This is a genomic window from Marinomonas rhodophyticola (assembly GCF_026113935.1).
GTDB classification, from domain to species: domain Bacteria; phylum Pseudomonadota; class Gammaproteobacteria; order Pseudomonadales; family Marinomonadaceae; genus Marinomonas; species Marinomonas rhodophyticola.
The window spans coordinates 228214-285312 of sequence record NZ_JAPEUL010000012.1; the positions used below are offsets into that span (position 1 = coordinate 228214).

A 57099-nucleotide genomic window follows, 5' to 3' on the forward strand; every position below is an offset into this window, starting at 1 on the left:
ATTGATTGCGTAATGCATTGTGTAATTTTTGCTCATTAATGAGCTTTTTCATTGAGCCTTTTTTTGAGCCTTATGTCAATCACTTATATCGAAATAACAGTTCTTTTTTTGGGCTTAACAAATACGTTTATGACGAGAAAAAACAGTCTGTTTAGTGCGGTATTAGCGGCGTTTTTTGCTGTACAATTCGTCGCGATTTTCTGGTTCCTCTTTTTTCATCGTTAATAAACCTAGTAAGTGAGCGCATGGCAACGAAAGCAACAATTTATAAAGCATCGGTTCAAGTATCCGATATGGATCGAAACCATTACCAAAGTTATGAATTGACCTTGGCATTACACCCTTCTGAAACGGAAGAACGCATGATGGTGCGTTTGGCGGCGTTTGCTTTATTGGCTGATGAGAAAGAAGGCAGCGAGCAGTTGAGTTTCAGTAAAGGTATTAGCACCGAAGACGAGCCAGATCTTTGGCAGAAGAATTACTCTGATGAAATTTTGCTTTGGGTCGAGCTAGGACAGCCAGACGAGAAACGTTTGCGCAAGGCGTGCGGCCGAGCGCAACAAGTGATTGTTGTAAACTACAATGATAAATCGGACATCTGGTGGGAACAAAACAAAGGCAAAAACAGCCGCTTTGAGAACATGCGTGTGTTGCGTTTCCCTGAGGTGCAAGTGGAAGCCTTAGCGAAGATTTGCACTCGATCTATGCAATTGAATGTGACGATTCAAGATGGTGATATGTGGATTTCGGGTGAGCTAGGCGAGTGCCAGATGACACCAATGTGGCGAGGCGAGCAATAAGCTCACCTCGTTTCTTGTCGTTGAGTGTGAGTGTTGAATGATCAAGCTTTATGCAAGGTGCGTTGAAATAACGCCACGGCTTTGTTGTAGCATTCTAAGGCGAGGGCAGGGTCGTAACGATCGCCTTCGTCACGCATAAAAGCGTGTTGGCCGTTGAATTCATGCCAAGTGAATAGGCGGTCCGTATCGATCAATTGTTGGTAAATTTTCTGACGTCCTACCGTGGAAACGTGCGGGTCTTGTTTGCCCCACACCATGACTAATTCCCCTTGAATCTCCTTGGTGCGCGTGAAAGAGTCATTGCCTTCGTTGCAAGGGATGGTGTTTGAATGAATGTCTGTCGCGTACAAACAAAAAGACGCCTGAATGCGAGGGTGAAGCGCCGCACGATACGCTAAATGGCCACCCAAGCAAACGCCCATAGAGCCGAATTGTCCTGTGCAGTAAGCTTGTTGTTCGAAGTGCGTTAGCATGGCCACCGTATCGCTATCATGAGCTTCTAGGGTTTTGGTAAATTTGTCTGCGTTGCCTTTGTCCTTACCTTCATCGTCATAGCTTAACACTGTGCCGATGGGGTTAAGTTCGTGAAACACTTCTGGAACAATCACCACAAAGCCATGGCCCGCCATCATGGCAGCGGAACGCGCAATGGGCGCGGTTTGTTGGAAAATCTCGGAATAGAAGAAAATACATGGAAAGCGGCCGTCTGCTTTAGGGTGATAAACGGTACAGCGCATCGTGCCTGTTGGCGTGTTAATATCTTCGTCGTGGCGTTGAATGATCATGGTTTTCCTCAAAGAATGTGTTACTGGCTTACATGATATTCGACCCAACTCTGATGAGCCAGCCGCAAACGCAAAATTAAACAGATGAGTGGGAAAAGTACGGTGCGAATTTTATTGATAAGTGCTTATGAAGCCAGCAGCCATAAAGCATGGGCGCACACCTTAATGAAAGGGCTGAGTCAGCACGATTGGGAGTATTTGTCTTTGCCCGCTCGACATTTCGCATGGCGAATTCGCGGTAATGCCATGAGCTTTGCGTTTGATCCAAAATTTAAGTCCATTTTAGAAAAGTCCTACGATTTGGTCGTTGCCACATCGATGACGGATTGCGTTGGCTTAAAGGCGTTTTGCCCTGATTTGCAGAATATTCCTTGGATACTGTATTTCCATGAAAACCAATTTGCTTACCCAGCCAGCGATAAGCAACAAGGCTTAATAGAAATGCAGATGGTGACCTTATACAGTGCTTTGGCGGCGGATTGCTGTGTGTTCAACAGCCAGTTTAATAAAGCGTCTTTTTTTGCCGGTGCTCGGGCCTTGTTGAAGAAGCTGCCGGATTATGTCTCTCCAGATTGGCTCAATAACACCGAAGATAAAGCACAGGTTTTGCCTGTGCCTTTGGATATTGCGCATTGTGCAGAATTGAAAGGGGCCACGGGGCGTTCTGGTCGTGTCCGCTTGGTATGGTCTGCACGTTGGGAGTTTGACAAAGGGCCAGACCGGTTACTGGCGATTTTAGAAGAATTAGAGCGTCGCCAAATAGACTATGACATAGCCATTCTCGGCGAGCAATTTCGTTCTATTCCAAAAGAATTTGATCTTATCCATGCCAAGTTCGCCCACCGAATAAGGCAATTTGGCTACGCGCCGAGTCGAGCGGATTACCTAGATTTTCTGGCGTCGTCTGACCTTGTGTTGTCTACCGCATTGCACGAGTTTCAAGGGCTTGCGGTATTGGAAGCGGTTGCGCTTGGTTGTGTGCCGGTATTGCCGAATAGGCAGGTTTATCCTGAATTGTTTGGCGATCAGCGCAATGATATGCCATATCTTTATCAAAGTGATCTAAAAGACATTCACCATGAAGCGAAACAAGCCGTGGACTTGATTCAGTCTGTTGTCGCGAATGATGTTAAAGCCCCCGATGTGAGTCAGTATCAAGTCGAATATTTATTGGCGAAATATGAGGAGCTGATCAGACAATCCATATCTTGAGTCTTTATGTATAGACAACTTAAAAATTTAGTCTTCAGATAAAAAAATCCTTCCTCTTTTTTGTGATGATCTGCTTCAGGTAGTTGTGATTCAATTAAGCGCATAATTCTTTATTTTGCGCTTATTATGTGCGATTCTCTCAGCCTTGATGGTCAAAATAACAATAATCGAATATTAGTCCTAAGAGAAAATAAGCATTTTTAGCGTATTTTTATATGTATATACATGTTGGTATGTTTGTTGCTTTTTATCTTGTGATTAATAACCTTCTCATAGGAAGTCTTCACATGAATGCTACTGATCCAAAGTCTGGAGCCGTGTCTCCACTGTCTCTTCTTAAACTCATTGCCTATAGCTGCATTGGTATTTTTGTTTTTTTCATTCCGATCAGCGTCGGTGGAAAAGAAACCATACCGCTTGATCATATTGTGTCTTGGTTACGTGGTGACTACGCTCAAATGACGGAAATCTACGCTATTTTAGTGGTGTTGGCTGGCGGTGCCTATCCGTTTATTTCTGGGAATTGGAAAGCCAGTAAAACTCAAACAGTTTTGTCGATTTTTAAAGTTTTGGGTGTGGTAACGGCTGCGATGGCATTCTTCTCAGTTGGGCCTGCTTTTTTATTCGAAAAAGACATGTTGCCTTTCTTGTTTAGTAAATTGGTGGTGCCGGTTGGTTTGATCGTGCCGATTGGTGCGGTGTTTCTGGCGTTTCTGATTAGTTACGGTTTGCTTGAGTTTGCTGGCGTGCTGTTGCAGCCAATTATGAAACCCTTGTTTAAAACGCCGAGGGAAATCGGCAATTGATGCGGTGGCGTCTTTTGTGGGCAGTTATTCTATTGGTTTGTTGATTACCAACCGCGTTTATAAATCAGGTCAATATTCTGCGAAAGAAGCGGCCATTATTGCGACGGGTTTTTCTACAGTATCCGCTACTTTTATGGTGATCGTCGCGAAAACCTTGGGCTTGATGGAAGTTTGGAACGTCTTTTTCTGGGCAACCTTATTGATTACCTTTGTGGTCACTGCCATCACAGTGAGATTATTCCCGCTGAGCAAAATGGACGATACGGCAGAAAGTCGTGAAGTGGAAAAGTTCCAGCATTCTCGTTTCAAACAAGCTGCATTAGAAGGTCTGGAAGTAGCGAACAATGCCGCTCCCATTGCTCGTAACATTCTACAAAACATCAAAGAAGGCATGTTAATGGCAATGAGTATTTTGCCTTCTATTATGTCTGTTGGGTTGTGTGGTTTGTTATTGGCGAAATACACACCGGTATTTGAATGGATTGGTTATTTGTTTTACCCATTCGCATGGATCGCACAATTGCCCGATCCAATGATGGTGGCCACAGCATCTGCAACAGGCTTGGCTGAAATGTTCTTGCCAGCGTTGATCGCTGCGAAAAGCGTATTCGTGGTGAAGTTTGTGGTTGGTGTGGTGTCTATTTCATCGATTCTTTTCTTCTCTGCGTCGATTCCTTGTATTTTGTCGACCGAGATTCCGCTAAGCATTAAGCAAATGCTGATTGTTTGGTATCAGCGAGTCGCGTTGACTATTTTGATCGCCTCGCCAGTGGCGTTTTGGGCGGAGCAATTTATTAAGTAAGTGACTTAATTGAGAAAGCGAAATAAAACACGCTAAATTGATGCCATTTCATCCATTTGGTGTGTTTTACTCTTTCTTGCAAAATGTCGAATTTCTTCAATTAATACCGATCCCTAGTCGTTAGGATCAAGCTTCAAATGTATTTTTTGAGGAGGTCTTAATATGTCAAATCGAATCAATTATTTTGCTGCAGCACCACAAGCGTTCGAGCTTTTACTAAAGCAAGAGGAAATCTTAGGCAAGCAATTTGCTGAAATACCCAGCTTAGGTAAGACTATATTGGAGCTAGTGAAGCTTCGTGTATCACAAATAAACCAATGTGCTTTTTGCTTGGATATGCATAGTTCACAAGCATTCGAAATGGGTGAAACGTTTGAGCGTATGATCGCTTTGAGTGCGTGGCAAGATTCTCCACTATTTTCTGATCAAGAGCGTCAAGCTCTGGCTTGGGCAGAGCATCTTATAGCAGGTTATTCTGTTGATGATGTTCATTACGAAGAAATGCTAGCCAATTTTGGTGAATCTGGATTAACCTATTTAACCATTGCGATAAATGCTATTGCTAGTTGGAATCGAATGGTAAAAGTCTTTAAACCAGAGGTTGGCAGTTTTCGTTAAATAAGCGGTTTCTGCTCATAGTAAGTTAGAGGATTAACATGTCATCGCCCTTGTTGTTCGAGATCCATTTTCCTCAAGGGCGGCTTTCTTTATGGGTACAGGCTATTTGGTCGGCACAAGTCCTAATCGGTCAACAAGGCGTGACTCGCCGTTTGGTTGCGGATGCAGGTAGCGGAATCTTGTTTAACCTTGGAGTGCCTGTGCTGATTGACAAGCAGGAATGTCAAGATCAGGTGATGTTCCAGCCAACGAATCAACGGGACTTCATCTAATTCATTTACCGTCTGGAACGGATTTAGTAGGTGTGCGTTTTCAGCCCGAATGGGGCGCTTATTTCAGACAAAATTGACAAAACAACATGACAAGACGGACTCACTGCAAACGTCTGAATTTATTCAATCTTTGTTGATACAATTACAAGACTGTACGAGCATTCAAGAGCGTATCGATTTATTGGAAAAGGCGTTTAGCCAAATTGTTTTTGGTATGGCAGACATTCAGGATCCTGTTATGAAAGCGATAGAATTGTTACAGCAATCTTCGAGGGTCGATTTGTTAGAGGTACTTCCACTTAGCCAGCGTCAAATAGAGCGCCAGTTTCAGTGTCGTTTGAGTATGTCGCCAAAGTACTTTCAGCGATTGAGAAGAGTTCGGGCCGTTTTGTTGGCCTTGCAGCAAACTGAACACCATTCTAGACTCGCGGAGCTTGCACTTGAGTATGGTTTTTCTGATCAAGCGCATATGACGCGAGAATGTCAGTTAATCGCGGGTATTACGCCAAAGCGTTATATCAATCGTAAGCGGTCGCCGTAAGCTGTGTGTTTTTGATGGTGCCTATTGCCAACTTTATTTATCATTCGTAAATGATTCAGAAACTTCAACATAAATCCATCTATATGCCTGTGCTCTTGATGCTCTGGCTTGGTTTGTTTCTTGATAGCCAGTCGTTGGCTGAGCAAGTTCAATACACTCAATGGGCCACCAATGGCTTGGTGCTGTTTTGCTTTGCGTGGGTGTATTCTCGCGTTACGTCCAAAATCAAAAAATTGATGTTGTACGGTGTCGTACTGGCACTTCTTGGCGAAGTGATTTTTTCTATTCTGTTGGGCATGTATGAATATCGGCTGGAAAACGTTCCGCTTTATGTTCCCCTTGGTCATAGCCTTATTTATGCTGCTGTATTTTCTCTGCAAAAAGAAAAAACTATCCAGCGCCACAAGACACGCATTGTGTCGTTTCTGTATTGGGGGATGGTGGTTTATTCCAGCCTATGGTTGGTGTTTGATAAAGACGTATTTGGCTTTCTTTGTATGTTGGGTATTCTCTTCTTTTTGAAAAAGATCCCTGGCAATGAATTGTTTTTTCTTCTCATGTTTTACATGGTGGTGTATTTAGAATTACTGGGCACCTATTATCAGTGCTGGGTTTGGCCTGATATTTGGTTCGACCAGATTTCTTTTATTCCTAGCAGTAATCCACCGAGTGGGATCAGCGTGTTTTACTTCGGTTTCGATATTGGTTGTCTGTGGATTTATAAAAAACTGAATGGCAAAACTTGGCGCCGCATGAAAACACTGCGACGTCTATCTTTCCTCAAGCAAGTCTGAGCGGTCAGCTGGAGTGGCTGTTTGGTGCATTGCGCTGTGAGGGATCTCGCTTCAAATCTTTTACCAATGTGCGTGGGTCAAGAACTTCACGCTGTTGTTTCGTCGCGGCTGCCCACCACCAGAGCTGATTAAAAGTACGTCCTAAATAATCTTGCCAGTGTTCTTTGTCTTGTAGATAGTCGCCATTTTGCTGAAAAACCGTTTGAGCTTTGGGAATATGTATCATGGCCGATACGGGCAAGCAGCCAAGCTCTGCCAAAAAAGTGCGCATGTTTACAGCCGCGCGTGCGCCACCCCATTGCCCAGCAGAATAGGTAACAATGGCGCTGGGTTTATAAGAAAACAGCGATGCGCCAAAGTGGTTGAGAAGATTCGCGAGTGCTGGACTCATAGAGTGGTTGTATTCTGGACTAATCATCACATAAGCATCGGCTTGGGCGATTTTTGTGGCGAGAGCATCCAATTGCTCTGGCACCTTGTTTTGATGGTAGGAAAAATGGGGCTTAAAAATTGTATCCAGTGGATAGTTTAGCGGGTCGATCAATTCAACTGACAGATCAGAAAAATGTTCTTCAAGATAGTTAACGCAGGCAAGAGCGACTCGTTCGCCCAGTCTGGCAGGAGAAGGGGGAGTGCTATCTCGAACGCTTCCTAAAAATACCAGTAATCTCATGGTGTTCTCTTTATTGATAACGTGAGTGAATGTTTTACTCTTTTCGATTAAGAGCCGCATGGTGCAATGAGAGTGCTTAGTCTGATCTAATGACCTGTTTATCATCAGCGTCTACAATACATTCGCTGTCTTTCTTATTACAGTATTACAGTTCAACCAAGTGTTAAAATATATGAATAATCGTATATTTGATTGTTCATATGTTCAACGTATTCTTAGAAGTCACCGTATAAAAAAATGCCAGCCTACTTTTTAAAGATAAGCTGGCATGATCCTGATGCATAAAGTTTCTAGGATTGAAGGCCTATAAGTCGGCTTCAATCTCCGCCACAAGCGCATCGTCCTTAGGTGTCACATCTGGCGAGAAGCGATGAACTTTGCCTTCTTTGGTGATCAAGAATTTTTCAAAGTTCCACACCACTTCAGGCGCTTTAGTTGCTTCTATTTTATGACCGGCCAACATGGTGACCATAGCATCACGATTTGGCGTAACAGGTGCCGCAGCAATCAAGCTTTTGTACAAAGGATGCTTGTCTTCACCAGTAACAACAATCTTGCTGAACATGGGGAAGGTGACGTCGTACGTTAGACTGCAAAACTGCTGTATTTCTTCATTGCTGCCTGGCTCTTGTCCTGCAAAATCGTTCGCCAGGAACCCAAGAATTTCCAACCCTTGCTCATGGTATTTTTTGTATAAGGCTTCAAGGCCTTCGTACTGTGGCGTTAATCCGCATTTAGACGCGACGTTGACAATTAAAACTGTTTTGCCTTGATAAGTGGATAAATCGACGCTTTTGCCTTGAATGTCATTAACCGTTAGGTTTAGCGGGTGACTCATAAAAACTCCTTATTAATTTGTGTGCAATGCTAACAGCTTAGCGGTTTGTTGCTAAATATAATGCGGAAAAAATGCATAACCTAAGAGCGAGTGTGTTTAGGGCTTTAACGGACCACCTTGATCTGACAGTAATTCACGCAGTTTGCAGAACACCTCTGGCGATTGACGCACGCCATCGTGCTCATAACTGTTAGTAAGCCAAATTTGAGTATTAGCGACTTGCTTGGCGGTTTTTAATGACAGTTCACGCGGCACATACATGTCATTGTGATACACCGCTGCCACCACAGGTACTTTGTTTTTTGACAGCTTCTCTAGATCGTACAAGGGCGTATAATCCCTATAGTTGGCTAGGGCATTTGCCGCGCCCGAAAAAGGTCGTAACGATGCAATTTGCTCAAACATCCATGGGTAAATCATTTCGCCAGTTAACATCAGAGGCGAATGGGAGACGTCAAATTCACTAAATTGCTCACGGAGCTGTTGTGCGGCCCAACTTGTGCTTTCGTTAGGTCGGCCATAAATGCTTTCATGGATGACCGCAAAAAGAGGGGCTTCGTGATAACTGGTTATATTCATGACTTGCTCTAAAAATACATCGCTAAGTCGCGTTTTATCACTGCCAGCAAAGGCTTCATCGATTAACCAATGTACCTGATCAATGCCCGGTCCCATCCCCAGCAGGATGCCGATGCTTTGAAATCGTTCAAGGGTGAGTTGGTCGCCATCAGGTAAAAGCACTTTCTCGTTGGTTAGACATTGTGCAACCTTTGCCAGAACCTTGGCGTCTTCTGGGTAGCGAGCATAATAGTCTTGGTTTTTATCGATCACGTGTTGGTAAGTTAACTGGTAAATCTCTTGTGCAGATTCTTCTAGCCCAGCTAATCCGCCCGTTACATAACACGCTGCTAGGCCTTCAGGTGCTTGGGATAGATAAGCCAGAGTGATAAAACCACCGTAGCTTTGACCCAATGTCTCAAATAAACGGCCGCCATAAATCGTTTTACGTAAGTGCTCGCAGTCGGCCACTATGCTGTCGGCGCGGAATTTAAGCAGATAATCACGGCCTTCTTCGGCAGACAATTTACTAATTAGATTGGCATCGATCCGACTGCTGCGGCCAGTACCACGTTGATCGATTAAAATAATGCGGTGCGTTTTTAAGGCTTCTACCATCCATGACGGGGAACCTGGCATAGGGCGAGGGGATTTGCCGCCAGGGCCACCTTGTAAAAATAGTAATAAAGGTAACTCATCATCGGCGCGGTTTACATCCACCACCTCGCGAGCAAACAGCGTGATGCTTGGACTGTTGTTAGGGGCCTTCCAATCCAAAGGAACTTCTAGTTCGTGATTGGTTATGAGCATCCCTTTCATATTGTATTGTTGGCTGATTGCGTTCATTAATATCCTATTATCGTGAGACTTTAAGTTTGTGTCTTTGTTGAAAGCGCTCTATGGCGAGCGCTATTAATTGGGTCACCAGCGTTTGTTGTGATATGCCGGAATGTTCCCACAGTTTGGGGTACATGCTGATGTTGGTAAATCCAGGCAGTGTATTGATCTCATTAATGAAAATGGTGTCATCGGGCGTTAAAAACATGTCTACCCGTGCCAGTCCTGAACAGCCAAGTAGCTGATAGACCTGAATGGCTGTGGCTTGAATTCTGGCCGTTTGGTTTGCGCTAATGCCGGCAGGGATTTTCAATTCGGTTGCGTCTGCGTCAATGTATTTGCTTTCATAGCTGTAAAACTTGTCACGGGTAATGATTTCGCCAACACATGAGGCCATTACTTTGTCATTGCCAAGGATAGACACTTCCAATTCACGTCCTTCTACCGCTCTTTCTACAAGTACTTTTTGATCGTATTGGAAAGCATTGGTTATGGCTTGAATGAGTGTTTCTTTGTTGTTTGCTCGGCTTACCCCAATTGACGATCCCATGTTTGATGGTTTGACAAAAACTGGGTAGCCATATTGGGCTTCGATAGCATCGACATTCCATTCGTTTTGCCAATGGTAGAGTGTTGTAAACTCGGCGTTATGGATTCCTGCGTCACGTAAAAGACGTTTCATTATGTCTTTATCCATGCCGATAGCACTGGCTGTTACATCAGCACCAACGCAGGGTAAATTCGCCATTTTGGCTAATCCTTGAATGGCGCCATCTTCACCGTAGGGACCATGCAGGACAGGAAATAGAACATCGATTTTCCCAAGTACTTCTTTATTGTCCATGCGAACAAGCTGTCTTTCTGGTCCATTAGGAATCAGGCCAACTTGAGGGGAGGACACGTTGAGGGAAATGTCTTTTGGATTATCTGCATGGAATAACTGAATAGACTCTTCGTTCAGAAACCAACGTCCATCCCGGTCTATGCCAATTAGCACAGGAGTGAATTGCTCTGGATCAAGGGAGCGAATAACATTCTGAGCCGATTGCAATGATACTTCATGTTCGGCTGAGCGTCCGCCAAATACAATGGCAACTGTGATTTTGCCTGATGTCATACTAATCCCTAATGCGTTATTAAAGCGTTTAATGTTACGTCTGTATAATGAGTAAGCGCAATAGTCTGAGGAGAAGAGATTGCTGGGGTTAATTTTCTGAAAATAACTCCTTTAGCATTGGCCCAGGATTGTTTAAAAAGGCTCTGGTGACTCCGTAATGTTCGGTGTCTTCGTATTTGACTGGGTAAATGCCGGTTTTATCGATTTGGTAAATCTTTGCGCCAGGGTAGGCCATAAGGATTGGTGAATGTGTAGCTATAATGAATTGAGATTGGTTGTTTATCAGTTGATGCATTCGACTCAATACGGCCAGTTGTCTTGTCGGCGAGAGGGCAGCCTCAGGCTCGTCAAGAAGATAAAGGCCATTGCCACCGAAACGTTTCAACATAAGTGCGAGAAAGGATTCACCATGAGATTGCTGATGCAGCGATTTTCCGCCATAGCTGTCTTTAATAAATGGCGCTGGTGCAGGATCCTCATCGAGTTCGTCAATATTAGTGGCAACGTTATAGAAGCTTTCTGCCCTCAGAAAAAAACCATCTCGGTAGCGTTTAAAAGATTTTGAAAGGCGTAGATAACTATGTAGATCTGAATGAGTTGTGCGTGTACCGAAGTTGAAGTTTTTTGTGCCACCTTCTGCGTTGAATCCCAGACTCACTGCAATGGCCTCGAGCAAGGTGGATTTGCCACTGCCATTTTCCCCAACAAAAATAGTGACTGCTTTATCGAACTCAATAAAATCCAGTTCCTTTACCGCAGGGATAGAGAAAGGGTAAACCTCAAAAGAGTCGATTAAATCTCTTTTAAGTTCGATGGTTTTTAAATATGGCAGCGGTTCCATGCTCATTACTCTTGCTACTTTTTAGTGTGTTTGAACACATAAAAAAGAGCCTCAAGTGTGAAGAGAGACTCTTTTTATTACTTCTAAGCATAATAGCAATTTAATACTAAGCAATCCAAATCTGTTGCACGTTGACAAATTCGCGTATGCCTTGCGGGCCAAGCTCACGACCATAACCGGATTTACCAATCCCGCCCGATGGCAATCTTGGGTCGCTTTTTACGATGCCATTGACGGCAATTTGTCCTGACTCCAGTGTTTCAATGGCTCGATCTATGGTCGCTTGATTACTAGTCCAAATGCTGGCGCCTAAGCCATACTCCGTGTCGTTCGCCAGTTCCAGCGCTTGATCAATAGTCTCAATCGGCGTCACGCTGAGCACTGGCCCAAAGGTTTCCTCTTCAAACACCGTCATGCCGGGTTTGACGTCGACCAATAACGTTGGTGGATAAAAGAACCCCGAACGAGATGGCAAATCGCCTCCTGTTAAACAGCGTGCACCGGCGTCGATGCTTTGCGATACTTGGCGATGCAGCTGATCACGCAAATCTTCTCTCGCCAATGGACCTAGATTGTTATTTTCGTCTCTTGGATCACCGCATTTAAGTTTGCTAAAGCGTTCTCGCAGCGCTTCACAGACTTTGTTGTAAATGGATTTTTCAACAAACAAACGCTTCACAGCGATACAGGATTGCCCCGCGTTAATCATCCTCGACAAGGTAATAATGTCGAGGGCTTTTTCTAAATCTGCATCGGCCATCAGAATACAAGGATCGGAACCGCCAAGCTCTAATACGGCGGGTTTTAATCCCGCTGCGGCTTGCGAGGCAATGAACTGGCCTGCCTTGCTAGAACCCGTAAACGACACGGCTTTCACTTTCGGGTGATCGATCATTTTACTGGCTACCGAGTTAGGTACTGCCAGATTGGCGACTGCGTTTTCAGGTACGCCAGCTTGATAAAAACATTCGACCAATTTGTTTGCCGTGGCAGGCACATTCGGGTCCGCTTTTAGCACGCAAGTATTGCCCGCCATTAAGGCTGGAGCCAGAAAGCGTAATGCCAACCAAACTGGCGCGTTCCAAGGCAAGATGCCTAATACGGTACCAAGAGGCGGGTATTGCACATAGCTGTGACTGGCATCGGATTCAAGCGATTCAGGCGCTAAAAAATCGGCACCGTGTTCGGCATAGTAGTCGGCACACCAAGCGCTTTTCTCCACTTCGGCAAGGCCTTCTTTTATTGGTTTGCCCATTTCTAACGCCATTAAATTGGCCAGTTCGTTTTGGTTGTCTCGTAACGAAGCCGCTACGGCTTTTAACACAGCCGTTCGCTTAGCAAAGCTTTTGACTTTCCACTCGGCGAAGCCGCTCGCCACTTTATCGATGGTGGCGTGTGCCTGTTCTAAGCTTAATGACGGGAACTTCGGTGGTAGGGCTTGGCCTGTGGTTGGATTGATGGTTTCTAACATAATCACCTCGTATCAGCTGGCTGCTTTTTCGGCTTGCTTGGCATGTGATTTGGCTTTTTTACTCTCTTCTTGTGCTGGCCGTGTATTGGACAGATCAATAGCGAGTTTTGTTGTTTCTTGTCCAGTGCTTAGGGGTTTAACGGTGAAATCTCGATCTAAGTTAAAGAAAGAACGACAACCGTCTTCGGTGATTTCGATGGTGTCTGAAATGCCGCAGGTTTTATTGCCTTCGATGCCCCACATCCATGGAATCATATGAAAAGTCATGCCCGGTTTGAGCACCGCAGAATTACCCTGTTTTAAGCTGATGATGTAGCCTTCGTCCCAGCTGGGCGGGAAAGCGATACCAATGGAATACCCCGAGCGTGTGATCAAGCTGGCACCCACTTGATTGTCCATGATGATATTGCGCACCATGTTGTCCACGTCCGACACCGTCATACCCGGTTGCACCACTCGATGGATTTCATTGAGCGCGCGTTTCATTATTTCTTGTGATTGATACATGGCGTCCGATAATTCGCCCAAAATAACCGTACGCATCATGGCGGTGTGATAGCGACGATAACAACCACCCACTTCTAAAAAGACGTGCTCGTTGGGTTGTACCGTGCGGCCTTCAAAAGTGGCGTGACCAATCATGGTTCTTGGTCCAGAGGTCACATAGGGCATGACGGCCGGTGTTTCGCCACCAGCGCGAAACATGGCGGCCGCGATTTCAGCGCCGATTTCATTTTCGGTAATGCCAGGGCGACAAATTTCAATGCCCGCTTTCATGCCCGCTTCGGTTGCCAACGCGGCGCGACGCATAATGGCGATTTCTTCTTGCGATTTGCAGATTCGGCCTTCTTCCACAATACCGAAGCAATCCATGAGTTTGGCGTTCTTTAAGGTGGTATGAATGCAATCCTGCTGGTACGCAGGGAAAAAGTAACTGTTGCGTTCATAGCCAATGCGTTTGTCGGCCAAACCAAATTCGCGTAGGGCGTCCACCAACATTTGAATGGCATCCCCCGTATCTGGGTAAGGGCGCGTTAATTCGACCCAAGTACGAGCAAAAATATTCGATTCTTCCAACGCCCGAGTGATCATAAAAGGCTCTTTTTCGAGGGGAATCACCAGCGCCTGAAAAAAGGAATAGCCTGTGGTTTGATAGTCGGTTAAATAGGTAATATTTTCCGGATCGGTGACCACGATGGCATCCAAACGGCGCTCGGCAATGCGAGCGCGCAGTTCACCCAAGCGGCGTTGATATTCTGCAAAAGTAAAGGTCATGTCATCGCGTTCAATCATGCGGCTTCCTCCATCACAAAACGTACGGCGTCTTTCAATATATCCAACCCTTCTATTAAATCCGCGTCAGGAATCGTCAAAGGGGGAATAATCTTTAATACACGTCCACCGCTGCCGCATGCGCCCAGCATCAAGCCTTTTTGGAAGCAACGCTGCACCACCTTCGCTGCCACATCGCCGCTACCCATGTCGAGACCAAGGATCAAACCTTTGCCACGCAGTTCTTTGGCGCTGTGTTCGCTCACCAAAGGTTCTAGCGCATGACGCACTGTGTTTACTTTTTCCACGACTTCCGACATTAGCTTGTCGTCTTCAAAGTAACTTAGGGCGACTTCCCCCGCGACAAATGACAAATTTTGTCCACGGAAAGTGCCTGTGTGCTCGCCTGGTGACCAATGCTTATCCAAATCTGGATGAACCAAGTTCATTGCCATCGGTGTGCCTGCGCCACCAATGCCTTTGGCCAGGGTAATGATGTCGGGGTTGATGCCCATGTCATCAAAGCTAAAATAAGACCCCGTGCGACCGCAGCCCACTTGAATGTCGTCAACGATCAATACAGAACCGAACTCTTTGGCAAGCTTTTCTAACTTCTGCATCCATTCTTTGCTGGCGACGTTGACGCCACCTTCTGCTTGAATAGTTTCTACCATAAAAGCTGCTGGTGGTTTGATACCACTGGATGGGTCACGGTATTGATGACCTAAGGCATCTAACGCTGTGAGAGCGGCTTCATGATCATGCTCTTGGTCAAACAACTCATGGCTGACATGCAATAAAGGCACGCCAGAGGCTTGACGGAAATACTCGTTGGCCGTTGCGGCTAATGCGCCCAATGTCATGCCGTGAAACCCCTGACTAAAGGCGACAATGTTATGGCGTCCCGTGGCATTACGAGCCAGTTTCATGGCGGCTTCGACCGCATTGGTGCCGGTTGGTCCCATAAACTGCATGCGATGGGGCATGTTTCTTGGCTTTAAAATCACGTCGGTAAATTTCTGCATAAACTGCGCTTTGGCTTGAGTTTGCATGTCCAAACTGTGCAATACGCCGTCCTTTTGCAAATAATCGATCATGGCTGCTTTCATGTGAGGGTTGTTATGCCCAAAGTTAAGCACCCCAGCACCCGCGAAGAAATCAATGTATTCCTTACCGTCTTCGTCAATTTGACGGGCGTTTTTTGCCGTAACAAAAACCGTTGGGTACGTGCGAGCGTAAGCTCGAATATTGGATTCTCGTTGTTCGAAAATAGTCATAACGCCTCCTATCAACCTCTGTTTACAGCGGTTGTTGGTTCGTGTTTTTTTGGGTTGTTACTCTTCTAGTGAGTGCATAGGTAGTGATTGATCGGCGAGGCCTGCGAGTTGGCAAAACCAACGGCAGACATCGGCAATCAATCGGTCATTGAAATCGTAATGTGGGCTGTGACAAGCCACGCTGTGCGCATCGCCATCGTTACTGCCAATTAAGGCAAAGGCACCGGGAACGGCTTGTAGGTAATAGCTAAAATCTTCTGATGCCATGATTGGCAGAGCTTGCCCATGATGTAATGCGGATTGACCGTACAGCGATTGCCACTCTTTACGAGCCTCGGGTGGCTTGGTCTTTATGATTGATGGTGGCTTGATAGCGCATTTCATGATCAATCGTACACTTTACGCCATAGGCGGCCGCGGTGTAGGTGGCCACCTCGGAAATGTGTTGGTTGAGCTGCTGACGGGTATCCTCGTCAGGAACACGAATACTACCGCTTAACGTCGCCGTTTCTGGGATCACTGTTGGCGCAGTGCCGCCATGTATTTGCGTGACGCTGATCACGGCTGTGGCTTGTGGGGCTATACGACGGCTGACGATTTGCTGTAAGGCTACATTCACCGCGCTGGCTGCCAGAATAGGGTCAGCACACAGTTCTGGTTGGCTAGCGTGACCACCGCGACCTTTGAATATGATATTGAAGGTGCCATTACCGCACATGACAATGTCGTCAGGGCACGCCATGGTGCCATAAGGTAGGGCAGGCCAGTTGTGCCAGCCATAAATCGCGCCGACGTTGTCTAATGCGCCGTCTTTGATCATTTCGCGAGCACCATGCAAGCCTTCTTCGGCTGGCTGAAAATCAGCACAACCGGTTGGGGTAGTTCTGTTTCAAAGTGTTTTAACCAACGTGCTGTTGCTAGCAAGGTGGCTGTGTGTCCATCGTGACCACAAGCGTGCATGCAGCCTTGATTGACGGATTGCCATTCTTTTCCGGTCTGCTCCTCAATGGGTAAGGCATCCATATCGCCGCGCAAAGCAATCGCTGTGCCTTGAGCGTCTTTGTTGAGCCAAGCAATGGTGCCGGTGTCGGCGCAAGCGCGCCATGGGATATCTAATGCATCAAGCTGATAGCGTATTAAGGATGCTGTATTTTTTTCCTGCCAACCGAGCCTCAGGATGAGCGTGCAACTGCTTGCGCAGTTTTTCAGCGAAGAGAATGTTTTCTTGCCATAAATTCTGCATAACGCCTCCCTGAAAAAAGATTAAATACGTAGCGAAATCTGAAAGCTTCATACAGTAGTAATTAAATAATGGTGAGGTTGCAAGTGCAAAAAATAATAATACCGTCAATAAAATGTAGAAATGAAACTAAAATAAAAGAAAAAGACTGCAAAAAAAACGCTCAAAACAAACACATAGAAAAATATGTAAAAAATGAAAAAAAATTTAAAAAAATCTTCTAAATCAATAATAAAAGGCTCTTTTGTCTGCTCTAAAAATGCGCGTCAACGCCCTAAAAATAGGCATTTGTCATGATTTTTGCGTAAAAATAAATATCATGTCAAATTATTTGTTGTGTAAGTATTAATTCGTTAAGAGTTTATATGTCTAAATATAGTGGGCGTTTTATTTAAGAGAGTTAAAGATAAACAAAGTGACTATGTTGGTTTTATTGAGTAACAGAGTGGAAGGCTATTTTGGCCAAAAAAATGCCAATCTATTTAATAATAGACTGGCATTGAATCCTATCTACAGCGTCTTTTATGACTTAACTGTCATAGTTCGCTAGTTTCTGAATGTTTAGAAAGGGTAGTGTTGGTTTGGATCTTCAATGGTGATCCAGCGTAAGTCGCTAAACTCTGCGATCCCTGCTTTACCGCCAAAACGACCGTATCCAGAGTCTCCTACACCACCAAACGGCATTTGAGGTTCGTCTGCGACGGTGGGTCCATTGATATGGCAAATACCGCTTTCTATTGCATTGGCGCAGGCCAATGCTCGGTTGATGTTCTGTGAGAAAACAGCGGAAGATAAGCCGTACTCAGTGTCGTTGGCGACGCGAATAGCTTCTTCATCATCTTTCACTCGAATAATGGACTTCACTGGGCCGAAACTTTCTTCCTTGTAAATACGCATATCTGAACTGACATTATCGAGCAAGGTGGCAGAGAACATCGAGCCGTTGCTGTCCCCACCACACACTAATTTCGCCCCTTTGCTGACGGCATCGTCGATTAAGTCATGCATTTTTTTCGAGACATCTGGATTGACCAGTGAGCCAAGTACGACCTGATCGCGCGGGTTGCCCCAAGGTAATTTAGACGCACGTTCGGCCATTTTAGAGACAAATTCATCGGCAATGGCATCGGCTACGATTAATCGTTCAGTTGACATACAGATTTGCCCCTGATTCATAAACGCGCCAAACAAGGCCGCATTCACTGCGCCGTCGATATCAGCATCGTCCAATATAATTAGCGGCGCTTTACCACCTAACTCTAGCAATGCGGGTTTTAGGTTTTCCCCGGCCAGACGCCCAATAATACGACCAACGGCACTAGAACCGGTGAAGTTAACGTGGCGAACTTCTGGCGCTTCGATCAAAGCTTTCACAATATCCGCTGCATCTTCGGGTGCATTAGACACAAAGTTGATAACCCCTTTGGGTAATCCTGCTTCAATAATAACAATCGACGATCAAACGGTGAGTGAGAGGGCAAAGCTCAGAGCTTTTGAAAATCACCGAGTTACCGCAAGCGATAGGGGTTGCCACAGAGCGGGCGCCCAGAATAATCGGCGCGTTCCATGGTGAAATTGCCAAACATACGCCTTTTGGTTTTTGCACTGCCATGGCAAAGGTGCCGGGTTTATTGGCAGGTATGACTTCGCCACCCATCTGGCTGGTTAATGCGGCTGCTTCACGAATATGACCCGCTGCCAACATGACATTGAACCCTGCCCAAGGTCCTGTCGCACCCGTTTCGGCGATCATGGCTTGGATGAAAGCGTCTTGTTTGCTTTCCATAATGTCTGCGGCTTTGTTGAGGATAGCTCTGCGCTCGCTTGGTCCCGTTTTTGCCCAGCTTTTGAAGGCACTGTTTGCTGATTGCACCGCAGCTTTTACGTCATCAAGCGTGGCACGGGCAGACACTGAGGCCACTTCACCAGTAACTGGGTCTAAACGTGAGAACGTGCTTTGGTTGCTGGCTGAAAGATCTTGTCCACCGATACTAAGTAAGACTGTCATGGTATTCTCCTCTGATTAAAGTGCTAATTCTTCAATGGTAACGGAGGCTTCTAAGCCACCATCTGTTGCAATATGATTGCCGTTTATACAGCAATACCTCATAAGAACCTTCTTCTCATTTTTGTGGTTGTTGATAGCAGTGCATGCGAGCTAGGGTGGGGCGACCGTGATCCACCGCACTTCGGTAAATTCATCTACGCAAGCTTCGCTACCAAAACGTCCGTAACCACTGGACTTAAGTCCGCCAAAAGGCATTGATGGGTCGTCTTTTATGGTTGCGGAGTTGATGTGGCACATGCCGGATTCGAGTTGACTTGCCATGTTTCTTGCCAACGTCAGGTCGCGAGTGAAAATGGCGGCAGCAAGCCCATATTCACAATTATTGGCTACAGTTATCGCTTCTTCGGGGGAATCGACTCGATAAATACCAGCAATGCCCAAAGCATTCTTCTGAGTAGATCCGCATCATCGGCGTGATATGGTCGAGTAAGGTGGCGTCGATAAATTGGCCTCGATCGAGCAGCCCCAGCGATTTGTGTTGCCCTTTATCGAGCGCGTCTTCAATCAGTGCCGACAATCGAGCGGCGATCGATGCGCTGGCGACTGGCCCTAGTTTGACGTGTTTGTGGCGAGGATTGCCCGACACTAGATCGGTAACCATGCTTTTTAAAACCTTGATAAAGTCATCCGCAATGGCTTGTTCCACAATGATTCGATCTGTGGCCATGCAGATTTGCCCCTGGTTCAAAAAGCCCCATAGACGGCGGCTTTTGCCGCTAACTCTAAATTGGCGTCTTTTAATACGATCAGCGGCGATTTACCACCTAACTCTAGCAGGCAGCGTTTCAGGTGTTGCGCGGAAATACTGGCGATGATTTTGCCGATACGAGTTGACCCCGTAAAGTTAATACGTCTGACTGCAGGATTGGCTATAAAACTGCTAATAACTTCTTCTGCATGCTCAGGTGCATTGGTCATCACAGAAAGAACGCCTTTTGGGACGCCTGCCTCGTCAAGCACTTCGGCAATGAGTGAGTGCGTTGCTGGAGACAATTCAGAAGCTTTAAGAATGACACTGTTCCCGAACGCTAGAGGAAAGACAATTGCACGCATAGCTAAAACAATCGGTGCATTCCAAGGAGCGATTGCAAGGCATACTCCCGCCGGTTGGCGTATGGTGTAGGAATCTGATGTTTCATCTGTGTGTAATGTCGATGGATATTTGAGCGCCAGATTCACCGCCGCCTCGATGGCATTCGCGGCCACTTGGATATTGAAATCCACCCAGTCATCAACAGCGCCGATTTCACTCAACATTAATTGAGCAAACCGATCTCGATATTTAGGAATAAGTGCTTTTGCACGGCGAAGAACGGCAGCGCGTTCGAGCACATCTGTGGCGGCCCACTTTGCAAAATTAGCCGCCGCAACAGCAACCATGTGTTCGGCATCTTCAGATCGACCACAGGCTGCACGAGAGGCCACCAAGTTTGTACTTGGGTCCAATCTTTCAAAATACCCCCAGCCATAGCTGGCGTGGGTTTACCGCCAATGAATAAGTTTACCTTAGGTGCTGTAGATACATTTGTATCGCTGTACATGATGCTCAAAATTTCACCTTATCGCTATTATATTTTTTATTTGTCGATGAGCCTGTTTTCAATATTAACAGGTATATTGCTTATAAATATGTTAATTTATGGGTTATTGTTGTTGATTTCTGGTTTATTTGGTCGATTTTTTGGGGGAAGTCTATGTTGGCAAATATCATAGGCACTATGGTGCGGTTTGAATTTATTCAACCGAGTTTACAATCTCGGGTCTTTAGCACAGGAAATGACAATTTTGCGGATTTCAATTTAATTGGGCTGGTACAACTTGGCGGTGCAATAGTGACCATGGAAGAAACGCACCATATTGCAGAGATGTCAATTTTTTGCATTCCGCATAAAAAACTGGCTAAAGTATCGGTGCCAGCAGGTACTCAAATTTGGCTATTAGGTTACCGTAATGGTCTCAGTTCACTGGTTACTGGCTCCGATTCGGACAGTGTGAAACTAGCAACATTGATGCGGCAATTCACCATTACACCTTGTTCAAAAATAGACATCCATGAAGAAATTTTGCCGCTGTTAAAGCTGTTAAATGCAGAAATATCTTCGCTTAACAAACGCTCCCGCTCCGTCATTTGTTCTATCATGCGGATTTTACTAATCAGTATTTATCGACTGAGCAATATCGAATCCATTCGTCTTACTCATTCGCCAGATGAATTGGCGCTGCAACAGTTCCGTCAGCTGGTTGAGATTGAGTATAAAAATAGGCGCACAGTCGCCTATTATTGTGATGAACTCATCATGACGTATGACCGATTACATGCAATTTGCCAGCGCAATCTGAAAAAGTCGCCTTTGCAGCTAATTAACAATCGAGTGTTAATTGAGGCCACCACAAAGCTGAAGCGCTCAACGGAATCAATACAGGCTATCGCCAATGACCTTGGCTATGGCGATGCCAGTCAATTTAGTCATTTTTTTAAAAAAGAGATGGGGATTTCGCCAAGTCAGTTTAAGCGTCAATATAATGAAAAAACGTTCCTGACCGCGATGAACACACACCAGACTTTTCAGATTGGCCATAGGTCGGATTGGCTGTGTTTCACCGCTTGGGTTAACTAATACGCATGATAGCAATTGTCATACGGTTTATAGCAAAGCAAACCGACTCTATTTAGACGTGGTGTGGTTGGGTAAAAATACTCCGATGAGTACGGCTGCAGCGAGAGCAATGACGAACGATACGAACATAGCTTCGCTGGTGCCACTCATGAACGCCGCACGCGCCTGCTCGGTGAACTCAGTACTTTGTGTGCCCAACTCTTGTGCGATCGACAATGCCGCGGCCAGTGACGATTCCGCAGTCGTTCGTAAGGCTTCGGGCAGTTCAGTAGGTGCTTTAGCAATATTGGTTGAGAAGCCAGAAGAAATCATTGAACCGAGTACAGCGATGCCAAGTGCACCGCCCAACTCCCTCGTGGTGTCATTGATAGCAGACCCCATGCCTGAGCGATTTTTAGGGACGGCTGCCATCATCATATTTGTTGCTGGTGTCATCACAAAAGTCATCCCAATGGTGACCGTGCCCATCCCTACCAAGAATTGCCAATACTGCACTTCAACTGGCCATTGGGACATAAATAGGAAGCCCGCAGCAATAAGAACGAGTCCTGGCGCGACTGTCCATTTTGTGCCAATATGATCAACTATCTTGGGGATTATTGGGCTGAGAATCATCATTGGCAGCATAACGGGGAAAAAGGCAATGGAGGACATGAAAGTGCCGTACCCCATGATTAATTGGAAAATCTGACTCATCCCATAGAATGCACCCATCATTGCGAAGAACGTTAGCGTCACAGCAAGTGCTGATAGTCCAAATTCAGGGTGTAAGAATAGGCGGACATCGAGCAATGGACTGGATGCGCGTAATTGTTGCCAGACAAACCCAATTAAAGACAGAGAGCCTAGTACTAACCCAGTTGCGACCCAAATGTTGCTAATACCCATTGATGGTGCCTCAATGATTGCGTAGACAATGCCGCTAAGAGCCACAGTGATCAATGCACCGCCAACCCAATCCACAGGGCTTTTGAACTCATCTTGAGTTTCAGGGACAAGTACATGGTTGAACATAAGAGCAAAGGCTGCGAGGATCGCGCCAAAGATAAAAGTCGAGTGCCAGCTGAAGAATTCAAGAAGCATCCCCGTAATTATTGATCCGAACATCATGCCGACCCCCGAAACAGCCGACCATATAGCAATTGCTCGTGCGCGCTCCACGGACGGAAAGACAAGGTTGACGATGGATAGTGTCGTTGGCGATAACAAAGGCGCCACCAACCCCCATGACTAATCGGGCAGCAATAAGCTCAGTCCCACTGCGGGCTATAAAAGCGGCGTAAAGTGAAGCAAGAGCGAAGACAAATAAGCCAATTTGCATCGCTAATTTGCGACCATAGCGATCTGCAATGGCGCTTGTAATGAACAATAGAGTTGCAAAAATTAAGGTGTACGCTTCGATTGACCAAGTCATTTGCAACTGTGTCATATTAAGTGCGAGAGCAAGTTCGGGTAATGCAAGGTTGAGACTCATGTTGGCAATCATTACCGTCAACAGAGACAAGCACAACACAGCAAGAATGCGCCAACGTCTGTTGAAAGTGTGTTCAGAAATGCCTTCTGTGAGTGCATCTGCTAACGTTGCTTGTACAGTTGTCCTTTTGGTCACAGTAATCCTTATTTTGATCTTTGATGGGCAAAATTCAAATTACTACATGAAGCCTAAACTAACAATAGGATTCCTTAGAGGACTATTCTTAGAGGAAATCTGTGTTTCTGAGTAATATTGAAGAACGTAATTATATTTTTACTATTCGATCACAGAAGATACTACCTCCGAAGGCTAATAGGCATTCATAGCCTTGATTGTCGAGTTGGCGAATCGCGACAGCTGTTGCTTTCGCTGGCGTCATAATAAATGCAATTTGTACAGAAGCGTGACGGGATGGTTTGTGGCTTAAAATTTCTTAAACCACTATCTTTTCACTAAAGCTCTACGCCATCGCCATTCTAAAATAGGGTGATGACTCCAGCACAAGATGCCGCTATACCATCAAGGAATAGAATATTACGACGACAGTCCATATCTTTGAAGGCTCCGATTTTAGTCACTCAAATGGTTGTTAATTCACTATGATTCTAGGGTTAGCTTAGGCCATTGCTTCAGCCACTTTTTTGATGAAAGACGATGTTCAAATATGGCTTTCGTGCGTTTTGGGTTGTGACTTAGCTTTAAGTCAAATAGTGAATCAAAGCCGAAGGCTGATACGCATTCATAGTCTTTATTTTCGAGTTGGCGAATCGCGAAAGCTGTTTCTTTTTCAGGCCAATAGCTCATTGCATCGATCAAGTTTAGATAGGGTTTATCGCCATTTCTTAAATGCATTTTGGCTTGGTTACGAACTTGCCAATTTAGCCCTGGCATCAAGGCTGACAAGCGAGATTCATATTCTAGATGCGCGGTCTCGTTGCTTTCGTTGGTGTCATAATAAATAACGTCAACATCATTTAACGACGTTGGTATTTGTTTGTTATGTAACGAATCCCAGACTAAATTTCTTACGAATCCCGCAGCAATATAGCACTGAGGTAAATCCAGAGAAGCGACACACTCAAGCGCTCTTATTCGAACCTGGTCTTTTTCAATTAACTGAATGATTTTATTTATCATGTAGTATTTTATCGAACGGTTGACTTATTGATATACCAAGTATCCTACTGTTGTCGGGTCTATTTACGAAACTTGGCCATATGACTGCTTGGCAAACGGATGTTGAACCGTTGCTCACTGTGATTGATGGCGAACCATGCAGTGCGTAACCTCAGACACTCTTGCGCAGAATTCCGAGTTATTTAAGCCATTTAACAGTCTATAGACGGGTAATCCATTAGATGGGGCTTTGCTGTCCATTTGCATACTTGCCTCCGTGTAAACTGATTTATTGTGTTTTAGTTAGTAATTTACTTTATACCGGAAAAATGTCGAGTCAAAACATAGAAGTCACTTTCTACATTGGTAATGTCATAGCCCAATTTCTTATAAAACTTTACGGCTTTTTCATTGCGAATGAAACTAGACAGTGTGATTGATTTTCGTTGCTCAGATTGGGCTAATTGATGTACATAATCCATAGTCATATAACCTAATCCCTGATTTTGAAAATCTGGAAACACAATTAATAGATGCACATGATAGGAATTTTCATATGGTTTATAGCAAAGCATACCGATTCTATGATCGTTGTTGTAAATCCAGTAAAACCAAGTCGGGTCATATTCATCAATCAGTCTTTTACGTTGAAAGTCATCGTCCCAGCCGAAAACGGCATCGACATGCTCATAGATGGCTTCCTTAACGATAGAAAACCTTAGCTCATACTCTTGCTGCAAAATTGGTTTTAACGTGATTTCCATTGGCTTTATTTACCACACTAGACGGTCTATTTTTCTCTAGTTGCTCATTGTGTGAACGCGAGCTAACGCGTTCCGAACAATTAAAACATGAAAGGGAAGAATGGTTTTAAGGTAGATTTTTCCACCGATGTTATGGGGATGAACCCATGTTGATAAAAATACTCGTCCATCTTGAGAGATGACAGACACCCTAAAGTCCAAGTGTTTATCGTCAAATCCCGCAATCAATTCATGATCATTTTTTGATTCAACAGGGAAAAAGCCAACCTTATCTGAGGCTTCTGGCCCATCGCTTGATAAGCCAAATTTAGAAACCACAGAATTGCGTATTTTAACCAATAGACGCGCCCAATCAGGGAAATCGGTAACAATGTCGGTTGCTTGGAGAGGTGATAGATTGGACGGAACTGAGTAGCAATCGACAAAATCGGATGGTTGAATACGATGGCGAAGCAGACTGTCTTGAGGCAACTCCGTTTTTATTACCTTGTTCATAGCAAATCATCCTGTTGATTGTCGGTGTCTTCTAATAGTCTAGCTGTTTTTTTGGCTGAATCTAAAGCGCTATTTGCGTACAACTCCCAATTCCAAACATTCTCCTTCCATGGCTTTGGCATCCTCAGTATCGTGGGTGACGAGCAGTGCGGGTATGTTCGCTTGGCGTATTTCGTTGAGAACAAAAGCTCGAACGTCGCGTCTGAGGGCTGGGTCGAGTTTGCTGAAGGGTTCGTCGAGCAGTAGGTAGTCAGGTTTGGAAAGCAAGGTGCGGAGCAGGGCGACGCGGGCTTGTTGGCCACCGGAGAGTTCTTTCGGCAGAGCGTTGGCTTTGTCGGGAATACCGAGTTTTGCCAAGGCGTGTTGTGCCATGTCGATGCGTTCGATTTTATTGATGTTGGCAGGGATGGCAAAGAGCAGATTTTCAATGATGCTCATGTGTGGGAAGAGCAAGGGCATTTGTTGCAACAGGCCGACCTTTCTATCTTGAATGGATTTAGTGTGCAATGCCTCGTCGTTTAAAAAGGCTTCGCCTGTGGTCGTTAAGTTAGGCGATAAAGAGCCACTGAGAAAATGCAGTAGGCTGGATTTACCAATGCCGCTTGGCCCCATGATAGACAAGATTTGCCCAGCGGCAATCTCAAAGTTCAAGTCTTGAATGAGTGTCTTGCCGTCCAATGACAATGAAAACGCTTTTACACTGAGCACTTTTGATTCCTTTTACTGTTTTTGTTAAAGAGCGTTTTGAGCGCCAAGCGCCATTTTGTCCAACGGGGTGGAATGACTAACGCCAGCCAAAATACCAAAATAGGAAAAACGGCTTGCAAGAGCGCCATGCTGCCTACTTGTTTCCTGTCCCCCGATGCCGCTTGCGCTACGGCTTCGGTGGTTAAGGTGCTATAACGGCCTTCGCCTGCAATAAGCGTTGGTAAATATTGGGCAATGCTGACGGAAAAACCAATGGCGAAAGCCGTAAATATGGCGGGTTTTAGCATGGCGATTTTCACTAAGACATAATTGCGCCAAGGACGGTGGTTGAGTCGATTGGCTTGCAGCAAGTAATCTTCTTCATACGCCAAATACGGGCCTTTTAGGGTCAGATACACATAAGGCAATACATACATCAGATGCAGGGCAATAATGGCGCACAGATCGCCATTGAGGTTCAGATAAATCAGCAATACATGCAAACCAAATAAGAAGCCAATTTGGGGCAATAAAATTGGCACATAAATCAGCCAATCAAACACATGAGGCTTGCTGAGTGCGGTGGCTGTTGTGGTGGCGTGGCGTTTGGTTTCCAGCATCACTAAGCTAATCCCGCAGGCAATCAATGTTGCAATGAATGCAATGATCAAGGTATTGCGGCTAAGTTCTATCAGCAGCGGCATGGCGCGGTCAATGTTGTCCCACGTCCATTGGCTTGGTAAGGCATCGGAAAGCGCCAGCGCCTAGCAAGGGACCAAATTGGCAACAAAGCCAGAGCCACAAAGGCATTCAATAAGGCGAGTAAACCTAAAACAACCCCCAATCTGAGCACGCTGTCGGTTAATCCAAAACGCTTACCATTACTGCGTTCAGCTCGGGTTAGCTTGCTAAACAACAAGTGCGCCATTTCCCAGCCCGCGAAGACGAAAATAATGATCAACATAAGAGACATCGCGCCGGCACTGGCCATTAATCGCATGGATAAATCCGGATCGTTAAACCAGCGCAATAGCGTAACCGCTAGCGTAGACGGAGTATTGGGGCCAATCACTAAAGCCAAATCCACTACGGTAAGACTAAAAGCGATGACAATAAAAATGGGCAAACGAATGATTGGATACAACTGAGGGATTAACACTTTACGCCATAAGGTAAAACGACTGTAACCAAGGGCTTGGGCGACTTGCAGGCTTTCTCGTGCCTTGATGCTTTTCATGGTAGCAAGCATGACATACAAGAGGTAAGGCATTTCTTTTATCACTAGGGCAAGAATTAGTGAAATGCCATAGGGATCTTGTACTGTGATCCAATTGGGTGGGCGATCAAATCCCGTTAGCCAAGGGCTAAACAAACGCATTAACCAACCAGACGGGCTCAACAGAAACAACAAGCCAATAGCAATGGCCGCGTGAGGAATCGCCAAAACCGGTGAGAGCAAGGCCTCTATTTTACGAAAAAACGGCCGTTGATAACCCCACGCCAAGAGGGACAATGCCAACCAAAGAGATAGTAAGGGGGCACCAATGCCCGTGATCAGCGTGAGCTTTAAACTGGCGTAGAATTCCCCTTGAGCAAATAAATGACGCCAAGGCGCTAAGGAAATCCTATATTCGCCAAGGGGCGGGAAATACGCAAATGCAGGGAGCAATATGCCGACCAAGCCAATGACAAAGGGAAATATCAACAATAGGGTGATGATTCCTGTGATCCATTTCGCGTGTTTTAACGGCATCTTGCTTCTTATTTCGCTAATTATTGGGCGTAACGCTTACGCCATTCCGTTTCTAACGCACCCATCCAGCTACTGTGTGGCTCTGGCAAGGTTTGCCCCAATTCTTCAATGCTGAGTGTGGCGATACCACGAGGTATCTCATCAAACTGAGCTTGCTCGGCGGGGGACAATTTGGCATAGGATAAAACACTTAAATCGCCCCAAATGGTTGGCGTTTGCTTTTTGATTTGTGCTTCTGGCGACAACAAAAAGTTGGCAACCACTTGTGCGCCCGCTGTTGCGCTGCTGTTATAGGGAATGGCTAAAAAGTGTGTATTACCAATGGTACCGTTAGTAAAGACATAAGAACGTACCGTATCTGGCAAGTTTCCTTGGTCGATTTGAACGGAAGCCGCGGAAATGTCAAAGCTCAAGGCCACGTCGATTTCTTGGTCATCAAGCAAACGCATCATTTCTTCCGAGCTGGATGGAAACGTCTGACCATTACGCCATGCGACTTTATGTAGCTGATCTAAGTAAGCCCACAAAGGCGCCGTAACCGTATCGAAATTCACACTGTCTGCCGGTTGTGAAAGCGCTTGGCGATACGCGGTTAATTCGTACAAGGCTTGTTTCAAAAAAGTCGAACCAAGGAATTGCGGCGGCTCAGGGTAGGTGATGCGTCCTGGGTGCGCTTTAGCAAAATTGAGCAGTTCGGCCATGGATTTAGGAGGGCTGCTTAACGTTGCGGTGTCATACATAAAGATGACCTGCGCCATTCCCCATGGGGATTCCATGCCATCCACTGGTGTGCCGAAATCTTGAGTTAGGCTTTGACGGGCATTTTCATCTACGTAAGTGATGTAGTTTGGTAGAGATTGGCTGAATGGGCCAAATAGAAGGTTATTGTCTTTCATGGTGCGGAAGTTTTCGCCATTGAGCCAGATCAGATCGATTGAACCATTGCTGTCCTTGCTTGCGGCTTTTTCGGCCAATACTCGGTTTACGGCGTCGGAAGTGTCAGTCAACTTCACTTGTTTTAGCGTGACGTCGTATTCTTCTTTAATACGGTCTGCCGCCCATTGAATGTAATCGTTAATGTTATCGGCACCGCCCCACGCATTAAAATACACGGTTTGGCCTTTGGCTTGATCCAAGGTGTCTTGCCATAGATAACTGGTTTCGGCTTGCGCGGTTAGACTGGTCAGCGCGAGCGAGGCCATAATGGAGGCCGCGATTAACGATTTTTTCATTCCTTTCTCCTTAGGTTCTTTCGTTGTTGTCATCTTTACGAGTTGTTAGACGTAAATAGAGTGTTGTTTCTTACAGCCTTTATTTAAGGAATTGGTTTTTATTAAAAATGGGTTTTAGCGTACCATGTTGCAGGCTCAATTTGGGCGAATGTTTCACGGCTTTTTTGCGAGGTGTTATGTCTTATCAAATTTACTCTCATATATTACCGAGCGCGACACCGAGTACCCAGCGAATTTTAAAGGCCCATCATTTTGGTGAAACCGGCGCGCGCCCTAAAGTCTATTTTCAGGCGGGTTTGCATGCCGATGAATGGCCCGGTTTTTTGGTGCTGAATACCTTGTTAAGAAAGCTGAAAGCAGCCGACGATAAGGGCTTGATTCAAGGGGAAATTGTCATTGTCCCCGTGGCGAACCCGATTGGCTTGGCGCAAAATTTTCATGGTTATATCCCAGGACGCTTTGCGTTCTCTGATGGTGGCGGCAATTTTAATCGTAACTGGCCGCAGTTGGGGGCAAAAGTCGAAAAGCGCATCAAAGGCGACGTGACTGGTGATATTGAACGTAACATTGATCTGGTTCGCCAAGCGATTCATGAGGAATTGGCCTTGTTGCCAGAAACTACCGAGTTGCAAGGCATGAAGAAAAATTTGCTGGCCTTGTCGATGGGAGCGGATGAAATTATTGATTTGCACTGCTCCGGTGAAGCCAGCATGCACGCCTACGTTGCGCAAGAATTTGAAGGTCACTTTAAACCGTTATTGGCGCTATTGGGTGCAAAAGTGGGCTTGTCTGAGTTGGAAACGGGCGCCGCTTCGTTTGATGAAACCAATGTCAGCGTATGGCGTGATTTAAAGGCCCACTATGCGCATTTGATTCCTTGGGGAAGTCGTTCTTTAACGGTAGAATTGCGTGGTGAAAATGATATATCCAACGAGTTTGCCGAACAAGATGCGCAAGCTTTATTTGATTATCTTGTGTTGCGAGACGTAATCGCTGGCAAAACGCCATCGATTGATGACAGCGAAGTCGAATATTACCCACTGGATGCCATGGACTTAGTCAAAGCGCCCTGTGCAGGTATTGTGTGTTACCACAAGGCGATTGGCGAAGAAGTGGAAGCGGGCGAGGTGATTGGTGAAGTGGTCAATCTAATGGACGATGACGTGGAAACGTCGAGCTATCCTTTAATAGCGCGTACAAATGGCGTATTTTTCGCTCGCGTGCAGCGTCGCTTAGTGGTGTGTGGCGAATCGATTGCAAAAATCGCTGGCAAAGAACACCTCGCCTTTCGTGAAATTGGTAAACTCTTTGAAGATTAAAATAGGTTCGATGTTCGTCATCCATTTCCCCATTGTACAAGACTAGGCAAGATTATTTTGACACAGGTTCAGCCCAATACGGAGGTGACTACCTCGTTAACCGATGAGCAAACGCTTGTTGTAAATCATGATCTCGCCACACCCGCGAAAGTGATTGCCGTCGCGGGTGCGGGCAAAACCACGACCTTAATTTCTCGCATTGAGCATTTGTTGGCTCAGGGTGTGGACCCGTCTCATATCGGCGTGTTTATGTTCAACAAAAGTGCGCAGGAAGAGTTCTCTGAGCGTTTGAGTAAGCGACTCATGACAGCTGGACATTTCCGCTCTCCCAGTGTGATGACTTTTCATGCGTTTGGCATGAAATTTTGTCGTCGCTTGGAACAGCAAGGTTGGCTGGCTTCTGCAAAGCTCGTTACCGACGATTTCAGCTTAGTGAAAATGTTACGTGAGGCCCTACAGCGTCTGATTCGCAATGGCGAAAAAATTGCCATTTTGGATGAAAAAGATTGGTTAGAAGACGTGCTGTTATTTGTTGATCAAGTGAAAGCATCACATCAACCTGCGCAGATTGTGTTTGAAGCCTTAGGTTGGTCAAACGAACGTAAGTTTTTCCCCGCGCTCTACAACGAGTTAGAAAAGCTGCGTAAGCGTAATAATATTCGCTTTTTTGCCGATTTGCTCAGTGATCCCTATGAGCTAATCAGCGAATTAGGAGAGCCTGAGCGAGTGAGAGTTCGTGGCTTGGTGCCGGATTTTCGTTACTTATTAATTGACGAGTTTCAAGACATCAACCCTTGCCAATATGAGCTACTAAAATTGCTTTATCCTATGCCTTGTCAATGGATGATTGTGGGCGATGTGCAGCAATGTATTTATGAATGGCGCGGTGCCAGCCCAGAGATTATGGCGAGCCAGTTTGATCAGGATTTTGGTCATGTGGTGACCTATCCATTGAGCACCAGTTTTCGTTTTGGTCATGCGGTCGGTTTAATGGCGTCGAGTGTGATCAGTGAAAATGATCCAGACGCCTTGGTGATTGGTGCTGGTGCGCGTACGCGTGTGTCTTTTGCCCGCGCACCGAAAACAGGTAAGGCGTTATTGGGTGAGCTAAAAGCGTGGGTCGATGAAGGACGGGCATTGAGCGATACCGCGGTATTGGTGCGTTTGTATAGCGACATGGTGCCAGTACAGTTGGCTCTGATGCACAAAGGCGTGCCGTATCAATTACACGGTGACTCTCCACTGTTGGAAAATCGCCAGATTCGTATGCTGATGGCGTATCTTGCCGTTATTGCAGGTGGCTTGGAAAGTCCAAGCACGTTTTTTCACCCCGATGATATTGAGTATCTATTAACGGTACCCAGTCTTGGTGGTGCCATGGCGCAACGCAAAACCTTGATCCAACAAGCCAAGCAATCACCGCATTTGTTGCCGCAGATTATTGAATCCGTGGCGGATGCAACGGACGGTTGGCGTGCGAAAAAACTCTATGAGCGTGCTGACTGGTTGCGCAGTTTAAACATCTATCGTACCGATCCAGCGCAAGGTTTGGCGCACACTTTGGAGAAATTGGGCATTTATCGCTACTTTGAAAGTACCAGCAGCAAAGACATTCAGACCCAAGAAAAGATAGCCACTTGCGATGCCTTTATGGCCTATGTGCGCGGGGTGGGTGGCGATGCCAAATCGATTTTAGAGCAGCTTGCTACGTTGAACGAAAAACAAACCGATGACAGTCACGGCGTGCACTTGATGACGATTCATAAATCGAAAGGTTTGGAGTTTGATCAGGTGTTACTGTCCGGCTTACAAGAAGGGCGCTTTCCTTACTATGATGAAGATTTGAGCGCCATAGATAAGCAAGCTGCCAGTGATTTGGCGTCTGAGCGTCGTCTCTTTTACGTGGCCATCACGCGCGCCAAACAGAAGCTTGTTTTGCTAGAAACGCCCAGTGCCGACGAGCATAAACGCATGAAGCAGGGCGACATTCCCCGCGTGGCATTAAAAAGTTTATCCTTATCGCGTTTTGTATTCGAATCTCAGCCCTATGCCGTGAGTCGGATTTGTGAGGCGTGGTATGAAGATAAGACTGGCACGCAAATTGATACAGAAAAAGGTTCGGTGTTTCAGCGTTATTTAAACGCGGTTGATCCTTCCCCATCACTGACTTTTCGTCATCGGATTGAAGGCCAAAATCTCTTACAACCTGAGCGACAAGGTCCGCCATGACCAATTTGGTCAGGGCGTTGTCGTAAGACAAGAGCGAGACGCCAAGCAAATGATTTTTGTGGATTTTGGCGAAATGGGTTTAAAACGCTTTAATCCCAAGCACACACAACTTATTAAACTGTCTTCCAGAGCCTAAGGAACACTGAATGTCCATTCCATTGATTGATTTATCCAAGCTGACCCACGAGAGTGAATCTGTTCGTCAAACTGAAATAAACACCCTAGACAAAGCGTGTCGAGAAATTGGTTTCTTTTATCTCATCAATACAGGCATTCCGACAGAATTGATGTCGGCGTTAATGCGTGAAGCCAAGCGATTTTTTAATCAGCCGCAAGAGGTTAAAAATCGCATCGATATTAAAAACAGCATTAACCATCGCGGTTACGGCAATATCGGTGAAGAGCAACTGGACGAAATTGGTCATGCCGACTGGAAAGAAACCTTTGATATGGCATTGGATTTTCCTAAGGACCATCCTTTGGTGGCAAAATACCCCACCATGTACGGGCCAAATCAAAATCCAAGCGACCCGACAACCGTTGAAGTATTGCAAGAATACTATGTAAAAGCGTTCCAAGTGGCACAAACGTTACTAACGGCCATGGCACAAGCGTTGTCGTTGGACGATGATTTCTTCACTCGTTGTTTTAAAGATCATGTTACCGTTTTACGAATGATTCATTATCCACCACGTCCAGCCAGCGACCATGACAATGGCGCAGGAGCTCACACAGACTACGGTTGCGTAACCTTACTGCTACAAGATCAGGTTGGTGGCTTGCAGGTGAAAAACCGCAAGGGAGCGTGGGTAGATGCGACGCCTATCGCCGATGCGCTGGTGGTGAATATTGGCGATTTGATGCAACGTTGGACCAATGATGAATACGTTTCGACAGCTCACCGCGTGCGCGCGTCTTTGCCAGATGTGCATCGTTACTCCTTCCCATTTTTTGTGGAGCCAGATTACGAAACCAAGGTTGCGTGTGTGCCGAGTTGCGCTACCGCAGACAAACCTGCTAAATACGACGCTATTTTGAGTGGTGATTGGATTCAGTCACGCTTTGATGCGACTTACGCCTATCGAGAAAAAGAGAGCGCATAAGCTCTTAGCAAACAGGCGTTTAGCAAAAGCGCGGTCCTGACCTAAAAAATACCTATACGATGAAAAATGACCGCTAGGCGGTCATTTTTAGTAATTCGGGTAACGGTTGAATTTGGTAGTTTTGTCCTTTGATTTTGGCAATGTGTCCCGCTGGAACTTGTGTCCAACTGTCGCTGCAATGGTCGAGGGGTTCTGAGCCAATTACTGTGTGTTTTGCAAATTGCTTGCAGTATAAGCTTGGTGCTTGTTCATCGCTAGAAAATCGAATAGCGGTGATTTCTTCCCCATCTGAAAAAACCGCTGTGAAGCGCAAAGGGTCTTTGATGTTCTTCTGTTTCATCATCCCTAGAATTTGAGCTAGAGTCACTTCTATGGCTTTTTCTGGATTATCTTCGAGTCCATTAGCGATCATCAATAAGAAAATGACTTCTGAGTCTGTCGCGCCATGTCGATGGCAATAAAGGTGCTCCGGAATCAAGCGATCTAGTTGCCAACGAAGAAATTCATAGCCGCCAATTTGTCCGTTGTGCATGAATAGCCAGTTTTTATAGCTGAATGGATGGCAGTTTGAACGGTTGGTTTCTGTGCCGGTAGAAGAGCGCACATGGGCAAAGAATAGGCCGCTTTTGATGTGCTTTGCTAAGCTTTTAAATTGCTGTCACTCCACGCTGGTAACACTTCATGGTAGAGGCCGTGTTCTTCTCGTTCATCGTACCAGCCCAACCCAAACCCATCGGCGTTTACGGTAACCTCCGACTTTCTGGCGCTTAGACTTTGATGAATTAAAGAATGCTCTTGTTTAAAAAGCAACGACTCAAGATAAACAGGTTCACCTTGATACGCCATCCAACGACACATGATTTTCTCCTAGGAATGAAAGCAAAAGGAAGCAACGAGTTGCTTCCTTCATGGTAATCTAATCTTCTCTTTTTCAGTAGATCTAGACTTTGAAATAGCTGATTTTCGCGGACAATTGTGTTGCCAATGTTGCTAATTGATCCGCAGAGTTACTAATAGCATGAATGGATTTGGTAGTGCGTGATGCGATGTCGTTGATATTGGCAACATTGCGACTGACTTCTGCTGTCACCGATGCTTGCTCTTCAGCGGTGGCTGAGATGCGATCATTCATATCACGAATCTTAGACACAGATTGGTTAATGTTTTTAAGTGATTCTTCTTCATGCTTCACTTGGCTCACCGCATCGGTAGAGCGCTGGTGACTAGACGTCATGGCTTTTACCGCAGAGGCTGTTCCTGTTTGTAAGAGGCTGATCATTTTTTCAATTTCTTGTGTAGCATTCTGAGTGTTTTGAGCTAAATGACGCACTTCATCGGCCACGACAGCAAAGCCACGACCTTGCTCACCAGCACGGGCTGCTTCTATCGCCGCATTAAGCGCAAGTAAGTTGGTTTGCTCTGCAATACCAAGAATCACGTTGAGAATATTGCTGATTTCCTTGGTGTTGCTCTGTAGTTCATTAATGGTGCTTGCCGAAGTGGATATTTCAGCCGCCAACTCTTGGATGCTTTGAATGGTTTTCGTGACGATGATCGTACCCTCATTGGCGGCTGTCTCAGCAGTATGAGCCGCTTGACTGGCGTCATTAGTGGATTCGGAAACATGCACGGCGGTGGCTTGTATCTCTTGTACGGCTTGTGAAATAAAGTTGGTTTCTTCCTGCTGACGATCCACCATTTCGGAGGACTCATCCGTGATACGGTTTAAGTCATTTGCAGCACTGGTCAGCATGGAACTTGATTCCGCGACATCGTGTAAAATACTGCGTAACTGAACCACCAGTTTATCCATAGCGATTTCTAATAGACCAATTTCGTCAGTGCGTTTGCTGGTTACCTTAGGCTCAACCAACTCGCCTGAGGCAATTTCTTCTGCGCGACGTACGGCTCGAATTAAGGGTCTACAAATACCGTTCACTATGATAATGCTGATGAGAATACCGGCGGTAATTAACACTGCCGCTAAGACACCACTGGCATAAATCGTTTGGTCTAATTTGCGGTTTTGGTTTTCGGCAACGAGGGTGTTGTATTCATTAATAGACGTGATGATTTCTTCCATCTGTTGATTGACTGCGATTAGGCTGTCGTCGGCGGCACGTCGAGACTTACCGGCTTTCATGGTATTAAGTTTAACCCACCAGCTGTAGGTTTCCGTGCTGGCTTCAAGAAACACGGCTTGCTGTTCTTCTAAGGTGGATATTTGCGCTAAAAGGTTATTTAAACCGTCATTCACTGGCATGGTGGCAAGAATGCCTTTTACGTTTTCGATGCTGGTTAACAGCTCATTGGTATAAGTTTTGAATTTCTCTTCTGATTCGGCAATTTGCTCCGTGCCATAACCGCCAATGGATTTAGCAATGGACACTTGGAAAAAACCGCGCTCAAACTCTACTGATTGTTGCAGTAGTAATTGACGGCTTTTTTCTAGGTTTCTCATCAGTTCCAAGCTTTGTGAAGAAAGGTCTTGTAGTTTTGCTGAAACGGATTTGCTTGATAAGGCAGAGCTTACGCTAATGCCAACGATGACCAATGAGAAGAGGGCGATGAGAGCGAGTATTTTAGTACGTACAGACAGGTTTAGCATACTTAATCCAATGAGTTAATCGTGTTGGTCGGTATCTCTTGTCCAGCAATACTTATGCCAATCAAGTTGCAATATTGTGCGTGTTTTGCGCCGTTTCGCGAAAAAAATGGCAAACTGTTTACAGGATTTGAGAATATTTGATAAAGCGTGTTGCATTACTAATCTGTTCTAATCGCGACATTGTATGAAATGTGCAAAAAACTATATCGCACTAAGATAACGCAAAGTTAAGTAGGAAGCATAGTGATATTTTATCATTATGCCCCATTATATGTGCATTTCTTGTTTTAACAAAGAGGGGCTGAGCCGATAACCACATTTTCGCCATCGACAGTGAAGAAAAAGCAATCACGACGGTTGGTGTGGCAAGCTGGACCTTGTTGATCCACTTTTACCAAAATAGCATCACCGTCGCAGTCAAAGGACATAGAAACCAGTGTCTGGCGATGACCAGAGCTTTCGCCCTTACGCCAGTAGGTTTGGCGAGAACGAGACCAATAACACACCTGGCCTGTCTCCAAGGTTTCACGAATGGACTTCTCATTCATGTAGGCCAACATGAGTACTTCGCCCGTATCATGTTGCTGTGCAATGGCCGCGATCAAGCCATGCTCGTCTGTTTTTAAATTGGCTAACACCGTGTCTAGAGAGAGTGTTTCGCCTTTGGCGAGATGTTCGTAGTCTTTTAAACTCATACCGTTACCTATTCTAATGAAGGCGATTCACGTAATGCTCACATCTGGGGCGTATTGGCTAAGCGGATACCTTATGCTCTGAAATAGCGCCTTTGCCGATGCCTTCAAAGCCATGAGCTTCAATGTGCGTTCCTGGGTTTTCCTTCGCGAGCACATCGGCAATATGTGCTGAAAGCGACTCCACTGTGGTATCACAGTCGAGCATGTAAACTTGATTGCTGTCGATTTTTAGCTCAAACAATCCTTGCTGGCTGGTGTAACGGAAACAGTGATAATTCACGCTGTTTTCTGTGATCTCTCTGTCTAAGTCTTCTTGAGTGCCTAGGTAGATATCTTCCCAACGCTTAGCCCAATCGTGTTCCATGGCGGCGTTGCGCACACCATCGGCGTAAATCTCAACGGTAGAGCGGTGGCCGTGAGCAATACGCTGACAATTACCAGCGTGTTTTTTCAAGCCATGGCTGTATTGGTATTGCGCGCCAGTGATGTGCTCTGGTGTAAAACGCACGCTTACTGCTTCTAACTCAGCAGGAAGTAGGTTCAATATTTGTGCTTCAACCCACTTGGCAACGGCGTCTGGTGTGACTTCGGCCATGGGTAATACGCAAATGGCTTGAGTTGGCGCGTCACACTGAAACACACGTTTGTCGTCAGCGGCTTCTTTACTGTGATCAAAGAGAAAAGCAACACGATCATTCGCTAATGGCGTGAGCATAGAACCATCATGCTCGGCAGGAATCGCCAACATATGATCAATATTGTCATCCAGCCATTTCTTGATTTGTTTTTTCACGATACCGAAATCACAAATCATGCTCTCATCGTTTAACTTACCCGTCAGCACAATGTCTGTCTGCCAGCTTTCGCCCAACAAACCACGCTTGGCATCAAAATAGGAAAAATCCACGTGGGTCAGGTTCTTTACAAATAGCTTCAACTCGCTACTCCTATGATTCTTAATGGCGCGTATCTTACCGTAAATATAAGCCGCGTTATAGCTCGACACGAAAAGCAACAGAGTAGAGAAAGTGTAAGGAAGGGCGACAATCGATAAGTATATGAAAATACATAAGAAAGGCGGTTGATATTTCGAATTGGCTGCGTATAATTGCGTCCCAAGGTCAACAAGCCTCCTTTATGGTGTCTCTGCTGGTCCCCTCGCAACGATAAACCGTTAATCTGGTCAGGTCCGGAAGGAAGCAGCCACAGCGGTGGACTTGTGTGCCGAGGTGCGGCTGGTAGAGATGCCACCTTAATCTCCCCAATGTTCTAAATTCTTCTTTTTACTTCAATACTTACTTCATTCCTTAGCGTTTCTACAAAACTCTTTTGATGCATTGTTACGCCTTTTGGTGTTGTCACACCGACTTGAACCTGCCTTGTTCCTCACTTCTGAACCTAAACAATATCACTTGTAAGGCACGATAAGCGAAGCGCAATCTGCCGCACAAACCATTTTTTATCTGATCCCGATAGATTTTTATCCAGCGTAAACCCATCACCATACGCACCATAGAGCATTGGTGTCAAAGCCTCAGCGACGACGTTGTCATCAAGTTCACCAGCCACGACATACGCAAACTCGCCCGCGACAGTTAGCACGAAAAGAAGAGCAGGGATCGACTGGGCTTTCTGATAATGGAAAGAGGGGAAATGCGACTCAACCACGAACGCGACGGACTGGACAAACACTACATGCACACCCATTCGAGAGAGCAGATGCGCAAAGCGCTGGGGGAGTGGGGCTTTAAGCTAAAAAATATTATTGTGCCGCTGTTTTATGAAATTATGTAGGTGATTGATCTGTATAGTAATCGCGCTATATTGTACGAAACAGCACATAGTTGATCTTTGCCAACATGATAATTTGAGTTTACAATAAGATTTTGACGATGATGTCATAATTTCATTGAGGTTTATTAACATGCCTTTACCTAAAGCAAGACAAGAAAAGCCAAAAGCGACCGCGAAAGACGTTAAGTCTGCTGCTGCCGTTGGTGACGCTGTGTTTGCTTACTTCCAAAAGCACGGCAAGTTTCCTACTTCTAAAGAGCAACTGAAACCAGCTAAGGGTTAACTTGGCGATTGTACAGACAGCCTCTATTTTTAGAATGGCTCCTGACTGGGAGCTTCACAAAAATACTTTTGAATCCTACAAGCTTAATGGTGAACAGCCAGATTTTTATGGTCGTGACGCATCATTGAGTCACCCTTATGTTCATCATATACACCTCGCTCAAACCAAGAGTTAGCCAACCTTTGGGCTAAACGACACCCTAGAATTGATCAGGTCTATTATCGCACTACTCGAATGGGTGATCCTGACAATGATTATTGGCTGATTTATGCCTTTGATGATTTTGAAGAGAAGTATCTGTTGTTAACCATTTTAGGGCCAGATGCCCACAACAACGCGCAATGGCGTGCTTATCTTACAAGCCTTTACACGCAATTTGTGCAGCCTTGGATCAATGGCAAGTTGGATGATGTTGTTTAGCTTTCTAACAGTTCTTTTGCCATATTTTCAATATTTAATATGAATTTGGGGGCAGATGAAAAATTGATTGTAAACGACGCTGCCAAATCCTTTTTTCATAGCAGAAAGCATCGCTGTCGTACCCGCCACCGACATCACTGCCATGAGCCAAACTATCCGAAACTACCAGCAACAAGCCGTCCGAATTCAAACCAACCCCGCATGGGTCGACCAAACCATCGAATGCGTTAAAAGCGCTATGCCCGTCTTTGTTGTTTTTTCGAATGTATAAAGTCTAGATCAAAAACACTTAAGTGAAATAACTGAAAAAAACATGGATGTTTTCAGATATTTCATTTATGTTTGGGGTTACTGAGGCTAGCTTTTAGTTTGCCTTGATAGTGTTAAGGGTGAGAGGTTACTCGAATGATGAAAACCAATTTAAATGTTGAGCCGGATACCAGTGCAATAATCAAAGCGCAGCAGTACCTGAAGCTGCATCAAGCGGATCTTGATAAGTTAAAAATTGATGTGTTACTTAAAAATGGTCAAAAAGCTGAATTTGAATTGCCCAAATTGACGCTTGATGCACTTGTTCAAGTGTTAGGTCAATTGGCTAAGGATGGCGATGATCAGTTTTTTGAACAGCAGGTTGACTTGGAGAAAATGGTGAGTCCTGCTGTGGCGGCTAAGTTTCTTGGAATGTCACGACCAAAAGTAACAGGTTATATTTTGGCTGGGCAAATTCCATCTATGAAGGTAGGCACTCATCATCGTGTAAAAATGGCAGATGTCTTGTTATTTAAGGAGAAGCTTTCTAGTGCTAAGGGGTCAAGAGAAGAGACTCTTAGTTTAATTGCCAACTTTGAGCAAGAGTCAGATTCTATGTAAGGGGTTGTTATGGATGATAAAATTTTGCTGGATGCAAATACCCTATATTCACAACCATTGAGGATGATGCTTCTTAATTTGATGCAGTTAGATGGGTGTACTACTCAGTTTTTTTGGACTGATAAGATAGATGCCGAATGGTCTAATGCTTTAATTCGTAGGCATCCCGAAAGCAAAGACGTCATTATTAAGCAGGTATATTCGATTAAGGCATCCTTTTTCGATCGCTATGTTTTAGGTTACGAGCCATTAATAAATCAGCTTGACCTTCCTGATCCAGATGATCGTCATGTTCTTGCTGCTGCAGTAAAAACGGGTTGTAATATTATTGCGACAGATAACATTAAAGACTTTCCGGCAAAATTATTGGCTGAGTATGGTATTAGAACGATGACAAGAGACGAGTTGATGTGTTTCTTGTTCACTAAAGAAAAAGATAGTGTCATGAAAGCGTTAGATAATTTTGCACGTGTACATAAAGACCCGGAGCTTACAGTTGAAGATTTGTTAATAAAGCTTGATCGTTCAGTGCCAAGTTTTACACATTTAGTAAGAGAGTCGTGACTTAAAAATCCTGTATAGCTTTAAAAATACCACCTTCGGGTGGTTTTTTATGCCTGTTGAAAATGCTTTTGCTCTTCTGTGGAGCGCTCTTCTTACAAAAAATCATTTGGCCTTTTCCGTGATTTAAAATTATACTGTATATCCATACAGTATAATTTGGTGTTTATCATGCGTGTGACGTATCTTGGTGTGTCTGAGTCGGCGGCGTTTATCGCGGCCAACAGTGTGCGAATCCCACTTTATGTGGATTCTGTGTCGGCGGGGTTTCCTTCGCCTGCTCAGGATTTTGTTGAGAAATCGTTGGATTTGAATGCGTTTTGTGTGGCGCATCCTAATGCGACGTTTTATGTGCGTGCTCAGGGGGATTCGATGATTGATGTAGGGATTCATTCGGGTGATGTGTTGGTGGTAGACCGTTCACTAACGGCGCGACATGGGGATATTGTGATTGCCTGTATCCACGGAGAAATGACGGTGAAAACGTTAGAGTTGAAACCCAATGTGTTGCTGCGTCCGAAGAACAAAGCTTATAAGGCCATTCCTATTACCGAGGAGTCGGGGTTGGAGATTTTTGGTGTGGTCGCGGGTGTGGTTCGCAAATATGAGCGCGGCTAAGAATACGGCTTTTGCTTTGGTCGATTGCAATAATTTTTACGCGAGTTGCGAGAAGTTGTTTCGGCCTGACCTAAGGCATACGCCTGTTGTGGTGCTGTCGAACAATGATGGCTGCATCGTCGCGCGTTCTAAAGAAGCGAAAGCATTGGGTATTAAAATGGGCGTGCCCGTTTTTCAGGTTCAAGACGCGCTAAGAAAACACGGTATTGTGTGTTTTTCGTCGAATTATGCCTTGTATGCGGATATGTCGAATAGGGTGATGACCACGTTAGAAGAGGAAGCGCCGCGGCTTGAGATATATTCTATTGATGAAGCCTTTATGGATTTAACCGGTGTCGAACATGTGACAGATCTGCTGGCGTTTGCTCAACGAGTAAAAGCAAAGGTCGATAAATGGACGGGCATCACGGTTGGGGTGGGTATTGCACCCACTAAAACCTTGGCGAAGTTGGCGAATCATGCGGCAAAAAAGTACCCCGCAACGGGGTCTGTGGTGGATTTGATGAATCCAGATAGGCAAAAACGCTTGTTAGCCTTGGTCGATGTGGGTGATGTGTGGGGTGTTGGTCGTCGAACCACAGCAAAGCTCAAAGCAAAGGGTATTCATACGGCGTGGGATCTGGCGAACGTGAACGCCAAGGTGATGCGCAGTGAGTTTTCTGTGGTGATGGAGCGAACGATTCGAGAGTTGAACGGTGTGTCATGTTTGGATTTGGAGTGGGTTAGGCCTACAAAGCAGCAGATCATTTGCAGTCGATCATTTGGGCATAAAGTCACAGATAAGCGTGAACTAGGGGAGGCCATCGCCAAATATATGACCCGTGCCGCTGAGAAGTTACGTAGCGAGCAGCGTTTTTGTCGCGTGGCCAGTGTGTTTATTCGTACCAGCCCTTTTATTCCAAACGAACCGCAGTATTCCGCGTCGCTTACCGTTGAGCTGCCGAATCCAACCGATGATACACGAGACTTATTGGCGGTCGCTGAGGGTATTTTTCATCGCCTGTATCGTGCTGGTTATCGTTATGCCAAAGGTGGTGTCATGCTTACTGATTTTTATGAGCCGGGAACGGTTCAGCAAGACTTCCTGTGTGTTGATAGCACAAAAACCAATTCAAAAGCCTTAATGGGCGTCATGGATAAGATCAACCGCAGTGGCATGGGCCAGGTTTTCTTTGCTTCGCAAGGGGTGTCGCCACAGTGGGCAATGAAACGAGAGCATTTATCGCCAGCCTACACGACCAAGTGGGATGATTTGCCCAAAGTGTGGTAAAGGCTGATTCGTAAGCTTTAGCAAGCGTTTTGCTCTCATTAAGGTCATGTGGCAATAAAAAATGCCCTTATTGCCATTTGGCGATAAGGGCATTTTATGTGCATTCACAGATGGGCTTGCTCATCAAGTTGGTTATCGTTGTTGATGAACCGATATTGGCTTAAGTAAGCGCTGTTGCGTTATTCGCTAGGCGTCTTTTAGGCTTTCTACCGCCTGTGCCAACGCCGATTTTCTTGAGTCACAAAAAGCGTTGTGAGGCAAACGGCTTAATATCCCCAGTTTCTCCAAACGTTCTGTTGTTTGCCCGTTGGGACTAAAGATATACACCGCGCAATTGGCGTCTATCGCGTCTTTGATGGCGTTTTCCAGTGCTAAACCAATGGTGAGATCCATCATGGGGACAGCGCTTAAATCTAATACCACGGCTTTATAATTGTGTATGCGGTTGTGGTGCTTGGCGATGGCTTTGCTGGCGCCAAAGATCATTGGGCCAGACAGATAGAACAATAATACTTTTGCCGTCGGCTTGATCTAATAATATTTTTTCTTCTTTTGACAGGGGAATGTCGTCGTCCGCATCGCTGATCGCTTTTACATTTCCTGATTGTAAGCGGCTGAGTTTTTCGATGGTCATGATGTTGGCAATAAAGACACCAATGCCTACCGCGACCATTAAATCCACAAATACGGTAAGCGCCATAACGCCATACATGATAATAGTCGGCGATAAAGCGACTTTATGCGCGCGCTTCAGGAAGCTCCAATCGAGGATATTGATACCAACATACAATGCGATACCCGCGAGCACCGCCATAGGAATAGGGCTGATCAGTTCCGATGCGCCGAGTACGACGAGTAATAGAATGAGCGCTCTCGTGATGCCTGCAAGGGGGGATTTACCACCAGATTGTATGTTGACGACTGTGCCCATGGTCGCTCCCGCGCCAGGTAATCCACCCAACAAACCGGAAAAGAAGTTAGCGGTCCCTTGGCCGATGAGCTCTCGGTTTGAGTCGTGCTCTTTGCGCGTGAGGTTGTCGGCGATGACCGCGGTTAAGAGTGTGTCAATACAGCCTAGCGTGCCCAACACTAAACCATTAATAATGATCTCAATAAATACCGAGCGTTCAAATGTAGGCCAGTGAATAGAAGGCAAGCCAGACGGGATGACGCCGATACGGCGAACATCAGAGTCGCTGAATAGAATGACAGAAATGAGAGTAATAGTGACTAGGGCGACGAGTTGTGGTGGCACATATCGACGCCAATGTTTCGGCAAATAGAACAACACGCCTACCGTCAGTAAGCCTAAAAATAACTCGGAAAATTTAAGGTTAAGTATTAGGTTCGGTAAGGCGCTTAAGGTGCCCATTACGCCACCTGATGGTGAAGGGTGCCCCAAGAAAGGTGCAATTTGTAAAATAATCAGAATGATACCAATGCCAGACATAAAGCCTGAAATGACACTGTAGGGCATTAGGGTGATGTATTTGCCTAACTTTAGATAACCTAATGTTATTTGAAATAAACCTGCGATCATCACCACGGTAAACGCCATGGCGACGCCACCCTCAGGGCTGCTCGCCATCATGCTGGTAAGCACGGCTGTCATGATAACTGTCATTGGGCCGGTGGGTTCAGATATCAGGCTGGTCGACCCTCCAAATAGCGCGGCAAATAAGCCGACTATTATAGCTCCCCAAAGCCCTGCTTCGGCACCAGCACCTGAGGCTACGCCGAAAGCAAGCGCCAGCGGCAGTGATACAATGGCCGTGGTTGCTCCGCCAAATAAGTCGCCAGTAAGAGTCCAGTCTTTGAAGCGAGAAAAATCAATGATCATTATTTGTTTACCTGTCCGTTATCTGTCTTTAAATCAATCCTTTGAAGTAATCCATCGTAGTCTGTTACAAAAGAGCCCCCGCAGTTGCGAGTTCTTTGTATTTTTCATCAAAATGCGCTGCGTTATTCTGCGTGCGTTTCTGATGTTGTTTCTGTGTTATTGTCTTCACGAGCAATTCGAGGGTCGTTTTTAACGCGACCTGTCGATCCACGACGACGAGACGATGCTGCTTTGCGTTTTTGTTCTTGCTCTAAGCGTAGCTTTTCTTGTTGAGCTAAAATAGCAGCGGGCAATTCTACTGGCGCTTTCGCTTCAGCGTTAGCCGGTTTAGTGGCAGGTTTGCCACGTCCACGGCGAGGTGTTCGAGTCGTACGAGCGTTATTGTCCGCTGGTTCTACTGTGTTGTCTTCTTTGCTCGCTTCTGTCGTCTCAGCTTGGCTTTCAGATTGAACGTTCTCTGTCTCTACCACTGTAGTGTTAGATTGAGGTGTGTCTTCTGTCGCCACGGCAGGTTTTGCCTCTGCTTGAGTCGTTTCTGCTTGCTCTGCTACTTGGGTCGCTTCTTCTTTCGCTTCAACTGGAACGGCCACGGTTTCAGGTTGAGTGTCAGTTGTGTCTGCTGTTGGTAGCGTTACCTCAGGTGTTTCTTGTTCAATTTGCTCAATTTTTCGCATTTGAGCTTTGACCGACATCTTAGGTTTAGCAGGTTTCACCTCAGGTGCGCTGTCTTTATCTGCAACATCCTCTGCAGTTACTGACGCATCGTCTGATGGTGCTTCAACGGCTTGAGGCTTATCTTCTTCTGTTGAGGCTTTTGGCGCTTCCACAGCATCAGCTTTATTGTCTGCTTTTGTCTCCACTTCGGCTTGTACTTTTGCCTCTACTTCGGGTTTAGACGCCGCATCTTCCATTATGCTTGTTGCGTCGGTGTTTTTTGTGTCAACGGATGACGCGTCTGTTTTTTCTACTGGAGCTGTAGTCGTTGTTGATTGCGCATCAACGTTTTCAGACTCAGTGTTTTCTTGCTGTACGCTGTTGTCTTCTTTTGTGGACGACGTGAGCGACGTGAGCGACGAGAACGACGTTGAGGTTCATCACCGTTTTCGTTGTTTTCCACCTCAGCGTTTTGAGCGGCTTCAACTAGAGCGGCATCTTCTTGCTCTTGCAACTTAGCGGCTTCAAGAGCTTCTTCTTTCAGCTTACCATTACGGCGACGGTTGTCATTGCGTTCGCGTTTGCGTTCTTTAACTTCAGGAACTTCTTTCTGAGGCTGGCGTGGCGCTGCTTTTACAGCGGCTTCCTGCTTTTCAGTTCTTGGTTCTTGAGCATCCGTCTTGTTGTTGCGGTTGTTGCGACGGTTATTGTTGTTGCCTTTTGTTGCTGCTTCCGCTTGTTCACGGCGAGACTGACGAGTAGAGCGATTGTTTTCTGCTGTGCTCTGGTTGTCATCACGGTCTGCATTCTGATGCTTAACCGTACGCTTGTTGCGGTTTGTGCGATTGTTTACTGGTTTGCTTGACGCATTGCGTTCAGCTTGAGGTGCTGTGTTTGAGCTAGGTGTTGCACTCGCGGCTTTTGGCTTAGCTTTTGTTTCTGTGCTACCAAATAGAGCGGTGACAATACGTTTAAACAAACTAGGTTTGCTGGGCTGGCTCTTCGCTGATTTTGCTGTTGCTACCGTTGCTGGAGTTGTGTGCTCTGGCGCTGGTGCTTTTGGTGCAATACTTGTTACAGCCGCTTGTGCGCGCACGTTTTCGCTTGCTTTACGAGGCTCATACGGTGGCTGCTCTGGCGTTTCTACTAAGGTATAGCTGTTTTCGTTTTGAGTGATAACCGTACTGTCATCACGAATACGTTCTACTTCAAAGTGCGGTGTTTCCATATGAGGATTTGGCACAAGAATGATGTGAACGTTATTGCGTTTTTCGATTTTAGCGATATTTGTGCGTTTCTCGTTGAGCAAGAAAGTAGCGACAGACACAGGTAAAACAGCACGAATCTGAGCAGTACGTTCTTTCGAACATTCTTCTTCGATTAGGCGAAGCACAGACAGAGCGAGTGATTCTACGTCGCGGATGAAGCCTTGGCCATTACAGCGAGGACAAACGATACCACTGGTTTCGCCAAGAGAAGGGCGCAAACGCTGGCGTGACATTTCCAATAAGCCAAAGCGAGAGATGCGACCAAGTTGAACGCGAGCACGATCCGCTTCTAGCGCGTTCTTCATGCGGGTTTCAACTTCTTTCTGGTTGCGTACTGGTGTCATATCGATGAAGTCGATCACCACCAAGCCACCGATATCACGTAGACGCAATTGACGAGCAATTTCGTCTGCGGCTTCTAGGTTAGTTTGTAGCGCTGTTTCTTCAATGTCTCCGCCTTTTGTTGCGCGAGCCGAGTTGATATCGATAGAAACTAGTGCTTCTGTCGGATCGATAACAATAGAGCCGCCAGAAGGCAAGCGAACTTCACGCTGGAAAGCCGTTTCGATCTGAGTTTCGATCTGAAAGCGGTTAAACAGCGGTGTAGAATCGGTGTACATTTTAATGCGTGACTTGAAGTGTGGCATGACTTGCATGACAAAGTTAATCGCGTCTTGATACGCGTTTTTCTCGTCAATTAACACTTCACCGATGTCTTCACGTAGGTAGTCGCGAATGGCACGGATAACGATATTGCTTTCTTGGTAGATTAAGAAAGGAGCCGGTTTTTCAGAAGCGGCTTTGGTGATAGAAGACCACAGTGTATCCAGGTAATCCAAATCCCACTGAAGCTCTTCTGTTGAACGACCTACGCCGGCAGTACGAACAATTAGACCACCATTTTCTGGTGTGTTCAGACCTGACATGGCTTCTTTTAGGTGCGAACGGTCGTCACCGTCAATACGACGAGAGATGCCGCCGGCACGTGGATTGTTTGGCATAAGAACCAAGTAACGTCCAGCTAAGCTAACGAAGGTCGTCAGTGCGGCGCCTTTGTTGCCGCGTTCTTCTTTATCAACCTGAACGATGACTTCTTGGCCTTCGCTTAGTACATCTTTGATGTTGATGCGGCCATCATGGTTTGATTTTTTCGAAAAATACGTTTTGGATATTTCTTTTAATGGTAAGAAGCCGTGGCGATCAGCACCAAAATCTACGAAAGCAGCTTCTAAACTCGGTTCTATGCGAGTGATGCGGCCTTTGTAAATATTGGACTTCTTTTGTTCGCGTGAACCGGATTCTATGTCTAGATCATATAGACGTTGACCGTCTACTAGGGCGACGCGCAACTCTTCTTGTTGAGTTGCATTGATAAGCATTCTAATCATTGTATGTGTGAACTCTGTGAGCTGATTCGAAAGAGTCACAACAGTGATAGGTAACCATTAATAAATCTGACTCAGCATGAGAGCAAGTCATTCAGTCTTTTCTGGCGAGAGGAGTACGCGATTCGTTTACTTTATGTTAAACGCTTTCATGCGGTCGCTGCCGTGATCAATACCAAATAGTCTCTTTAACCGGTCTCGTTTCTTTGCCTTTTTACGAAACAACGCGAACGCGCGGTCGAGCAATTTAATGAGAGTTCCTTCCACTGAAGCGGATTTTTCCGAATCATGCGGTTTATTATTTAAGATTAACTGTTACAGAGGTAAGATAGGGGGCCAAAGTGTCGCTTCGGCAATTGTCATTCAATTCTTGCATCTTATCTTCGAGGTGTTTTGTTGCCTCTTACCCTTTGCGAATGTGAATATAACAGTAAAAACTAAGTGCTTCAATTATAAAGGAAACCAATCTTAGCTTATGTCGGACTCAGAACTTAATTTAACAGAGCGTCCCGCGGTTCGTTACGTCACGATTGACGACAATAATACGGGTCAGCGAATCGATAATTTTTTGGTTACTTTTCTCAAGGGGTTCCGAAAGGCAAGATTTACAATCTGCTAAGAAAAGGCGAAATTCGCGTCAATAAGAAGCGCACTAAACCCGATTATCGCCTTCAAAACGACGATATCGTGCGTATTGCGCCGATTGTAATTGCGCCAGAATCGGATAAGCCTGTGCTGTCTGATCGCTTAAAAAACGAGATAGAATCACGCATTGTCTATGAAGATAAAGGTTTAATTGTGATTAATAAACCTTCTGGCTTAGCGGTGCATGGTGGTAGTGGTTTGAGCTTTGGTTTGGTGGAAGTAATTCGCCAAATGCGACCATTAGAAAAATTCATTGAGCTTGTTCATCGATTGGACCGTGATACTTCTGGTCTTATCATGGTGGCGAAAAAGCGCTCGGTACTCAAAGAGTTGCATACGGCGCTACGTGAAAAAGAAGGTGTGCAAAAAACCTATTTGGCGTTGGTTTATGGTAGCTGGCCTAAGCGTAAATTACAGGTTAATGCCCCGCTACTCAAAAACGAGTTGCAATCTGGGGAACGTATTGTCCGAGTGCATACGGATGGCAAAGACAGTTTGACGCGATTTAAGTTGGTTCGACAATTTGAGGGATACAGCTTAGTTGAGTGTGAAGTCCGTCACAGGACGTACACATCAAATTCGAGTTCATACCCAGTATGCGGGTTATCCTATTGTCGGGGATGACAAGTACGCGCCAGCTGAGTCGATAAAAGAGTCAAAAGCGTTGGGGTTTAAACGCTTGTGTCTGCATGCGACGCGATTGGAGATCATGCTTAATGGTGAACGTATGTTGTTTGAAGCGCCACTTGATAAAGAATGGCAAACTCTGATGAATGAAAATTTAACGGATATTTTTTCTTAGTTCGTAAAAAAACCACCGTTTTGACGCGGTGGTTTTTTGTCAATTTTGCGCTTAAGAAATTTTGAAACGTTCGGTTAACGATTTTAGCTGATGGCTTAATGTTCTTAAGTTACTCACTGCGCGTACCGATTCTGCAGAACCTTCTGCGGTTTCATCGGCAAGCAATCGAACGTTTTCAACGCTTCGGTTAATTTCTTCTGAGACTTGGGATTGTTCTTCGGACGCGGTCGCAATTTGCAGCCCCATATCTTGCATGTAACCAACTTGTTTGCTGATGTTTGCAAAGAGTGTTAATACTTCTTTGGCTTGCTCAGCGTTACTGGTGGATAAGTCACGGCTAGTTAACATCTTCTCTAAAGAATCTTGGGCGCCGTTTTGCAATTCAATAATTAAATCTTCAATTTCTTTGGCTGAACTTTGTGTACGACTAGCGAGCCCACGAACTTCATCGGCTACAACCGCAAAGCCTCGGCCAGCTTCACCTGCACGTGCTGCTTCAATGGCAGCGTTGAGTGCCAGTAAATTGGTTTGTTCTGCTACCGCTTTTATCACTTCTAACACATTGCCAACATTGTCTGTGCGTGTTTTTAGATGTTCCATTGATTTGCTTGTGGCGGTCAAATCACTGGCAAGTGATCCAATAGAGGCGACAACACCAGATACCATTTGATTGCCTTGGTTGACTATTTTATCGGCTTCGGTAGTGGCTTCCGCTGCCGTTTCTGCATTTCGAGCGACTTCCGCAACGGTGGATGACATTTCGTTGATGGCCGTGGCTACTTGGTCGGTTTCATCTTTTTGCGACAGCATCATTTTTTGACTTTGTTTTGAAATGGTTTCTAATTGCTCACTGGTTGAGCTTAAATTTAGAACGCCAGAAACGACTTCAGAGATAAGCGTGTTCAAGGTGGTGCTCATGGTGCCAATATTGTTATAGAGCCGTCCTAACTCATCTTTTCGGTCTGTGTGCAATTGTTGTGTCAAATCACCAGAAGCGATTTTTTCGACCGCGGCCATAACTTCCTTCATTGGCGTTACTATCATGTGGCGTATAATTAGCGCGAAGAAAATCCCCATTAATATAGCAATTGCGGTGATAGCCGTCACAATAAGAGAAATTGTATTGCCGTCTTCTTTACTTCTTTGTTCTTGCAATACCGTGATTAAATCAATGTTCTTATCCATTCTGCTGGCTATTGCCATGATGTTATCTTTTGATGTCATCAGTTCATTGTTGACAGCAGGGTTACTTTTACCAAGGGTGTCATATTGACTCAACAGTGAAAGTGTCTCTTGCTTTACATTGTTTAGCTCATCAGGAACGGCTAGACGTTGAGTGGCAGCAACAATAGATTGAAAATCCGTTGTGACCAGTTTTAGGGGGATGTTTTCTTTTTTGGATACGTAAGTATTAATGGCAAAAGTAAGCGCATACCAGTTTCTAGAAATGTCTTGCGCAGAGATAAGTACGTCTGTGTCGTTACTTTGACTAAGTTGCCCTATAATGCCGCTATAATTATCAAAGATCTTGTCACGAATAACATTGGCATTGTTATCCACCGCCTCCCATTTTTGACGCGCCTCAGCTAATGTGGATATGGCTTTTTTATATTCTACAAGATCCATATCGGTTTTTTTTACGATGTCACGAATATCTGCGCCATTGTATAACGTTTTTGCTTTATCAACATACGTACTGAATATTTCGGCACGGTTGATTAAGGTGTTCTTGTCTTCGCTTGAGCCTGACAGCATGAAGCGTTCTCTTGCAAACCTTACATCAATGAGCGCATCGTCTAAATCGTTTGATAATCGAACCTTATCGGCTCGGCTAAGTAGCGTATTAACACCGGAAATTCCGGCCATTCCTACGATGAGCACGAGTATTAAAACGGACCCAAATCCTAGGCCGAGTTTGGTGCCAATTAGCCTGTTTTCTAAAAACTTCTTCATTATCTGTTTCCTTACTTGTCCAGATAGGTGGTGCGAGGGGGGTAGGGGAGGTGTTTAATTTTTACAAACTGATACAAAGTTGTATGATAACGGTTGTGTCTCCTAGTGATAATGAAGAAATGTGCACAAAATGAGATATGTTAAGTTTTGATAATATCTGACTTGATTCTACATAGTGTGCAAATGTGATTTTGCACGGAGAGGTTTTCATAGAGGGGATTATTTTTTCAAAGATAGATTTTTTTAGGACGACTTTTTCAGAGGTTGTTTTATCCTTGTTGATGAATACAATGTATTCTTTGAACTAACCCGCCTACGCTGATGTAATTAATGAGCACTGAATTTTCCATTTTGTCTGCCACCTTGTTATTTTTATTTTGTTATTGATCCGTTTGGAAATATTCCCATTTTATTATCGGTAATGAAGGGGGTGCCACAAAAACGTCAATATCAGATCGTTGTTCGAGATGGCTTGATTGGCTTAATTATACTGGTGTGCTTTTTATTTTTTGGTGCTGAGTTTTTGGCCTTACTGCATTTGGAAACCGAGTCTATTTCGATTGCCGGTGGTGTGGTGTTGTTTGTGATTGCATTGAAGATGATCTTTCCTTCGCCTTATACAAAAGACGCCGGCCCAGTGATGGAGCCTTTTATTGTTCCTATCTCAATTCCTATGTTGGCTGGGCCATCGACGTTAGCCACCTTGCTGGTCATGGTGAAAAGCTACCCAAATGATCAGCAAGACCTGCTGCTTTCAGTGGGCGCGGCATGGGGGATTTCTGTGGTGATTTTAGCCATGGCGCCTTTATTGAATCGGATACTGAAAGAAAAAGGCTTGGCCGCATTAGAGCGACTAATGGGCATGTTGTTGCTAATGATGTCGGTGCAAATGTTGGTAAATGGCGTGCGAAGTCTGTTTACTCATACCTTATCCGCTTTGTAATCAAGGCCGTGCTGTTTAAGGTAAGGCTAATGGCTGTTTTGAGACGGCAATACCATTTAGATCACAATAGATATAGTCTCCTTGTGAAACAGAGATGCCAGCAAAGCGTAATGTTCTTCCAATATCACCTAGGCCACGTTTTTCTGTTGGCATAGGATGGGCGCATAAAGCATGAATGCCAATGTTGAGTTGTGATTGGGCTGTAACATCACGGATTGCGCCATATATAACAAAACCTTCCCAGCCATTGTTAACCGCCTTTTCCGCCAGCATATCGCCAAGCAGAGCACGTCGTTTGCTGCCGCCGCCGTCAATCACCATGACCTTTCCTTTGCCATTTTCATTGACGAGTCTCTCGGATTCGGCTGTTATCTTCAAAGCAAGATACGGTGACAACTTGCCCATAAAAATGACATCGTTTTCCGTATGAGGTGAAAATAGCGTCGGCGATTTGTAATTGCTCAGGGTATAAATCACAAAGATCTGGGAGGAGGTCTTTCATCTAATTCACCTATTTAGAATCAAAAAACGATGTATTTGACTCTAAATAAGCGATTGTGAAATGGCCAGTTTTTCTAGCGCATATTGACTATTCAGTAAGGTAATTAGTCTTCTATGGCGGGGATGTCACTGGGGTCGATCAGCCCATGTTCAACGGCTATTTGCAGCAATTGGATTATGAGTTCATCGGGCGGCAATAGGTGCAATGGTGTTGTTTGGCCTTGTTCTGCTAAGGCGTCGTCTAAGTCTACATCGCGTTCTTCAAACCAAGAGTGAATGCTTTGCACTTCGAAGCTGGCTCCATTCCCTTGATGTCGTAGACGGTTTCGATTAATAGGCTGATGGGTTCAGGTTCAAGTGCGTAAATGACGTCGGTATCAAATTCATTGATCCATTCGGCTAGAATGTCGCTGGCTTCGTAGCCAAATTCGTAGAGTTGTTGTTCATCAAGGTCGAGGGCGTTGGACTTCGATGCGGTGTAGTTCCAACCATTCGTCGTCAGGTATGACCAGAACTTCTTTTACTTGTGCCTCGTGTGTGGACCAGGTGAAAAGTAGCGGAAACGCTGGCTCGTCAGAAGAATTGGCGACAGCCGTCATGAATATAGGTAAACTTGCCATAATTTAGAACCAATGTTTGATTGTTAAGGAAGAATAAATGACCAGCCGAATCAAGATCAGTAGTGCGTTTGATGGCGGTAATATCTCCGTTATTGAAGCCTCGGAGCCGGACAATATTAGAGTAAAGATCCCTAATGATACAAACTCTAAATTTTTGCAGTGGTTTTATTTTCGTCTACAGGGGGGATGGGTGAGCAATGTGTCATTCAATTTGAGAACGCCAGCGATGCAGCGTACCCTGATGGTTGGGTGGATTATCAAGCAGTCGCATCTTATGACCGTGAATATTGGTTTCGTGTACCGACTGAATACGTGGATGGTAAATTGGTGATTACTCATCAACCAGAGCAAGACAGTGTGTATTATGCCTATTTTGCGCCTTACAGCTATGAACGTCATTTAGATATGATTGCTTGGGCGGCAAGTCATGAAGATTGTATTACGGACCACTTGGGTGAAACCGCGGAAGGTCGTGATATTACTTTATTAGAGGTGAGTAAAACCCAAGGTCTGGCAAAAAATATTTGGATTATAGCTCGCCAGCATCCTGGCGAAACGATGGCCGAATGGTTTGTTGAGGGTTTGCTTGAGCGGTTGTTTGATGAATCGCATCCGATCGCCCGTGCGCTACTAAAGCAATGTCGTTTTTATGTTGTGCCAAATATGAATCCAGATGGCGCGGTGCACGGTAACTTGCGTGTCAATTCCAAAGGCGTGAATTTGAATCGTGAATGGAAAAACCCAACCGCTGAATTCAGTCCAGAAGTGCTGGCAGTACAAAAGAAAATGGCTGAAACCGGTGTGGATTTATTTTTGGATATTCATGGTGATGAGACCCTTCCAGCGAATTTCGTTGATGGTTGTCAAGGCGTGCCGTCGTTTGATGCGCGTATGGAAGCCATGGAAACCTTGTTTAAAGATGCTTTTCTTGCTGTTAGCCCAGATTTTCAAACAGAAATTGGTTATACGCCTGCTCAATTTGGCGAAGCCAATTTAACAGTAGCCACCAAATGGATAGGGGAAACGTATAAATGCTTGTCTTTCACCTTGGAAATGCCGTTTAAAGACAATAAAAATTTACCAGATGAGGTGGTGGGTTGGTCTCCAGAGCGTGCGAAAATTCTCGGTGCCGATGTGCTTTATCCTATTTATCAAGTCATTATGAGTCCCTCATATGAAGGCGAATGATTAATCCATGTCAGATAATCTAGACTCCTTGGTAACGTTAAAACGTGCCATGCGCCAATTTGCACAAGATAGAGAGTGGGAGCAATTCCATTCTCCTAAAAACTTGTCGATGGCCTTGGCTGGAGAAACGGCAGAGTTGCTAGATTGTTTTCGTTGGTTAACGGAAGAGGCGTCTTATCAATTAGACCCTGAACAATTGTCTGCTGTGCAGGATGAATTGGCCGATGTGTTGTTATTTACGGTTCGTCTGGCTGATAAACTGAACCTTGATTTATTTGCCGCGGCGCAACAAAAAATGGCGAAAAATGCTGAGCGTTATCCCGTTGAAAAAGTGAAGGGCAGCGCTAAAAAATACAATCAATACTAGTGCTTTGCCAATAAGCCTTCTATTTGTTGTTATTTTCCGTTATTTGTAAGGTAAATCTTGATTTAGTATCTAGCGAACGAAGGCAAACTGGATTAGGATCTGGCATTCAAAATGGCAATGAATTTAATGCCCATATTTATTTTTATAAAACGTAATTTTAGGACGAAGAAAAATGCCTAAGGCAAGTGAGATCAAAAAGAATGTTGCTATTAGCTATGACAATAAAACGTACATAGTAAAAGACATTGAGCGTTCTGTACCACAAGGTCGTGCGGGTGGTAGCCTGTACCGCATGCGTATGTATGACGTGGTATCGGGTCGTAAATTGGATGAGACGTTTAAAGATTCAGACATGATCGATCTTGCCGATCTTGTTCGTCGTCAAGTGATGTTTTCTTATTCTGATGGCGATGAGTATGTTTTCATGGATAACGAAGATTATACGCCTTACAGTTTGAATAAAAGCGCTATAGAAGAAGAGGTGCTTTTTATCAATGAAGAAACGCATGGTATTCAAGTTGTGTTGGTTAATGAGGCTCCTGTTTCTATTGAATTGCCGACCAACGTTGAATTAGAAGTGGTTGAAACCGATCCTTCTATTAAAGGTGCTTCAGCGACGTCTCGTAACAAGCCAGCTAAATTGTCGACGGGTGCTGTTATTCAAGTGCCTGAGCATATTTCTACAGGTGATCGAATCAAGGTTAATGTGGAAGAGCGTAAATTTGCCGGTCGCGCAGAGAAGTAAGTTTACTTATTTGTCGAATGCTAAAAAAATGCAGCCCATGGGCTGCATTTTTTTTAGGTGATATTGTCAGAATATGACGGTTTGTCTACTCGTCTTTGGCCTCTTCTTTGAGGGCTTCTTTGGCTTTTTTCTCTGGATGGTTGTTTGCTTCTGTTAACCCAGCTTCGCGCTGTATGGCCGCCAAGACGCCTCGTAAAATTCCCAATTCTTGTTTTTCAGGGCGAGATCGATTGAAGAAACGATGTAGTTTATCCAGCACTTTGCCTGGGTGATTGCGGATAATAAAATTGATACCGTAAAGCGTTTCTTCTAAATGCTCATAGAAAAGGTCCATGTCTTTTTTATGAGGATATTCAGGCGTTTCTTTTTGATATTTGTCTTTGTTTTGATTCGCCATCCAAATTTCGTAGGCAACGATTTGCACAGCTTGTGAAATATTTAAGACAGGGTATTCATCGTTTGCGTCTATGTACACTTGTCGATGGCATTGAGCGATTTCATCGTTTAATAAGCCTGTCGTTTCACGGCCAAAAAGAATCGCAACATTATGATCCACCGCTTCAGGTATCACGCTTTCTGCGCATTCACGGGCATTCATTATTGGCAATTGAAAAGTGCGATGACGGGCACTTGTGCCAATAACAAGGCTGCAGTCTGCAATGGCTTCTTCGAGTGTGGAAACAATGGTGGCATTGTCAAGTAGATCGACGGCGCCAGCAGCGCGACTGGTGGCTTCTTCAGACGGGTAGTCATTTGGGTCAACCAAATAGAGATTGGTTAAGCCCATGTTTTTCATAGCCCGCGCAATGGCGCCAACGTTACCTGGGTGAAAAGTGTTGATTAATACGATTCGGATGTTACTTAGCATGGGTTTTGAAGTACTCAGGGTTGTTTGTCTCTTAGATACCTTTTCACGACTACTGTGCTTGCCAATACTTTGTTAAAAATAGACTCAAAATGCTCATTTATAACTCATAAACTCCGCTTTCTCGTCTATTTTTGCTTCGTCTTGGCTTCGCTCGTGACTTCGTGCAAAGGTCTCCAATAGGCTGATTAGGGTGATAGCGTGAGTGTCTGCTCAGTGCTAGCGAAATCGACCTTATCTAAGATGACTCTAGTTGTGTCGTTAAAGAGGAATTGGTTACAAGCGTGATGATACAGGGAACCGGTCTCTAACACCAATCGGTAGTTGCCTTTCGGGATGTAATTGGCGGCATAGGCTTGTTTTCCATAGAGATAAATAGAAAAAGGCGCTTTGCCATCATAGGATTCAAAGGTGAGTATGCTGTGTTCTGGCAGTTGGTTTAGTATGCGTAGTCTACTGTTGCCGTTCGCCTGGCCAATTAATTCACCATGTTGTGGTGCGATGCCCGGTTGTCCAAAGCAGCCTGTTTGAATGGCCTGCTGAACGCTGCCAAAACCGATGTTTTTTGCCTGTACCCAGCCGCTCATGCCGT

General features: G+C 45.2%; 60 protein-coding genes, 1 other RNA gene and 5 pseudogenes (1 of these 66 only partly in view). 27 read left to right on the top strand and 39 right to left on the bottom strand.

Annotated features, from left to right (window positions below; genetic code table 11):
• Positions 1–245: 245 nt before the first annotated feature.
• Positions 246–800: a YaeQ family protein gene (locus tag ONZ52_RS23210; protein WP_265220941.1), complete on the top strand. Its 555-nt coding sequence runs from the start codon at positions 246–248 to the stop codon at positions 798–800.
• A gap of 41 nt (positions 801–841) precedes the next feature.
• Here ONZ52_RS23210 and ONZ52_RS23215 read toward each other — a convergent pair whose 3' ends face one another.
• Positions 842–1585: a dienelactone hydrolase family protein gene (locus tag ONZ52_RS23215; protein WP_265220942.1), complete on the bottom strand. Its 744-nt coding sequence runs from the start codon at positions 1583–1585 to the stop codon at positions 842–844.
• A gap of 102 nt (positions 1586–1687) precedes the next feature.
• Between ONZ52_RS23215 and ONZ52_RS23220 the strand changes: the two genes are divergently transcribed.
• From ONZ52_RS23220 to ONZ52_RS23250, 7 genes are all read left to right on the top strand, one after another.
• Positions 1688–2797, top strand: coding sequence for a tRNA-queuosine alpha-mannosyltransferase domain-containing protein (locus ONZ52_RS23220; protein WP_265220943.1), 1110 nt, complete (start codon positions 1688–1690; stop codon positions 2795–2797).
• A 287-nt stretch (positions 2798–3084) separates the two neighbouring features.
• A complete protein-coding gene (locus ONZ52_RS23225; protein WP_265220944.1) occupies positions 3085–3603 on the top strand; it encodes a hypothetical protein in 519 nt (172 codons plus the stop codon).
• Between the two features lie 16 nt (positions 3604–3619).
• The gene (locus tag ONZ52_RS23230; RefSeq protein ID WP_265220945.1) at positions 3620–4405 is read left to right on the top strand and encodes a YjiH family protein; all 786 of its coding nucleotides are present in this window, start codon (positions 3620–3622) and stop codon (positions 4403–4405) included.
• Positions 4406–4567: 162 nt separating this feature from the next.
• On the top strand, positions 4568–5023 hold the full coding sequence (locus tag ONZ52_RS23235; protein ID WP_265220946.1) for a carboxymuconolactone decarboxylase family protein: 456 nt from the start codon (positions 4568–4570) through the stop codon (positions 5021–5023).
• Between the two features lie 38 nt (positions 5024–5061).
• Positions 5062–5295: a hypothetical protein gene (locus tag ONZ52_RS23240; protein ID WP_265220947.1), complete on the top strand. Its 234-nt coding sequence runs from the start codon at positions 5062–5064 to the stop codon at positions 5293–5295.
• Between the two features lie 73 nt (positions 5296–5368).
• Positions 5369–5836 (top strand): helix-turn-helix domain-containing protein, encoded by a 468-nt coding sequence (locus tag ONZ52_RS23245; protein WP_265220948.1) that lies wholly within the window; start codon positions 5369–5371, stop codon positions 5834–5836.
• A gap of 50 nt (positions 5837–5886) precedes the next feature.
• Positions 5887–6630 (top strand): hypothetical protein, encoded by a 744-nt coding sequence (locus ONZ52_RS23250; protein ID WP_265220949.1) that lies wholly within the window; start codon positions 5887–5889, stop codon positions 6628–6630.
• Between the two features lie 4 nt (positions 6631–6634).
• Here ONZ52_RS23250 and ONZ52_RS23255 read toward each other — a convergent pair whose 3' ends face one another.
• The 15 genes and pseudogenes from ONZ52_RS23255 to ONZ52_RS23330 all read right to left on the bottom strand — a co-directional run bounded on the left by ONZ52_RS23255 (position 6635) and on the right by ONZ52_RS23330 (position 20247).
• Positions 6635–7303: an NADPH-dependent FMN reductase gene (locus ONZ52_RS23255; RefSeq protein ID WP_265220950.1), complete on the bottom strand. Its 669-nt coding sequence runs from the start codon at positions 7301–7303 to the stop codon at positions 6635–6637.
• 304 nt (positions 7304–7607) lie between these two features.
• Entirely contained in the window at positions 7608–8141 is a 534-nt protein-coding gene (locus ONZ52_RS23260; protein WP_265220951.1) for a glutathione peroxidase, read from the bottom strand.
• Positions 8142–8237: 96 nt separating this feature from the next.
• Positions 8238–9545 (bottom strand): alpha/beta hydrolase, encoded by a 1308-nt coding sequence (locus ONZ52_RS23265; RefSeq protein WP_265220952.1) that lies wholly within the window; start codon positions 9543–9545, stop codon positions 8238–8240.
• A 10-nt stretch (positions 9546–9555) separates the two neighbouring features.
• Complete coding sequence (gene ddlA, locus ONZ52_RS23270; protein ID WP_265220953.1) at positions 9556–10653, bottom strand: D-alanine--D-alanine ligase; 1098 nt, start codon at positions 10651–10653, stop codon at positions 9556–9558.
• Positions 10654–10741: 88 nt separating this feature from the next.
• Complete coding sequence (locus ONZ52_RS23275) at positions 10742–11494, bottom strand: AAA family ATPase (RefSeq protein ID WP_265220954.1); 753 nt, start codon at positions 11492–11494, stop codon at positions 10742–10744.
• 106 nt (positions 11495–11600) lie between these two features.
• Positions 11601–12965 carry an NAD-dependent succinate-semialdehyde dehydrogenase gene (locus ONZ52_RS23280; RefSeq protein WP_265220955.1) on the bottom strand — a complete coding sequence of 455 codons (1365 nt, stop codon included), beginning with the start codon at positions 12963–12965 and terminating at the stop codon, positions 11601–11603.
• A 12-nt stretch (positions 12966–12977) separates the two neighbouring features.
• Positions 12978–14258 (bottom strand): ectoine hydrolase, encoded by a 1281-nt coding sequence (doeA, locus tag ONZ52_RS23285; RefSeq protein ID WP_265220956.1) that lies wholly within the window; start codon positions 14256–14258, stop codon positions 12978–12980.
• Positions 14255–15514, bottom strand: a complete 1260-nt coding sequence (locus ONZ52_RS23290) for an aspartate aminotransferase family protein (RefSeq protein ID WP_265220957.1) — start codon at positions 15512–15514, stop codon at positions 14255–14257. Before ONZ52_RS23290 ends, doeA begins: the two co-directional genes overlap by 4 nt.
• A 57-nt stretch (positions 15515–15571) precedes the next feature.
• Positions 15572–15898, bottom strand: a complete 327-nt coding sequence (locus ONZ52_RS23295) for a M20/M25/M40 family metallo-hydrolase (RefSeq protein ID WP_265221161.1) — start codon at positions 15896–15898, stop codon at positions 15572–15574.
• Positions 15840–16537: pseudogene (locus tag ONZ52_RS23300) on the bottom strand (amidohydrolase). The gene ONZ52_RS23295 and the pseudogene ONZ52_RS23300 overlap by 59 nt, the downstream one beginning before the upstream one ends.
• Before the next feature lie 97 nt (positions 16538–16634).
• Positions 16635–16757, bottom strand: coding sequence for a hypothetical protein (locus ONZ52_RS23310; protein ID WP_265220960.1), 123 nt, complete (start codon positions 16755–16757; stop codon positions 16635–16637).
• A gap of 558 nt (positions 16758–17315) precedes the next feature.
• Positions 17316–18161 (bottom strand): aldehyde dehydrogenase family protein, encoded by an 846-nt coding sequence (locus ONZ52_RS24960; RefSeq protein WP_321160407.1) that lies wholly within the window; start codon positions 18159–18161, stop codon positions 17316–17318.
• Between the two features lie 31 nt (positions 18162–18192).
• The gene (locus ONZ52_RS24965; RefSeq protein WP_321160408.1) at positions 18193–18762 is read right to left on the bottom strand and encodes an aldehyde dehydrogenase family protein; all 570 of its coding nucleotides are present in this window, start codon (positions 18760–18762) and stop codon (positions 18193–18195) included.
• 150 nt (positions 18763–18912) lie between these two features.
• Positions 18913–19203 (bottom strand): aldehyde dehydrogenase family protein, encoded by a 291-nt coding sequence (locus tag ONZ52_RS23320; protein ID WP_265220961.1) that lies wholly within the window; start codon positions 19201–19203, stop codon positions 18913–18915.
• Positions 19142–20247: pseudogene (locus ONZ52_RS23330) on the bottom strand (aldehyde dehydrogenase family protein). The gene ONZ52_RS23320 and the pseudogene ONZ52_RS23330 overlap by 62 nt, the downstream one beginning before the upstream one ends.
• 269 nt (positions 20248–20516) lie before the next feature.
• On the opposite strand from ONZ52_RS23330, the gene ONZ52_RS23335 reads away from it, so the two are divergent.
• Complete coding sequence (locus tag ONZ52_RS23335) at positions 20517–21440, top strand: AraC family transcriptional regulator (protein WP_265220964.1); 924 nt, start codon at positions 20517–20519, stop codon at positions 21438–21440.
• Positions 21441–21488: 48 nt separating this feature from the next.
• On the opposite strand, the gene ONZ52_RS23340 is transcribed toward ONZ52_RS23335, so the two are convergent.
• From ONZ52_RS23340 to ONZ52_RS23380, 9 genes are all read right to left on the bottom strand, one after another.
• Entirely contained in the window at positions 21489–22601 is a 1113-nt protein-coding gene (locus ONZ52_RS23340) for an MFS transporter (protein WP_428981202.1), read from the bottom strand.
• Entirely contained in the window at positions 22513–23049 is a 537-nt protein-coding gene (locus ONZ52_RS23345; RefSeq protein WP_265220965.1) for an MFS transporter, read from the bottom strand. Before ONZ52_RS23345 ends, ONZ52_RS23340 begins: the two co-directional genes overlap by 89 nt.
• 462 nt (positions 23050–23511) lie before the next feature.
• Positions 23512–24051, bottom strand: coding sequence for a nucleotidyltransferase family protein (locus ONZ52_RS23350; protein WP_265220966.1), 540 nt, complete (start codon positions 24049–24051; stop codon positions 23512–23514).
• A gap of 290 nt (positions 24052–24341) precedes the next feature.
• Positions 24342–24794, bottom strand: coding sequence for a GNAT family N-acetyltransferase (locus tag ONZ52_RS23355; RefSeq protein ID WP_265220967.1), 453 nt, complete (start codon positions 24792–24794; stop codon positions 24342–24344).
• A gap of 36 nt (positions 24795–24830) precedes the next feature.
• Positions 24831–25289 carry a DUF2867 domain-containing protein gene (locus ONZ52_RS23360; RefSeq protein ID WP_265220968.1) on the bottom strand — a complete coding sequence of 153 codons (459 nt, stop codon included), beginning with the start codon at positions 25287–25289 and terminating at the stop codon, positions 24831–24833.
• Positions 25290–25358: 69 nt separating this feature from the next.
• Positions 25359–25997 (bottom strand): ATP-binding cassette domain-containing protein, encoded by a 639-nt coding sequence (locus tag ONZ52_RS23365; protein WP_265220969.1) that lies wholly within the window; start codon positions 25995–25997, stop codon positions 25359–25361.
• The gene (locus ONZ52_RS23370; RefSeq protein WP_265220970.1) at positions 25985–26680 is read right to left on the bottom strand and encodes an ABC transporter permease family protein; all 696 of its coding nucleotides are present in this window, start codon (positions 26678–26680) and stop codon (positions 25985–25987) included. Before ONZ52_RS23370 ends, ONZ52_RS23365 begins: the two co-directional genes overlap by 13 nt.
• On the bottom strand, positions 26668–27729 hold the full coding sequence (locus ONZ52_RS23375; RefSeq protein ID WP_265220971.1) for an ABC transporter permease: 1062 nt from the start codon (positions 27727–27729) through the stop codon (positions 26668–26670). Before ONZ52_RS23375 ends, ONZ52_RS23370 begins: the two co-directional genes overlap by 13 nt.
• Before the next feature lie 20 nt (positions 27730–27749).
• Positions 27750–28961 (bottom strand): ABC transporter substrate-binding protein, encoded by a 1212-nt coding sequence (locus ONZ52_RS23380; protein WP_265220972.1) that lies wholly within the window; start codon positions 28959–28961, stop codon positions 27750–27752.
• Positions 28962–29137: 176 nt separating this feature from the next.
• Between ONZ52_RS23380 and ONZ52_RS23385 the strand changes: the two genes are divergently transcribed.
• Genes ONZ52_RS23385 through ONZ52_RS23395 form a run of 4 tightly spaced genes read left to right on the top strand, consistent with a single transcriptional unit; the run spans position 29138 to position 33612 of the window.
• On the top strand, positions 29138–30280 hold the full coding sequence (locus ONZ52_RS23385) for a succinylglutamate desuccinylase/aspartoacylase family protein (RefSeq protein ID WP_265220973.1): 1143 nt from the start codon (positions 29138–29140) through the stop codon (positions 30278–30280).
• Positions 30281–30337: 57 nt separating this feature from the next.
• A complete protein-coding gene (locus ONZ52_RS23390; protein WP_265220974.1) occupies positions 30338–32509 on the top strand; it encodes an ATP-dependent helicase in 2172 nt (723 codons plus the stop codon).
• Positions 32463–32645 carry a hypothetical protein gene (locus ONZ52_RS25105; RefSeq protein WP_346433255.1) on the top strand — a complete coding sequence of 61 codons (183 nt, stop codon included), beginning with the start codon at positions 32463–32465 and terminating at the stop codon, positions 32643–32645. The genes ONZ52_RS23390 and ONZ52_RS25105 overlap by 47 nt, the downstream gene beginning before the upstream one ends.
• 10 nt (positions 32646–32655) lie before the next feature.
• On the top strand, positions 32656–33612 hold the full coding sequence (locus ONZ52_RS23395; RefSeq protein ID WP_265220975.1) for an isopenicillin N synthase family dioxygenase: 957 nt from the start codon (positions 32656–32658) through the stop codon (positions 33610–33612).
• Positions 33613–33685: 73 nt separating this feature from the next.
• On the opposite strand, the gene ONZ52_RS23400 is transcribed toward ONZ52_RS23395, so the two are convergent.
• The 5 genes from ONZ52_RS23400 to ONZ52_RS23420 form a co-directional block, all read right to left on the bottom strand.
• On the bottom strand, positions 33686–34216 hold the full coding sequence (locus ONZ52_RS23400) for a class II glutamine amidotransferase (protein WP_265220976.1): 531 nt from the start codon (positions 34214–34216) through the stop codon (positions 33686–33688).
• A 35-nt stretch (positions 34217–34251) separates the two neighbouring features.
• Positions 34252–34470, bottom strand: coding sequence for a class II glutamine amidotransferase domain-containing protein (locus ONZ52_RS23405; RefSeq protein WP_265220977.1), 219 nt, complete (start codon positions 34468–34470; stop codon positions 34252–34254).
• Between the two features lie 82 nt (positions 34471–34552).
• Positions 34553–36220 (bottom strand): methyl-accepting chemotaxis protein, encoded by a 1668-nt coding sequence (locus ONZ52_RS23410; RefSeq protein WP_265220978.1) that lies wholly within the window; start codon positions 36218–36220, stop codon positions 34553–34555.
• A gap of 287 nt (positions 36221–36507) precedes the next feature.
• Positions 36508–36915: a phosphoribosyl-AMP cyclohydrolase gene (gene hisI / locus ONZ52_RS23415; RefSeq protein WP_265220979.1), complete on the bottom strand. Its 408-nt coding sequence runs from the start codon at positions 36913–36915 to the stop codon at positions 36508–36510.
• A gap of 58 nt (positions 36916–36973) precedes the next feature.
• Entirely contained in the window at positions 36974–37852 is an 879-nt protein-coding gene (locus ONZ52_RS23420; RefSeq protein WP_265220980.1) for a 6-carboxytetrahydropterin synthase, read from the bottom strand.
• Positions 37853–38062: 210 nt separating this feature from the next.
• Here ONZ52_RS23420 and ffs point away from each other — a divergent pair.
• The 8 genes from ffs to umuC all read left to right on the top strand — a co-directional run bounded on the left by ffs (position 38063) and on the right by umuC (position 42731).
• Positions 38063–38159, top strand: an RNA gene (ffs, locus tag ONZ52_RS23425) — signal recognition particle sRNA small type.
• Between the two features lie 409 nt (positions 38160–38568).
• Positions 38569–38709 carry a hypothetical protein gene (locus ONZ52_RS23430; RefSeq protein WP_265220981.1) on the top strand — a complete coding sequence of 47 codons (141 nt, stop codon included), beginning with the start codon at positions 38569–38571 and terminating at the stop codon, positions 38707–38709.
• Between the two features lie 130 nt (positions 38710–38839).
• Entirely contained in the window at positions 38840–38992 is a 153-nt protein-coding gene (locus ONZ52_RS23435; protein WP_265220982.1) for a hypothetical protein, read from the top strand.
• 123 nt (positions 38993–39115) lie between these two features.
• Entirely contained in the window at positions 39116–39412 is a 297-nt protein-coding gene (locus tag ONZ52_RS25640) for a type II toxin-antitoxin system YafO family toxin (protein WP_487349008.1), read from the top strand.
• A gap of 405 nt (positions 39413–39817) precedes the next feature.
• A complete protein-coding gene (locus ONZ52_RS23445) occupies positions 39818–40282 on the top strand; it encodes a helix-turn-helix domain-containing protein (RefSeq protein ID WP_265220984.1) in 465 nt (154 codons plus the stop codon).
• Between the two features lie 9 nt (positions 40283–40291).
• Positions 40292–40846, top strand: a complete 555-nt coding sequence (locus tag ONZ52_RS23450) for a PIN domain-containing protein (RefSeq protein ID WP_265220985.1) — start codon at positions 40292–40294, stop codon at positions 40844–40846.
• 168 nt (positions 40847–41014) lie between these two features.
• Positions 41015–41461: a translesion error-prone DNA polymerase V autoproteolytic subunit gene (umuD, locus tag ONZ52_RS23455; protein WP_265220986.1), complete on the top strand. Its 447-nt coding sequence runs from the start codon at positions 41015–41017 to the stop codon at positions 41459–41461.
• Positions 41448–42731: a translesion error-prone DNA polymerase V subunit UmuC gene (gene umuC / locus ONZ52_RS23460; protein ID WP_265220987.1), complete on the top strand. Its 1284-nt coding sequence runs from the start codon at positions 41448–41450 to the stop codon at positions 42729–42731. The genes umuD and umuC overlap by 14 nt, the downstream gene beginning before the upstream one ends.
• Before the next feature lie 186 nt (positions 42732–42917).
• Here the strand turns inward: umuC and ONZ52_RS23465 are convergent, their stop codons facing one another.
• The 4 genes from ONZ52_RS23465 to rne form a co-directional block, all read right to left on the bottom strand.
• Positions 42918–43217, bottom strand: a complete 300-nt coding sequence (locus tag ONZ52_RS23465) for a sodium-independent anion transporter (protein WP_265220988.1) — start codon at positions 43215–43217, stop codon at positions 42918–42920.
• Positions 43159–44571: a SulP family inorganic anion transporter gene (locus tag ONZ52_RS23470; RefSeq protein ID WP_265220989.1), complete on the bottom strand. Its 1413-nt coding sequence runs from the start codon at positions 44569–44571 to the stop codon at positions 43159–43161. The genes ONZ52_RS23465 and ONZ52_RS23470 overlap by 59 nt, the downstream gene beginning before the upstream one ends.
• A 122-nt stretch (positions 44572–44693) precedes the next feature.
• On the bottom strand, positions 44694–45482 hold the full coding sequence (locus tag ONZ52_RS23475; protein ID WP_265220990.1) for a hypothetical protein: 789 nt from the start codon (positions 45480–45482) through the stop codon (positions 44694–44696).
• A 53-nt stretch (positions 45483–45535) separates the two neighbouring features.
• Positions 45536–47881, bottom strand: a complete 2346-nt coding sequence (gene rne, locus ONZ52_RS23480; protein WP_428981201.1) for a ribonuclease E — start codon at positions 47879–47881, stop codon at positions 45536–45538.
• 472 nt (positions 47882–48353) lie between these two features.
• Between rne and rluC the strand changes: the two are divergent.
• Positions 48354–49325 (top strand): annotated as a pseudogene (gene rluC, locus ONZ52_RS23485) (23S rRNA pseudouridine(955/2504/2580) synthase RluC).
• Between the two features lie 51 nt (positions 49326–49376).
• On the opposite strand, the gene ONZ52_RS23490 reads toward rluC, so the two are convergent.
• The gene (locus ONZ52_RS23490) at positions 49377–51278 is read right to left on the bottom strand and encodes a HAMP domain-containing methyl-accepting chemotaxis protein (protein WP_265220992.1); all 1902 of its coding nucleotides are present in this window, start codon (positions 51276–51278) and stop codon (positions 49377–49379) included.
• 421 nt (positions 51279–51699) lie between these two features.
• Here ONZ52_RS23490 and ONZ52_RS23495 point away from each other — a divergent pair, with 421 nt between their 5' ends.
• A complete protein-coding gene (locus ONZ52_RS23495; RefSeq protein WP_265220993.1) occupies positions 51700–52221 on the top strand; it encodes a MarC family protein in 522 nt (173 codons plus the stop codon).
• A gap of 15 nt (positions 52222–52236) precedes the next feature.
• On the opposite strand, the pseudogene ONZ52_RS23500 reads toward ONZ52_RS23495, so the two are convergent.
• Positions 52237–52723, bottom strand: a pseudogene (locus tag ONZ52_RS23500) (putative 4-hydroxy-4-methyl-2-oxoglutarate aldolase).
• Positions 52724–52826: 103 nt separating this feature from the next.
• Positions 52827–53009 carry a hypothetical protein gene (locus ONZ52_RS23510; RefSeq protein ID WP_265220995.1) on the bottom strand — a complete coding sequence of 61 codons (183 nt, stop codon included), beginning with the start codon at positions 53007–53009 and terminating at the stop codon, positions 52827–52829.
• A gap of 370 nt (positions 53010–53379) precedes the next feature.
• Between ONZ52_RS23510 and ONZ52_RS23515 the strand changes: the two are divergent.
• From ONZ52_RS23515 to efpL, 4 genes and pseudogenes are all read left to right on the top strand, one after another.
• Positions 53380–53657: pseudogene (locus tag ONZ52_RS23515) on the top strand (M14-type cytosolic carboxypeptidase); the annotation flags it as partial.
• 90 nt (positions 53658–53747) lie between these two features.
• Complete coding sequence (locus tag ONZ52_RS23520; protein ID WP_265221159.1) at positions 53748–54530, top strand: M14 family metallopeptidase; 783 nt, start codon at positions 53748–53750, stop codon at positions 54528–54530.
• Positions 54531–54537: 7 nt separating this feature from the next.
• Positions 54538–54897 (top strand): nucleotide pyrophosphohydrolase, encoded by a 360-nt coding sequence (locus tag ONZ52_RS23525; protein ID WP_265220996.1) that lies wholly within the window; start codon positions 54538–54540, stop codon positions 54895–54897.
• A gap of 172 nt (positions 54898–55069) precedes the next feature.
• Complete coding sequence (efpL, locus tag ONZ52_RS23530; protein WP_265220997.1) at positions 55070–55642, top strand: elongation factor P-like protein EfpL; 573 nt, start codon at positions 55070–55072, stop codon at positions 55640–55642.
• Between the two features lie 85 nt (positions 55643–55727).
• Here efpL and trmJ read toward each other — a convergent pair whose 3' ends face one another.
• A complete protein-coding gene (trmJ, locus tag ONZ52_RS23535; protein WP_265220998.1) occupies positions 55728–56510 on the bottom strand; it encodes a tRNA (cytosine(32)/uridine(32)-2'-O)-methyltransferase TrmJ in 783 nt (260 codons plus the stop codon).
• Between the two features lie 185 nt (positions 56511–56695).
• On the bottom strand, positions 56696–57099 hold the final stretch of the coding sequence (locus ONZ52_RS23540; protein ID WP_265220999.1) for a J domain-containing protein. It continues 907 nt past the right edge of the window; 404 of the gene's 1311 nt are visible here — the last part of the coding sequence; its start codon lies off the right edge, out of view — the gene reads right to left on this strand; the stop codon is at positions 56696–56698.

Coding starts and splice junctions, on each gene's coding strand:
- ONZ52_RS23385 (WP_265220973.1), top strand. CDS start 29,138: ATGTCTTATCAAATTTACTCTCATATATTACCGAGCGCGACACCGAGT.
- ddlA (WP_265220953.1), bottom strand. CDS start 10,653: ATGACATCAGGCAAAATCACAGTTGCCATTGTATTTGGCGGACGCTCA.
- ONZ52_RS23525 (WP_265220996.1), top strand. CDS start 54,538: ATGTCAGATAATCTAGACTCCTTGGTAACGTTAAAACGTGCCATGCGC.
- ONZ52_RS23310 (WP_265220960.1), bottom strand. CDS start 16,757: ATGCAGAATTTATGGCAAGAAAACATTCTCTTCGCTGAAAAACTGCGC.
- ONZ52_RS23465 (WP_265220988.1), bottom strand. CDS start 43,217: ATGATCTTTGGCGCCAGCAAAGCCATCGCCAAGCACCACAACCGCATA.
- ONZ52_RS23225 (WP_265220944.1), top strand. CDS start 3,085: ATGAATGCTACTGATCCAAAGTCTGGAGCCGTGTCTCCACTGTCTCTT.
- rne (WP_428981201.1), bottom strand. CDS start 47,881: ATGATTAGAATGCTTATCAATGCAACTCAACAAGAAGAGTTGCGCGTC.
- umuD (WP_265220986.1), top strand. CDS start 41,015: ATGCGTGTGACGTATCTTGGTGTGTCTGAGTCGGCGGCGTTTATCGCG.
- hisI (WP_265220979.1), bottom strand. CDS start 36,915: ATGAGTTTAAAAGACTACGAACATCTCGCCAAAGGCGAAACACTCTCT.
- ONZ52_RS23435 (WP_265220982.1), top strand. CDS start 38,840: ATGCCTTTACCTAAAGCAAGACAAGAAAAGCCAAAAGCGACCGCGAAA.
- ONZ52_RS23395 (WP_265220975.1), top strand. CDS start 32,656: ATGTCCATTCCATTGATTGATTTATCCAAGCTGACCCACGAGAGTGAA.
- ONZ52_RS23335 (WP_265220964.1), top strand. CDS start 20,517: ATGTTGGCAAATATCATAGGCACTATGGTGCGGTTTGAATTTATTCAA.
- ONZ52_RS23445 (WP_265220984.1), top strand. CDS start 39,818: ATGATGAAAACCAATTTAAATGTTGAGCCGGATACCAGTGCAATAATC.
- ONZ52_RS23355 (WP_265220967.1), bottom strand. CDS start 24,794: ATGGAAATCACGTTAAAACCAATTTTGCAGCAAGAGTATGAGCTAAGG.
- ONZ52_RS23410 (WP_265220978.1), bottom strand. CDS start 36,220: ATGCTAAACCTGTCTGTACGTACTAAAATACTCGCTCTCATCGCCCTC.
- ONZ52_RS23275 (WP_265220954.1), bottom strand. CDS start 11,494: ATGGAACCGCTGCCATATTTAAAAACCATCGAACTTAAAAGAGATTTA.
- ONZ52_RS23210 (WP_265220941.1), top strand. CDS start 246: ATGGCAACGAAAGCAACAATTTATAAAGCATCGGTTCAAGTATCCGAT.
- ONZ52_RS23290 (WP_265220957.1), bottom strand. CDS start 15,514: ATGACTATTTTCGAACAACGAGAATCCAATATTCGAGCTTACGCTCGC.
- ONZ52_RS23250 (WP_265220949.1), top strand. CDS start 5,887: ATGATTCAGAAACTTCAACATAAATCCATCTATATGCCTGTGCTCTTG.
- ONZ52_RS23280 (WP_265220955.1), bottom strand. CDS start 12,965: ATGTTAGAAACCATCAATCCAACCACAGGCCAAGCCCTACCACCGAAG.
- ONZ52_RS23475 (WP_265220990.1), bottom strand. CDS start 45,482: ATGGAAGATGCGGCGTCTAAACCCGAAGTAGAGGCAAAAGTACAAGCC.
- ONZ52_RS23405 (WP_265220977.1), bottom strand. CDS start 34,470: ATGTGTCGTTGGATGGCGTATCAAGGTGAACCTGTTTATCTTGAGTCG.
- ONZ52_RS23215 (WP_265220942.1), bottom strand. CDS start 1,585: ATGATCATTCAACGCCACGACGAAGATATTAACACGCCAACAGGCACG.
- ONZ52_RS23260 (WP_265220951.1), bottom strand. CDS start 8,141: ATGAGTCACCCGCTAAACCTAACGGTTAATGACATTCAAGGCAAAAGC.
- ONZ52_RS23240 (WP_265220947.1), top strand. CDS start 5,062: ATGTCATCGCCCTTGTTGTTCGAGATCCATTTTCCTCAAGGGCGGCTT.
- ONZ52_RS23375 (WP_265220971.1), bottom strand. CDS start 27,729: ATGCCGTTAAAACACGCGAAATGGATCACAGGAATCATCACCCTATTG.
- ONZ52_RS24965 (WP_321160408.1), bottom strand. CDS start 18,762: ATGACAGTCTTACTTAGTATCGGTGGACAAGATCTTTCAGCCAGCAAC.
- ONZ52_RS23430 (WP_265220981.1), top strand. CDS start 38,569: ATGCGACTCAACCACGAACGCGACGGACTGGACAAACACTACATGCAC.
- ONZ52_RS23380 (WP_265220972.1), bottom strand. CDS start 28,961: ATGAAAAAATCGTTAATCGCGGCCTCCATTATGGCCTCGCTCGCGCTG.
- trmJ (WP_265220998.1), bottom strand. CDS start 56,510: ATGCTAAGTAACATCCGAATCGTATTAATCAACACTTTTCACCCAGGT.
- umuC (WP_265220987.1), top strand. CDS start 41,448: ATGAGCGCGGCTAAGAATACGGCTTTTGCTTTGGTCGATTGCAATAAT.
- ONZ52_RS23370 (WP_265220970.1), bottom strand. CDS start 26,680: ATGCCGCTGCTGATAGAACTTAGCCGCAATACCTTGATCATTGCATTC.
- ONZ52_RS23360 (WP_265220968.1), bottom strand. CDS start 25,289: ATGAACAAGGTAATAAAAACGGAGTTGCCTCAAGACAGTCTGCTTCGC.
- ONZ52_RS23235 (WP_265220946.1), top strand. CDS start 4,568: ATGTCAAATCGAATCAATTATTTTGCTGCAGCACCACAAGCGTTCGAG.
- ONZ52_RS23495 (WP_265220993.1), top strand. CDS start 51,700: ATGAAGGGGGTGCCACAAAAACGTCAATATCAGATCGTTGTTCGAGAT.
- ONZ52_RS23350 (WP_265220966.1), bottom strand. CDS start 24,051: ATGATAAATAAAATCATTCAGTTAATTGAAAAAGACCAGGTTCGAATA.
- ONZ52_RS23520 (WP_265221159.1), top strand. CDS start 53,748: ATGATTGCTTGGGCGGCAAGTCATGAAGATTGTATTACGGACCACTTG.
- ONZ52_RS23490 (WP_265220992.1), bottom strand. CDS start 51,278: ATGAAGAAGTTTTTAGAAAACAGGCTAATTGGCACCAAACTCGGCCTA.
- ONZ52_RS23450 (WP_265220985.1), top strand. CDS start 40,292: ATGGATGATAAAATTTTGCTGGATGCAAATACCCTATATTCACAACCA.
- ONZ52_RS23265 (WP_265220952.1), bottom strand. CDS start 9,545: ATGAACGCAATCAGCCAACAATACAATATGAAAGGGATGCTCATAACC.
- ONZ52_RS23295 (WP_265221161.1), bottom strand. CDS start 15,898: ATGAAATGCGCTATCAAGCCACCATCAATCATAAAGACCAAGCCACCC.
- ONZ52_RS23255 (WP_265220950.1), bottom strand. CDS start 7,303: ATGAGATTACTGGTATTTTTAGGAAGCGTTCGAGATAGCACTCCCCCT.
- efpL (WP_265220997.1), top strand. CDS start 55,070: ATGCCTAAGGCAAGTGAGATCAAAAAGAATGTTGCTATTAGCTATGAC.
- ONZ52_RS23470 (WP_265220989.1), bottom strand. CDS start 44,571: ATGATCATTGATTTTTCTCGCTTCAAAGACTGGACTCTTACTGGCGAC.
- doeA (WP_265220956.1), bottom strand. CDS start 14,258: ATGATTGAACGCGATGACATGACCTTTACTTTTGCAGAATATCAACGC.